A 45735-nucleotide genomic window follows, 5' to 3' on the forward strand; every position below is an offset into this window, starting at 1 on the left:
TCTCCGCTCCCGCGTCCATGGTCGCCCGCAGCGCGTGCAGGCGGTGCCGGTCGGAGAAGCTCGTCATCAGCACGCGGTGCGCGTGCGGAGCGAGCACCGCGCCGAGCGGGGTCGACGCCTCGGCGGTCTTCACGTCGATGTTGAACCTCGTGTCGGGAAAGGCGTCGAGCGCGTCCGCCACGGTGAGCAGTCCGCCGTGCCCGGCGAACATGTCCGCCAGCTCTCTCGTCCTCACCGAACGCACCGCGCGCGGGTCGCCCGCGACGCGCTGCAGTGTCTCGTCGTGGAAGAGCACGACATCACCGTCTGCCGTCACCCGACAATCCGTCTCGATGTACTCCGCACCGGCTGCGTGGGCTGCGGCGAACGCCGCCGCCGTGTTCTCCCAGACCGTGCTCCGGGTGTCGGGGAGCACCAGCCCGCGGTGAGCGAAGACCCGCGGGTGCCTGCTGCCGGCGAAGAACGGGTGCGTCACTGGGCGCGCGGCGGCTCGTCGGCCGCCTCACCGCGGGGAGTGAACGCCGACCCGATGCCCTTGAGAGCCTCGGTCAGCTCGCTGGGGATGATCCAGAGCTTGCTCGACTCGCTCTCGCTGATCTTGGGCAGCATCTGCAGGTACTGATACGCGAGCAGCTTGTCATCGGGCCGGCCCTGGTGGATCGCCCCGAACACGTTCTGGATCGCCTCCGCCTCACCCTGGGCGCGCAGCACGGCGGCCTGCTTGTCGCCCTCCGCCTTGAGGATCGCCGCCTGGCGCTGACCCTCCGCCTCCAGGATCTGGGACTGCTTCGACCCTTCCGCGGTCAGGATCGTGGCGCGACGCTCGCGCTCGGCGCGCATCTGCTTCTCCATCGAGTCCTGGATCGACACGGGCGGGTCGATGGCCTTCAGCTCGACACGGGAGACGCGGATGCCCCACTTGCCGGTCGCCTCGTCGAGCACGACGCGCAGCTGGCCGTTGATGTTGTCGCGGCTGGTGAGCGCCTCCTCGAGGTTCAGCCCACCCACGACGTTGCGCAGCGTCGTCGTGGTGAGCTGCTCGACCGCACCGAGGTAGTTCGCGATCTCGTAGGTCGCGGCACGGGCATCCGTCACCTGGAAGTACACCACCGTGTCGATCGACACCACCAGGTTGTCCTCGGTGATCACGGGCTGAGGCGGGAACGAGACGACCTGCTCGCGCATGTCGATGAGCGGACGCAGCCGGTCGATGAACGGCACGAGGAGGTTCAGCCCCGGCTGGAGCGTCTTGTGATACCGGCCGAGGCGTTCCACGACGCCGGCCGTCGCCTGCGGGATGATCCGGATCGCGCGAGCGATCGTGACCAGCACGAAGATGATGACCGCGATGGCGAGGATCCACGCGATGGCGGTCGGAACGAACGAGGAGTCGTTCATCATGCTCCTATTCGGTGACGGGTCGGACGATGGCGGTGGCTCCGCTGATGTCGACCACGGCGATGCGGGTGCCGGTGATGATGGGCGCGCCGTCGACACTGCGCGCGGTCCAGATGTCGCCGTTGCTGAGCTTGACCTGGCCGGTGATCTGGGTGATGTCGAGAAGCGCTGTGCCGCGGAGGCCCATCAGCGCATCCACGTTCGATTTCGCCGGGTCCTCGCCCCGGCGCAGGCGGTGCAGCAGCGGAGGCCGCAGGAAGAAGATGAACATCGCGGCGGCGACGGCGGCGACGATCAGCTGGGCCCACCAGGGGAGCCCGAGGAGCCCTGCCACGAGTCCGACGAGACCGCCGAACGCGAGCATGAGGAACGTGAAGTCGAGGGTGAGCATCTCGATCACCAGGAAGAGGGCGATGAGCACCAGCCACGCGATCCACGCCCACTGCCCGATGTCGGCTAAGAATGTCGCCAGACCGTCCATGCGCCCTCCTGAGCGTCAACCTACCACGGGGCTCACGACCCGGTCCGGACAGCGCACCGTTGTAGGGTGGAATGTCGCCATCCGGGCGATTTCGCGCATCCCGAGGAGCAGAGATGACCCAGGTCCTTCCCGCCGGATCCCTCGACGGCAAGGTGGCTCTGGTCACCGGATCGTCGCGAGGCATCGGCGCCGACACCGTCCGCTACTTCGCCGAGGCGGGCGCCGACGTCGTCATCAACTTCCGCAACAAGGCTCCGCGCGCCGAGAAGCTCGCGAACGAGCTGCGTGCCCTCGGCCGTCGCGCTCTGGTCGTGGGCGCCGATCTCACCGATCCTGATTCCGTGTCGGCGATGTTCGACCGCGTGCGCGAGGAGTTCGGTCGTCTGGACGTGCTCGTGCTCAACGCCTCCGGAGGCATGGAGTCGGGGATGGCCGAGGACTACGCCCTGAAACTCAACCGCGACGCGCAGGTGAACGTGCTCCAGACTGCTGAGCCGCTGCTGGGCGACGGGGCGAGGGTCGTGTTCGTGACCAGCCACCAGGCGCACTTCATCCGCACCACGCCTACCATGCCGGAGTACGAGCCCGTCGCTCGCTCGAAGCGCGCGGGCGAGGACGCTCTGCGCGAGCTGATCCCCGGTCTCGCGGAGAAGGGTGTCGGGTTCACCGTCGTCTCCGGCGACATGATCGAGGGCACCATCACGGCGACCCTGCTCGAGCGCGCGAACCCCGGGGCGATCGCCGGGCGTCGCGAATCGGCGGGAAAGCTCTACAACGTCTCGGAGTTCGCCGCCGAGGTCGCCAAGGCCGCCATCGAGCCGGTGCCCGCCGACAACACGCGCCTCGTCGGCGACACCTCGGACTTCGCCGCCGAGTGACGCTCCGGCGAAGAGGGAGGCCATCCGTCGGTGGCCTCCCTCTTCGCGTCGCGGGTTCGGCTCAGATGAGCACGTCCGGCGTCTGCACGGCCTCGGCCTGTGTGAGGGTGAATGCCCGCACCAGCTGCACGACGCCCAGCGCGACCAGGGAGACCCCGAGGATCAGCCAGAGCACCGTCGCGGCGTAGAGCGGCGAGAGCAGCACGGCGATGCCCGCGACGATGCCGAGCAGGGCGTACAGCAGCGTCCATGCCCTCGACGCATCGTGGCCCATGAGGCTCAGGGCCACGACTCCGTCGGCGATCCAGCTCACGCCGATGAAGATCGCCACGATGATCGCGAGCGTGACCGTCGCGGCGCTGAGGTTCGCGAAGGCGACGACGCCGGTGACCACGTACAGCAGACCCAGGACGACGTGCCCGGCGCGCACCCAGCCGCCCCCTCTGCCCGAGAACACGGCGAGACCGAGATATACCAGCCCGCCGATGATGAGGTAGCTCGCGAAGATGCCGGTGACGATCACCGCCGACTTCGCGGGCCAGATGAGCAGCACGATCCCGGCGATGAGCGTGATCGCACCGGCGATGGCGAGAAAGAGACGGACGGAGCGCAGGAAACCCGGCTCGGTGAAGCGGAACGTGTCCATGGTGGTCCTTTCGTACGACGGGCCCTTCGCGCACACGCTATCGGATGCCAGGATCGGGATGTGGCACACGATGTGGAGGACGAGTATCGACTCGCCGAGCTGATCAGACTGCGGCGGGTGCGCGATCGGATCGATCGCGAGTACGCTCGCCCACTGGACGTCGAGACGCTGGCACGCGGAGAGCACATGTCCGCCGGTCATCTCAGCCGGCGGTTCCGCCAGGTGTTCGGCGAATCACCGTATTCGTATCTCATGACGCGACGCATCGAGCGGGCCATGGCGCTGCTGCGCCGCGGTGACGTGAGTGTGACGGATGCCTGCTTCGCCGTCGGCTTCTCGTCGCTCGGCACGTTCAGCACCCGCTTCAGCGAACTCGTCGGCCTCTCACCGAGCGCCTACCGACGCGAGCCAGGGCTCGGCCCCGGCATCCCGTCGTGGATCGAGAAGCAGGCGACCAGACCGATCAGGAATCGAGAAGCGGCGTCGCACGGGCGTGAGTAGCGTCGAGGTCATGAACAGCATCACCATCAGTGTCAGCTTTCTCCCACACATCGATCCGGAGGCATCCCTCGCCTTCTATCGCGACGTGCTCGGTTTCGAGGTCCGCAAGGACGTGGGATACGAGGACATGCGGTGGATCACGGTAGGGCCGGCCGGTCAGCCCGACACGTCGATCGTGCTCACCCCTCCCGCGGTCGACCCGGGCATCAGCGATGACGAGCGTCGGACGATCCTCGAGCTCATGGCGAAGGGCAGCTATGCCGGCATCGTGCTCACCGCCGACGACGTCGACGCCGCCTTCGCGGAGATCGAGGCGAAGGGCGCGGACGTCGTGCAGGAGCCGATCGATCAGCCGTACGGCGTGCGCGACTGCGCGTTCCGTGATCCTGCCGGTAACTTCGTGCGTATCAACCAGGCCGTCGCCTGACGCGTGCGCCGCCCGGCATCCGATCCCATCCGACGAAGGAAGCACCGTGCCGCAGGACCACCCCGCCGACAGCCACGACGTCATCCGCGTCGAGGGCGCGCGCGAGAACAATCTCAAGGACGTCTCGGTCAGCCTGCCCAAGAGGCGCCTCACGGTGTTCACCGGCGTCTCCGGGTCGGGCAAGAGCTCGCTCGTGTTCGACACGATCGCCGCGGAGTCGCGCCGGCTGATCGACGAGACGTACAGTGCGTTCGTGCAGGGGTTCATGCCGTCCGTTCCCCGCCCCGACGTCGACGTGCTCGAAGGGCTGACCACCGCGATCATCGTCGACCAGGAGCGTCTGGGCGCCAATCCGCGCTCGACGGTGGGCACGGTCACCGACGCGAACGCGATGCTGCGCATCCTGTTCTCGAAGTTCGGCACGCCGCACATCGGTGGACCCACCGCGTTCTCGTTCAACATCCCCACCCAGAAGGCCAGCGGGGTGATGACCGGTCCGAGAGGCGAGAAGAAGATCGTCAAGGATGCCGTGTACCTCGGCGGCATGTGCCCGAGGTGCGAGGGCAGGGGAGCGGTGTCGGACATCGACCTGACCCAGGTGATCGACGAGTCGAAGTCGCTCGACGACGGCGCCATCATGGTGCCCGGGTACACGGCGGACGGATGGATGGTGAAGGGCTTCTCGCAGTCGGGTTTCTACCCCGCCGACAAGCCCATCGCGGAGTTCACCGAGAAGCAGCGGCATATGTTCCTATACGGCGAGGTCACCAAGGTGAAGATCTCGGGGATCAACATGACCTACGAGGGCCTGATCCCCAAGATCACGAAATCGATGCTCTCGAAGGACATCGACGCCCTGCAGCCGCACATCCGGGCGTTCGTGGAGCGGGTGGCGACCTTCACGACGTGCCCGGAGTGCGACGGCACCCGGCTCACCGAGGCCGCGCGATCATCGAGGATCGACGGGATCAGCATCGCCGACGCCTGTCGCATGCAGGTCACGGATCTGGCGGCGTGGGTGCGCGGCCTGTCTCTGAGCGGGGCGGGTCCGCTGCTGGGCGCGCTGCGCGCGAACCTCGATGCGTTCGTGACGCTCGGGTTGGGCTACCTGAGCCTCGAGCGTCCGTCGGGCACCCTCAGCGGGGGAGAGGCGCAGCGCATCAAGCTGCTGCGTCACCACGGCTCGTCGCTGACCGATGTGACCTACGTGTTCGATGAGCCGACGATCGGCCTGCATCCGCACGACATCCAGCGCATGAACACGCTTCTGCTGCAGCTGCGCGACAAGGGCAACACCGTGCTCGTCGTCGAGCACAAGCCCGAGACAATCGCGATCGCGGATCGCGTCGTCGACCTCGGACCGGGAGCCGGCAGCGGCGGGGGAGAGGTCTGCTTCGAGGGCACCGTCGACGAGCTGACCCGCAGCGACACGCTCACCGGTCGTCATCTGCACGACCGCACATCCCTGAAGAGTGCCGTGCGGGCGGCGACCGGCGCGATCCAGGTGCGCGGCGCCGACGCCAACAACCTGAGGGACGTCGACGTGGATGTGCCCACCGGGGTGCTGACCGTCGTGACAGGCGTGGCGGGTTCGGGCAAGAGCTCGCTGGTGCACGGTTCGATCAGCCCGATGGACGGCGTGGTCGCGATCGACCAGACGGCGATCAAGGGATCGCGCCGCAGCAATCCCGCCACCTACACGGGGATGCTGGAGCCGATCCGCAAGGCGTTCGCGAAGGCCAACGGCGTGAAACCGGCCCTGTTCAGTGCGAACAGCGAGGGCGCCTGCCCGAGCTGCAAGGGCTCGGGCGTGATCGTCACCGAGCTCGGATTCATGGACACGATCGAGACGCCGTGCGAGGACTGCGGCGGCAAGCGGTTCCAGCTGGGCGTTCTCGAGTACAAGCTGGGCGGGCTGGACATCACCGAGGTGCTGGACCTGCCGGTCGCCGAGGCGCGGGAGTTCTTCTCGGCATCCGAGACGAAGATCCCCGCCGTGGTCTCTGTGCTGTCGCGGATGACGGATGTCGGCCTCGGGTACCTGACCCTCGGTCAGCCGCTGTCGACGCTGTCCGGCGGTGAGCGACAGCGCCTGAAGCTGGCGATCCAGATGGGTGAGGCCGCCGACGTCTATGTGCTGGACGAGCCGACCACCGGCCTGCATCTCGCCGATGTCGAGAACCTGCTCGGTCTGCTCGATCGCCTCGTCGACTCGGGAAAGACGGTCATCGTCATCGAGCACCATCAGGCGGTGATGGCGCACGCCGACTGGATCATCGACATCGGACCTGGCGCCGGTCACGACGGCGGACGTGTCGTCTTCGAGGGGACGCCGGCGGCCCTTGTCGCCGATCGATCGACGCTGACCGGCGAGCATCTCGCCGAGTACGTCGCGTGAGCCCGCCGGGCCGCATCGACGCTGCTGGGGCGTTCGCACGGAATAACCGATAATGCACATTATGTCAGAACATCTGATTCGGCCGCTCTCCCGCTGTCCTAGACCCCTACGCATTCACGCTCGACGCGGGAGCGCCGTAGACGTTTAGTCCACCGGGAACGATGCGCACCGTCGCCACCGTGCTGCCCTGTTCGAGCACGGACACCTCACCGTCATGCGCCACGTTCACCGCCTCGCCGGTCGACGATCGTGCCTCGATCCGCACCTGCTCGGCGGTGAACGCCTCGATCGTCGCGAGGGCAGCACGCCCAGGCACCCGGTCGAGAAGAGCGGATGCCTTCACCCCGAACGCCAGTGCGACGAGTCCGCGCAGCCGCGGCATCCGACCCCGCGCGTGCAGCACCCGGACGTCGAGAACACCGTCGTCGAGGCGGCGACGTTGGAGCGGCACCATCGACGCCGACGAGTTCTGCCCCGCGGCCACCGCGATCGACCACACCCGCGCTGCGCGCCCGTCGACGCGCACGTGCAGCGTGTGCGCCCGTGCCAGCACCCGCACCGCGGCGATCAGCGCCGCCACGGGCTTGCCCAGCGCCCCTTCCATCTCCTCGCGCTCCGCGACGAAACCGGGATACACCCCGACCGAGGCCACGTTCATCACGGTCACCGGCGGCTCGTCGTCGATGATCAGCTCGGCGACATCGACGCGCCGCCCCGCACCGTCACGCACTGCCTGCACGGCGGCGTCGATCGTCTCCGCGCCGGCCGTGCGCGCGAAGTGGTTGAACGTCCCGCCCGGGAAGATCAGCAGCGGAAGGCCGGCACGGCGAGCCGCGTCGGCCGCGGCGGCGACCGTGCCGTCGCCACCCCAGACACCGACGACCCGGGGCGGGTTCGTCCCCGTCAGAGCATCGCGCGCGAGGTTCGAGATGCGCTCGCCCTCCTCGAGAACGTGGATGTGTGCGCGGGGAAGCTCGCGGGGGATGAAGTCACGCGGCTCCGGGCGCAGCGGATCGATGCCGGATGCGACGTTCACGAAGATCAGCGCGCCGTCGCCCTCGGGCAGTGACGGCAGGTCGATCGTCGGACCGAGATGCGCGGGTTCAGACCGAGCAGGTGCCGGCACGAGCATCCGCCCGACGACGGCGACGGCGGAGCCCAGCGCCGCTCCCCCGATCACGTCCGACAGCCAGTGCGCCCCCGTGTGCAGACGCGAGTATGCGACGGCTGCGCCGAGCGGCGCGAGCACCGCACCGGAGCGGCCCGATTCGAGGGCGACACCCGTGACGAAAGCCGCCGCCGACGATGAATGCCCCGACGGGAACGAGCCGGAAGTGGGTGTCCGCTTCAGCCGGCGAGGCACCGGCACGTCCTTGAGCAGCGGCCGGTCGCCGCCGAAGATCCGCTTGCCGACGAGGTTCGCCAGCGCACTGCCGACGATCAGCGATGCGATCCCGCGAACGGCACCTCGGCGCGGCTTGCCCCCGAGCAGGTAGAGCGCAGCCGCGATCTCGAACCAGAGGCGACTGCGATCCGCGCGATGCGACAGGCGTGCGAGCCTGCGGTCGAGTGCGGGCAGGTGGCGTTGGCGATTCACCGCATGCGCCGCCCGCGCGTCGATGTGCCGTATCCAGCGCGGCAGGATGCGCACGCGCCGCAGCGCGATGATCGGATGCGAGTGCCCCTTCATGATCTGAGAGTAGTCCCGCAGAGAGGTGCGGCGTACCGGGCTTGCGGGTCAGCGCAACGGTGCCCGCACGGGCAGCCGGTTCTGTTCGATGAGCCAGCGCACCGACTCCAGGATCGCTGCTTCCGGCTCGTAGCGCGGCTCGTAGCCGAGACGCGCCCTCGCCTTCTCGATGCTGAACACCTGACTGCGCTCCAGGTGACTGCGACTGACGTCCGCGTGCTCGGGCGTCGTCAGCTCGCGGAAGCGATCCCAGCTCACGCTGCGCAGCGCCGAGGCGTGCCCGAACCAGCCCGAGGCGATCTGGATGTATCCGCGGACGTTCAACGCGGTCGGCGCGACGATGTTGAAGTCCTCCCCCGCGGCTGCGTCCCGGTTCGCGACAGCTCGCTCGAAGGCCTGCGCGACGTCGTCGGCATGCACGTGATGCAGCGTCTCGGTGCCGCTGCCGGGCACGTCGATCGTCCGGCCCGATGACAGCGCCGTCCACAGCGTCTCGTCCACGTTGCCGACCGGGCCGATCGGATGCCAGCCGGGCCCCACGATGTGGCCAGGGTGGATCGAGGTGGTGATCAGTCCCCCGTTCCCGTTCTCCCGCTTCAGCAGATCGGCGATCCGCGCCTTGTGGATGCCGTACTCATCGTGCGGCTCATCGGTGCACGCCGAATCCTCTGTGATCGGCAGCTTGCGGCTCGCGCCGTACCTCCACACGGACCCGCAGTGCAGCAGGTGGTCGACGCCGCCCCGGAGTGCGGTGACGAGAGCTGCCGCCGATTCTTCGGTGAAGCAGATCAGATCGATGACGACGTCGGCGCGCTGGGCGAGCACCGTTCGTCCGAACGACCCGTCGGCTTCCGCCGCTCCCCTGTCGACGGCGACCGGGATCACCTCACCCCATTCCGGGCCGTCGGTGTAGGGGCCGGCCTGGCCTCTGCTCATCGACACCACCTGGTGACCGGCGCGGACGAGACGGGGAACGAGGTAGGAGCCGATGTGGCCGCTGCCTCCGATGACGACGATTCTCATGACGAGAAGCTACGCGCTTCTGCTCGTCACGCGGTAGGCGAGGGCGACGGCTGCTCCGTCGTATCCTCGACGTCTTGCGTCGTATCCTCCGCATCCTCCTTCGCCTTCTCCGCTTCCTCCTGTGCCTTCTCGGCGTCCTCCGCGGCCTTCTCGGCAGCCTTGCGCTGCTCCTCGGCCGCCTTCTCTGCGGCCTTCCGCTGCTCTTCCGCGGCCTTCTCGGCCTCCTTCGCCGCCTTCTCCTGCGCCTTGCGATCTGGATTCGCGCCCTGGTCGGGCTGCGGCTCGGCGTCCTGGTCGGGCGTGCTCGCGGGCACGGGCGGCGTCGCCGGAGCGGACGACCGGGTATCCGCCGGGTTGGTCGACGCAGGCTCGGGTACGGCGCCACCCGTCATCCACACCCCGGCGACGACGGCAGCGGCAGCCGTCACCGCGGCTGCCGCTGCGACGACGCCGAGGCGGCGGCCCCTGACACCCGGGGCGGCAGCGTCTGTCTCGCCGGACGCCGGCGGCGGCACCGGGGTGGCGGGAGGGGCCCCGGTCTCCGCCGCGAGCAGGCGGGTCGGAGCGGTCATCGCGGCTGTCTGAGCCTCGGCCGCGGCCGACGGCACAGCACCTGCCGCCAGCGCGGCCGCGGCGACGGCCGCCGGTACCGTCGGTCGCGGCGGCGAGGCGGGAGCGGCGGCCAGAGCCCATGCCGCGTCGAACACGTCCGACGCGCTCGGCCGCTCGCCCGGGTCGGTGGCGGTCATCGCGGTCAGCAGGCTCGACCACGCCGGCCCGAACTCGACCGGCACGTCCGGCGCTGACGTCAGTCTCGCCATCGCCGCGCCGATGCCCTCCGACTGGGGGAACGCGCGACGGCCGGTCAGCGCCTCGAGCATCACCAGCCCCAGCGAGTAGATGTCAGCTGCAGGCGCGGGCATCGCCCCGTGCAGCTGCTCGGGGGCGATGTAAGCCGCGGTGCCGATCACGATCCCCGGCGAGGTGAGGCGCGCCGCGTCGACCAGGGCGGCGATGCCGAAATCGGCGAGCTTCGCACCCGAGCGGCTGGCGGGGAACGCGGCGTCGGAGAGCAGCACGTTCGACGGCTTGATGTCGCGGTGCACGATACCCGCGCTGTGCACGACGTGCAGTGCCTCAGCGAGGTCGGCCGTGAGCGCGGCGACATCCGAGGGGGCGAGGGGCCCCTGGGCGATGCGGGCGGCGAGCGTCGGTCCGTCGACGAACTCCATGACCAGGTATTCCGGTCGCCCCGGCTGCAGCTGCGCGTCGTAGAGCGTGACGAGCGCGGGGTGGTTGAGCGACGCGAGCGCGGTCATCTCTCCCCGCGCACGCCCGGCCGACGCGTCGTCGCCGTCGAGCTCGCCGCGAAGCAGCTTGATCGCCACGACCCGTCCGAGAAGCGTGTCCTTTGCGCGGTACACCCGTGCCATGCCGCCCTGGCCGACGCATTCGAGGATCTCGTACCGCGCGTCGAGCATGCCCGACGTGGGCAGCGAATCATCGTTGGTCATCGAGTCCTCCCGTCGCCTGTCCGGTGTCCGGCGACGACACCACTCTAGGTCGACGGGAGCGGCGGGCTGATGGCCTTGACAGCTGCGTCGTGTCACCCGCTCGCCAGGACTAGCCTTGACGGGTGAGCCATACTCCCCTCCCCCGCGCGACTCCCGGCTGGAGAGGCTGGCTGGTGTGGGGTGTGGCCGTTGCCGCATACGTCCTGGCGATCACCAACCGCAGCTCGCTCAGCGCGGTGGGCGTCGACGCCGCCGAGCGCTTCCAGGCCGACGCGGCGACGCTCTCGCTCTTCGCGGTCGTGCAGCTCGCCGTGTACGGCGGCCTGCAGATACCCATCGGGGTGCTGCTCGATCGGTACGGGTCGCGTCCGATCATGGTGATCGGGATGCTGCTCATGGCCCTCGGGCAGTTCGTGATGGCGGTGTCCCCGAGCATCGGCATCGCTCTGATCGCGCGCGTGCTGCTGGGCGCCGGAGACGCGGCGGTGTTTCCCGCTGTGCTGCGCCTCGTCGCCACGTGGTTCCCCGCCCAGCGCGGACCCGTGATGGGACAGCTGACGGGCCTCGTCGGCCAGACCGGCCAGCTCATCGCGCTCACGCCGCTGGCCGCGCTGCTGCACTCGACGAACTGGACGATCACTTTCGGCAGCGTCGCCGGGCTCGGTCTGCTCTTCGCCATCCTCGTCTGGATGCTCGTGCGCAACCACCCACCCGAGCGCAGCGCGGACGTCACGGTCAACACCGAGACGGGCGTGGTTCAGGTGATCACCTCGGCGATCGACACCGGCGTCGGCATCCGCGCCGCCTGGGCGCATCCCGGCACCCGACTGGCGTTCTGGTCGCACTTCACCACCCCGTTCGCCAGCACCGCCTTCCTGCTGCTGTGGGGCATGCCGTTCCTCACCGCAGGGCAGGGGCTCTCCCCCGCAGGCGCCGCCGGCATCCTGTCGGTGAACGTGCTCGTCAGCATGGCCCTGAGCCCGGTGCTCGGCATGCTGTCGCGACGCATCCCGACCCGACGCTCGCTCGCCCTCGTGCTGCCGAGCATCCTCGTCCAGGTGGTCGCGTGGAGCACGGTGATCCTCTGGCAGGGACCGGCACCGATCTGGCTGCTCATCGTGCTCGTGGTGTGCCTGGCCGCCGGCGGACCGGCATCCATGATCGCGTTCGACCACGCCCGCACGCACAACCCCGCCCACCGGCTCAGCACCGCCACCGGTGTGACCAACTCCGGCGGATTCCTCGCGGCACTCATCGCGATCTTCTTCATCGGCCTCATGCTCGACCTGCAGGGCGCCGGCACGCCGGACACCTATTCGCTCGAGGCGTTCCGCTGGGCGTTCGCGACCCAGATCCCGCTCTGGCTGCTCGGGGCGTCGTTCATCATCCGCGAGCGCAAGAGCACCCGCATCCGGATGGGGCTCGACCCCGAGCGTGGAGGGCGTCGCTGACCCGGGCGTCAGCCGCGCGGGACGCCGAGACGCAGCGCCTGGAACGTCTCCAGGATCAGTTCGACGCTGAGGTGCGACGGGATGCCCTGATCACCGTCCTCGAATTCCGCCAGCTCCACGCCGAGCACCCGCGCGGGGTCGAGCGCGGCGAAGATCGCGGCGATCTGATGCGGCAGCAGTCCGGCATCCACCCGGTAGGCGGCCGGGATGTAGCCGGGCTCCAGCACGTCCCAGTCGACGTGGATCCAGACGTCCCGACCGGCCACGATCTCGGCGATCCGCTCTGGTGAGCTCTCGTCCGGTGACAGCACGGTGACTCCGTGCTGATCGAGCAGCATCCGCTCGTCGGGGTCGATGTCGCGTCCGCCGACGATCACCACCTGGGCGGGATTCAGACCGGCTCCGTGTCCGCTGTCCCAGAGGCCGCACGCCGCCGAGACGACCATTCCCCCGAGGTAGCCGGATGCCGTGGTCGCCGGCGTGTTGAAATCGCCGTGCGCGTCGATCCACAGCACGACGGCCTCGGGGAAGCGCTGCGCGACAGTCGGCAGGGTTCCGATGCTCGCCCCGCAGGTGTTCGTGGCGAGCACGGGGGTCGCATCGCGGTCAAAGGCGTCGCGGACCGCGTCGCGCAGCGCGTGCAGCGTCTCGGCTGCGGCGGGCAGGCACTCCGACCAGTCGTCCTCCTGCGCCGGGGCGGGCGTGCCGACCACTCGAGCCTCGATGTCGAGCATCCGCGACAGCGCCCGACCGGCTCTCAACGCGCCCGGAAGCGCCCCGGTCGTGCGGTCGCCGACGCGTCCCTGCGAGATGACGATCTCGATCGGCTTGGTCATGAGTTCTCCTTCTCGGATCGGTGCGTGTCGTGGGCGACGCGGGCCAGCCGCGCGGGTCAGCGACGCGGGGCCCTGCCGAACGGGCGCGATCCCCCGCGCCCGCCGCGCTCGACATCGGCGCGCGCGGACCAGCCCTGTGCGGCATCCGATCCGTCGAATCCGCCGCGCGCGAGCCGCATGCCGACGTCGTCGTGATGGGTGCGGGGAGCTCCCCCGCGGCGAACGGATGCCCGGACGCTCCACGTGTCGTCGGTGAAGCAGCCGCCGCGGAAGACACGGTGGTCGTCGTGCAGTTCGGGGTCGAGGAGGTCCCAGCACCACTCCCAGACGTTGCCGAGCGTGTCGAAGAGGCCGTTCAGGTTCGGCAGCTTCAAGCCGACATCCTGCGGCGCTCCGACCGCATCGCGTGATGACCACGCGATCTCGTCGAGCGGACCGTACTGCGGCCCGACTGATCCGGCGCGGCAGGCGTACTCCCACTCCGCCTCGGTCGGCAGGCGGTACCCGTCGCTGTCGACGTGCCAGGTGACGTCCTCACCGTCGAAGGAGTATGCCGGATCCAGGCCCTCCCACTCCGATGCGGCGTTGCAGAACCTGATGGCGCGGAACCAGCTGAGATCGCGCGCCGGGCGTCTCGGGTGCTGGGCGGCGATGCCCAGCACCTCGGCGAACTGACCCTCGGTGACGGCGAAGGCGCCGATCTCGAACGGCTCGAGCTGCACGGTCGTCTGCTCCCCGCGGCGAGCACCGTGCCGTGTCACGACTCCGCCGGGCAGCGGCCGCATCTCCCACAGATCCACGCTCAGCCCTGCACAGACACGGGGCCGGTGCTCGGCGCCGGCCGCGAGGACCGCGGCACGGCGAAGATCCGCAGGAAGAACTCGCAGAGCGGACCGACGAGCAGCGCGAACAGCAGCGTGCCGATGCCGACGGTGCCGCCCAGCGCCCATCCGACGAGCACGACCGTCACCTCGAGGCAGGTTCGCACGATCCAGATCGGGCGACGCAGTCGCACGTGCAAACCGGTCATCAGCCCGTCGCGCGGTCCGGGACCGAAGTGCGCGCCGATGTACATCCCCGTCGCGGCCGACAGCACGAGCAGACCGATCGCGAAGAGCAGGGCCTGCTGCCACACATCCCTGCCGACCGGGATGAAGAGGAACCCGACGTCGGCCGACGGGCCGACCAGGAGCGCGTTCACGACCGTGCCCGCGCCGGGCTTCTGACGGATGGGGATCCACAGCAGCAGCACGATCGCGCTGACGAGGGTCGTCACGATGCCGAAGCTCAGCGGCACGTGCCGGGTGATGCCCTGGGTCAGCACGTCCCAGGGCGCTGCGCCGAGCCCGCTGCGCACGATGAAGGCGATGCCGATGCCGTACAGGAACACGCCGATCAGCAGCTGCGCGACGCGACGCGGCAGGCGTCTGCCGGTGAGAGCGGTCACCTCGGCATCGTCTCGACCCAGGCGGGGAACTTCGCGACCCGTCCATCACCCGACGACGTGCGCGTCACCCGCCGCCGCACCCAGGGCCCGACGAACTGCCGGTAGTACGCGAGACCGACAGGACCTGCCGGGTGATCCGTGCTCGGCGTCCACCATTCCTCGGGCGGCTCCAGGCCGAGCGCGTGCAGCACACGCGCGGCGACCCGGTGGTGGCCGTTCGCGTTCATGTGCAGGCGGTCCTGCGACCAGTAGCGGGGGCGGGACAGCTCGGCATCCGGCCAGTTCAGCGCGCGGACGACATCGGGACGATTCTCGACGCGCCGCAGCACCGCGGCCGACAGCGCGTCGCCCCGGCGCTGGAAGAGCGGCCCCATGGGCAGCTGCGCGCTCGGGTTCGCGCCGGACAGCAGGATCAGAGTGACGCCCTCCTCATCGCAGCGTCGCAGCACACGGGAGAACGCATCGGCGATGTGCTCGATGTCGGCGTTGGGCCGGAGGATGTCGTTCCCGCCGCCGTTGAACGACAGGTGCGTCGGCCGAAGCGCCAGTGCGGGCTCGAGCTGCTCTTCGACGATGGGCCAGATCAGCCGCCCGCGAATGGCGAGGTTGGCGTACTGGATGGGCTCGGCGACGGCATCCGCCCACCCTTGCGCGGCCAGGTCCGCCCAGCCCCGCACCCGCCCGTCGGGCAGCTCGTCGCCCACGCCCTCGGTGAAGGAATCCCCGATCGCCACGAACCGCACAGCCGCCATGCTCTCAGCCTATTGCGGTGGGGACGCAACCCAGGTCGCGTGACGCGATCAGCGCTCGTCGAGCGCGCGGCCGCGAAGATCCGTGAGGCCCCACGCCGCGACGGTCGCCACGACGAAGAAGGCGGCGAACGTCGTGAAGGCGAGCGGCGCGCCGCCCGTGGCGAGCAGCACGGGCACCAGCAGCGGCGCGACGATCGACGCCAGACGACCCACGCCGGCCGCCCACCCCGAGCCCGTCGCACGCAGAGACGTCGGGTACAGCTCCGGAGTGACGGCGTACAGCGCTCCCCACGCGCCCAGGTTGAAGAACGACAGCGCCATCCCCGTCGCGATGATCGCGCCCTCCGTGCTCGCGGTGCCGAACAGCACCGCCGAGACCGCGGATCCGGCGAGGAACACCGACAGGGTCGCCCGGCGCCCCCAGACCTCGATCAGCCACGCCGCGACGGCGTACCCGGGCAGCTGGGCGAGGGTGATCAGCAGGGTGAACCCGAACGAGCGCACCAGGTCGTACCCGGCCTGCACGAGGATGCTGGGGATCCAGATGAACGCTCCGTAGTAGGCGAAGTTCACGCAGAACCAGACCAGCCAGATGCACAGCGTGCGCGTGCGGAACTCGGCAGACCACAGCGCCCCCACCCGCTGTGCGGCGCTCACCGCGACCGGTCGCACCGCGGCATCCGCCCGCGGTGCCCGAGTGCGTCGCAGGTCGGCTGCCGTCTCGAACGTCGACACGATCCGCTCGGCTTCGGCCAGGCGTCCTCGAGAGGCCAGCCAGCGTGGCGACTCGGGCAGTCCCCACCGCACCACGAGCGCGTACGCCGCGGGGATCGCCCCGAGGGCGAACGCCCATCGCCAGCCGTCGGCGGACGCCGGGATGACGAAGTAGCCGATGAGGGCGGATGCCGTCCATCCGACGGCCCAGAACGCCTCCAGGACCACGATCACGCGGCCTCGGATCGCCGCGGGGGCGAATTCGCTGACGTAGGTGGATGCGACCGGAAGCTCCGCCCCCAGACCGAGTCCCACGAAGAAGCGCAGCACCAGCAGCATCGCGATTCCGCCGACCAGGGCGCTGGCGCCGGTGGCGAGGCCGTAGATGAGGAGGGTGATCGCGAACACCTGCCGTCGGCCGAGGCGATCCGCGAGCAGGCCTCCGACGCTCGCGCCGATCGCCATCCCGACGAACCCGATGGACGCGATCCATCCGGTCTCCCCCGGCGTCAGCTGCCACTGCTGGGCGAGCACCGCGATGATGAACGAGATGAGACCCACGTCCATCGCATCCAGCGCCCATCCGAGGCCCGACCCGGTGAGCACACGCAGGTGGGGCCGGGCGAAGGGCAGCGCGTCGAGTCGGGACGCGATGGATGCACGGCTCGGGAGCTCGGTGTGCGGCATCCTCTCATCGTAGGGGCGCCGCACCGCCGCGCTCAGCCGGTGACGGCGGCGCGGAGGGTGTCGAGCCCGACCCCGCCGATGTCGAGGGCGCGCTTGTGGAAGTCCTTGAACGAGAAGGCGTCGCCCTGCTTCTGCTGGACGGTGTCGCGCACCTGCTCCCAGATCCGCTGACCGACCTTGTACGACGGCGCCTGTCCCGGCCACCCGAGGTACCGGTTGACCTCGAACCGACGGAACTCGTCGGGCATGTTCACGTTGCGCCGCATCTGCTCCAGCGCGTAGTCGTGATCCCAGATCCCGTCGCCGTCCAGCCGCGGCTTGCGCAGGTGCACGCCGATGTCGAGCACGACGCGCAGGGCGCGCATGCGCTGGCCGTCGAGCATGCCCAGACGATCGGCCGGGTCGTCGAGGTATCCGAGCTGCTCCATGAGTCGCTCGGCGTACAGCGCCCACCCCTCCGCGTGGCCCGAGGTGCCGGCGAGCACTCGCCGCCAGGTGTTCAGCTCGGCGCGGTTGTACGTCGCCTGCGCGATCTGCAGGTGATGACCGGGGACGCCCTCGTGGTAGACGGTGGTCAGCTCGCGCCAGGTGTCGAACTCGGTGACGCCCTCCGGAACCGACCACCACATCCGACCGGGGCGGGAGAAGTCGTCGGTGGGGCCGGTGTAGTAGATCCCGCCCTCCTGGGTGGGGGCGATCATGCACTCGAGCTCGCGGATCTGCTCGGGGATGTCGAAGTGGCTGGCACCGAGATCGGCGATGGCCCGGTCGCTGGTCTCCTGCATCCACCTCTGCAGCGCGTCGGTGCCGTGCAGCTTGCGGCTGGCGTCGGCCTCGAGGTGGGCGACAGCCTCTTCGACGCTCGCGCCGGGCAGGATCTCGTTCGCGATCGCCTCCTGCTCGGTGATCATCCGCTGCAGCTCCTCGCGGCCCCACTCGTAGGTCTCGTCGAGGTCGATGCTCGCGCCGAGGAAGCGACGGGAGTTGAGTGCGTAGAGGTCGCGCCCGACGGCGTCCTCGGAACCGGCGACCGGCGCCAGCTCGCTGATCAGGAAGTGGCGGAGATCGTCGTAGGCGACCCGTGCGGCGCCGGCGTGATCGGCGATGTCGCGGGCGAGGGAGGCTGGCAGCTGGCCGTCACGCGGCCCGGCGGTGGCGGCGAACGAGGCGAAGAAGCCGCGATCGGCGCTGTACCGGGCGATCTGCGTGGCGACCTCCGTGACCTGGCGGCGCGCGGGCACGACGCCGTGCCGGATGCCCTGGCGCAGCGTCTCGACGTACCCCTTCAGCGCAGTCGGCACCGCGGCCAGCCGCTCGCAGACGACCGCCCAGTCATCGATCGTGTCGGTGGGCATGAGGTCGAACGCCTGACGGAAGTCCTGCGGCGCCGAGGCGATGACGTTCAGGTCGCGCAGATGCCACTGCGCATCGTGCAGCTCGAGCTGCAGTCGCAGCTCTGCCGAGAGGTCGGTCCTGGTGACCTCGTCGATGCTGTCGACGGGGGTCGCGGCATCCAGAGCGGCGAGCGTCTCACGCGCTGCGGCGATGCTGCGCTCGTGCCCTTCCGGGCTCACGTCGTCGAGGCGGGCGCCTGCCTCGTTGCGTCCGATGTAGGTCGCGAGGATGGGCGACAGGTCTACCAGGGTGTCGACCCAGTCCTCGGCGATCTGATCGATGGCAGAGGGGGTGCGAGGCTCGGAACTCATGATCTCGAGCCTAGCCTCGCGCCCCTCCGCGCCGGGGATCAGTGCGCGGCTTCGTTCCAGTCGCGCCCGCGGCCCACCTGCACGTCCAGCGGCACGGTGAGCTCGGCAGCACCGGCCATGCGATCGCGGACGATGCCCTCGACCTCGTCCCACTCCCCCGCGGAGACCTCGACGACGAGCTCGTCGTGGATCTGCAGCAGGGCGCGCGAGGTGAGCCCCCGCTCGCGCAGGTCTGCGTGGATGCGGTTCAACGCGATCTTCATGATGTCGGCGGCGCTGCCCTGGATGGGCGCGTTCAGCGCCGCCCGCTCCGCGTTCTCACGCAGCACACGATTGGGGCTCGCGAGGTCGGGGAACGGACGCCGTCTACCGAAGATCGTCTCGGTGTAGCCGTCTTCCTTCGCCTGCATCACGGACGCCCGCAGGTAATCGCGCACGGCTCCGAAGCGGGCGAAGTACTCCAGCATCAGCTGCTTCGCCTCCGACTGCTCGATGCGCAGCTGCTTCGACAGGCCGAACGCGCTGAGCCCGTAGACGAGACCGTACGACATGGCCTTGACCTTCGTGCGCATGGCCGAGGTCACCTCCTCGGGCTCGACCCCGAACACCCGCGCCCCCACGAAACGGTGCAGATCCTCACCCGAGTTGAACGCCTCGATGAGACCAGGGTCGCCCGACAGGTGCGCCATGATGCGCATCTCGATCTGGGAGTAGTCGGCGGTCAGCAGCGCCTCGTACCCCTCGCCGACCTGGAATGCGCTGCGGATGCGGCGCGACTCCTCGGTGCGGACGGGGATGTTCTGCAGGTTCGGGTCGGTGCTCGACAGGCGGCCGGTCTGGCTTCCGGTCTGCACATAGGTGGTGTGGATGCGGTGATCGTCGCCGATCGCCGCATCGAGCGACTCGATGATCTGGCGCAGCTTGGTCGCCTCCCGATGCTGCAGCAGCAGCGCGAGGAAGGGATGCGGGTGGGTGTCCTGCAGGTCGGCCAGCACCGCGGCATCCGTCGAGTACCCCGTCTTGGTCTTCCGGGTCTTCGGCAGCTGCAGGTCTTCGAACAGCACCTCCTGGAGCTGCTTGGGCGAGCCGAGGTTGAACTCCCGCCCGACGAGAGCGAACGCCTCGGCGGCGAGCACGTCGGTGCGCGCGAGCAGCTCGCCCGAGAAGGTGGAGAGGACGTCGTGCGATACCGCCACCCCCGCCGATTCCATGTCGGCCAGGGCGATGACCGCGGGCAGCTCGATGTCGCCGAGCACGGCTGCGACCGACGCGGGCATCGCCTCACGGATGGCGGCGGCGGTGCGCAGCGTGAACCACGCCTCCTGTGAGGGAGTCGCACCGTCGGTCTCCGGGACCAGCTGTGTGGGGTCGGCTTCGGGGAGCTTCTCGTCGAGGTACCGGCCGACGAGGTGCGCGAGCGTCTTGTCGGGGAAGCTCGGCCGCATCAGCCAGCCGGCCAGCAGGGTGTCGTGAGCGAGTCCGCCCAGCCGGATGCCGTCGCGCAGCAGCGCCTTGACCTGCGGTTTGGCGTCGTTGAGCACCTTGGGCGCATCGGACTCGAGCCACGCGGTGAGCGCGTGCGCCGTCTCCGGGCCCCAGCTGCACTCGCGCAGCTCGGTCTCGGTCGCCGCGCCGACTCGCGTGATGGCTCCGCCGACGAGAGTGAGCAGCAGACCGACCTCGCCCTGCTGCTCCCCCAGCCATGCGGCGAGTTCGGCCGCGGACGATTCGACGGGCTCCGGCACCGCGACGGCCGGCTCGTCGTGTGCCGGCTCGTCGGGCGCGCCCACCGCTTCGAAGACGCGGGGCAGGAGTGTGCGGAACTCGAGGCGGGCGAAGATGTCGCGTACCCCCTGCGCGTCGATGGGCCTGACGATCAGCTCAGCCGGGGTGACGGGCAGCTCGACATCGTTCAGCAGGCGGTTGAGCCTGCGGTTGCGGCGCACATCCTCGATGTGCTCGCGCAGGTTGCCGCCGACGACGCCCTTGATCTCGCCGGCGCGCGCGAGCAGCTCGTCGAGGCTGCCGAACTGGGTGAGCCACTTCACCGCGGTCTTCTCGCCGACCTTCGGAACGCCGGGCAGGTTGTCGCTCGTCTCGCCGACGAGGGCGGCGATGTCGGGATACTGCTCCGGTCGCACCCCGTAGCGCTCCTGCACGGTGACCGGGTCGTAGCGCTTGAGCTGCGACACCCCCTGCACCGAGGGGTACAGCAGCGTGACGTCGTCGTTCACGAGCTGGATGGTGTCGCGGTCGCCCGAGACCACCAGCACGTCGTACCCCTGCTCCGACCCCTGCTTCGCGAGAGTGGCGAGGATGTCGTCGGCCTCGATCCCCTCCTGCGTCAGCACCGGGATGGACATCGCCGCCAGGCAGTCCTGCAGCAGCGGGATCTGGCCCTTGAACTCCCCCGGGGTCTCGGACCGGGTCGCCTTGTACTCGGGGTACTCCTCGGTGCGGAACGAGTGACGTGACGTGTCGAACGCGATCGCCATGTGCGTCGGCTTCTCCGCCTTGATCAGGTTCACGAGCATCGACAGGAAGCCGTAGATGGCGTTCGTGTGCTGGTTGTCCCTGGTGGTGAAGTTCTCGACCGGGAGGGCGAAGAAGGCCCGGTAGGCGAGCGAGTGGCCGTCGACGACCATGAGGGTAGGCTTTGCGGAGTCCGTCACCCTGCAAGCCTAACGAGGGCGACGGACACGTGCTGAGGAGGAGCATTGAGCGAGCAGACCGAGATGACCGGGCTGGAGTGGGCCACGCACCGCGGCATGGGCGCGCTGGCCGAGAAGATGGGCATCGAGTTCACCGAGTTCACCGTCGAGCGCGCGGTCGCGACGATGCCGGTCGAGGGCAACACGCAGCCGGTCGGCCTGCTGCACGGCGGCGCCTATGTCGTGCTGGGCGAGTCGCTCGGGTCGATGGCGGCGAACCTGCACGCCGGACCCGGCCGTCTCGCGGTCGGCATCGACATCAACGCGACCCACACGCGCTCGGCGACCTCGGGCTTCGTGACGGGCGTCTGCACACCCGTGCACCTCGGGCGCACCATGACCGTGCACGACATCGCCGTCTCCGACGAGCAGGGTCGGCGCTGCTCCACCATCCGCATCACGAACCTGATCAAGACCGTCGACGCCTGACGGAGAACGCGAAACGGCCCCCGGCGTGACGTCGGGGGCCGTCTCACTGTCCGAGTCGATGCGACTCGGACCGAAGTCATTTCTTGGGAGCGAGCTGCTCGATGATCGCCTTCGCGACGTCCTGCATCGTGAGGCGACGGTCCATCGACGCCTTCTGGATCCAGCGGAACGCCTCAGGCTCGCTCAGGCCCATCTTCTCGTTCAGCAGACCCTTGGCGCGGTCCACGAGCTTGCGGGTCTCGAAGCGCTCGACCATGTCGGCGACCTCGGCCTCGAGCGTGATGATCTGCTCGTGGCGGGCCAGAGCGATCTCGATCGCGGGCAGCAGGTCGTTCGGGGTGAAGGGCTTGACGACGTAGGCCAGGGCCCCGGCCTCGCTGGCGCGCTCGACGAGCTCCTTCTGGCTGAACGCCGTGAGCAGCACGACGGGGGCGATGTTCGCCTTGTGCAGCTTCTCGGCGGCGCTGATGCCGTCGAGCTGGGGCATCTTGACGTCCATGACCACGAGGTCGGGTCGAAGCTCGGTGGCCAGCTGCACGGCGGTCTCGCCGTCGCCGGCTTCGCCGACGACATCAAATCCGTTGTCGCGCAGGATCTCGACGATGTCGAGGCGGATCAGCGACTCATCCTCAGCGACGACGACGCGACGCGGGGCGGATGCCGTGGGCTGCTCGGGCTGCTCTTGCTCAGTCACCCGTCCATCCTAGTCGAAGCCCGCCCGCGTCGGCGGAAACCGCGTACGGACGACCTGTGCGGCTGCGCTACAGTCGAATGCGCGGTGTGCCGGCCGGCGTGGCGGAATGGCAGACGCGGAGCACTCAAAATGCTCTGTCCGAGAGGGCGTGTGGGTTCGAGTCCCACCGCCGGCACATGCGCAGAGGGCCGTCCCGGAGGGACGGCCCTCTGCGCATCACGAAGACAGGGCCGCGAGCTCGGCCATCACCCGAGGATGGGCGAGCACGCGGAAGTGGCCTCCCGTGTCGAGGGGAACGTTCTTCGCGCCGGGCAGCTCGCTGCCCTCGGGGATGTGCGGATCGAACCGCGAGTAGATCGACACGATCCGCGCGTCCGCGTCGCGCTGGGCGGCGAGGGCGGCGATCGACGGATGCCGCGGCGACAGCGCGCGCAGACTGCGGGTCAGCATCATCCTGGCGTAGCGAGATCCGCCGAACGGGGTCGCGACGGCGAGCATGCCGCGCACCCTCGACGCCTCGCGGCCCAGCATCACCAGCTTGCCCGCGAGACCGCCCTTGCTGTGCGCCAGCAGCACCACGTCGTGCAGGTCGTGCTCGGCGAGATAGGTGCTCACCCGGTCGGCCATCTCGGCTATCGGGCTCAGGTTGCGCTCGAGCGGTTCGATGACGTGCACCGGATGCCCGTCACGGTGCGCCCGCTCGATCAGCGGCCGCATGAAACGCCAGCTCTCGTAGATGCCGGGAAGCACGACGATCGGCACTCCGGTGCCCCGGGAGTACGCCTCGGCCCTGTCCCGGTCGCCGAAGGCGCGAATCTGCCATGCCGCCGCGTAGGCGTAGTCCTGCGCCCACCAGATGGCTCTGCGCAGCAGGCCGCTCACCCGGCGTCGCCGTCCCGCACCCCGGCCGCGAGGTGCGCGGAGCAGAAGTGCTCGATGGCGGATGCCACGGCGCCGGGAGCGGTGTGCTGCGCATTGTGGGCGTGGTCGGGGATCTCCACCAGTTCCGCGGTCCGCGCCGCCGCGCGCAGATGCCGGCACCAGCTCAGCGAGGCGATCGGGTCGCGGGAGCCGCGCATGATGAGCACGGGCACGTTCAGCTGCCCGATCCGATCCTCGATGCGGTAGTCCAGCAGGTGCCTCAGCTGCGCCAGATACCAGAACGGACCGCACCGCAGGTAGTCGCCGAACACCAGGGCGTTCGCGCCCGGTGGCTCCCGCACCGTGTCCAGCGCCAGCAGCCGGGCCTGCTGCAGAACGGTGCGGCGACGCTCGTCCGCCACGGGGCCGATCAGCATCACCGCCAGGAGGAGATCAGGACGACGAGCGGCGAGCTCGACGACCCACTGCGTCCCCATCGATTGGCCGACGAGCACGACGGGCCCGGGCGCGATCTCGTCGAGCACGGCGCCGAGGGCATCCGCCATCTCCCCGACATCGACGTCGTGTCCTGGCTTCGGCAGACCGCCGAAACCGGGCAGGTCGACGGAGATCACCCTCCCGTGCGCCGTCAGGGCACGGTGCAGCCGCTCGAGGTAGCGGTGCGACATGCCGATCCCGTGCACCAGCACGAACGTCGTCGCCGCGGTGCCCCCAGACGCGACCGTGCGCACGCGCAGCGACCCGATGCGATGCGTCTGCTGCGTCTCCGGCGTCATCCCAGCACCGTATCGCGTCTCACGCGCACAAGCGCCGAGGGGCGGACCCGTCGGGCCCGCCCCTCGGCGCTGGAATGCTGCTCAGACTCCGGTCTTGTAGACGGGAGCCGCACCGCCCACGGCATCCCCGACCTTGTGGACGCGGATGTCGTTGGTCGAGCCGATGATCCCGGGAGGCGATCCGGAGATCACGACGATCTGATCGCCCTCCTTCGCCAGGCCGCTGCCGAGCAGGTACTCGTCCGCCTGGCGGTACATCGAGTCGGTGTGCTGCACCATCTCCACCAGCGTCGACTGGATGCCCCAGGTCATGGCCATGCGGCGGCGGATGCCCGGCTCCGGAGTGAACGCCATCATGGGGATGCGGGGCCGCAGACGCGACAGACGGCGGGCCGAGTCACCCGACTGGGTGAAGACGCACAGGTACTTCGCGCCGACGAACTCGGCCACCTCGAGCGCGGCGAGCGTGATCGCGCCGCCCTGGGTGCGGGGCTTCGTGTTCAGCGGCGAGATGCGCTCGAGCCCGTGCTCCTCGGTCGACTCGATGATCCGCGCCATGGTCTCGACCACGACGATCGGGTAATCGCCCACGCTCGTCTCGCCCGAGAGCATGACGGCGTCGGCCCCGTCGAGGACGGCGTTCGCGACGTCGGAGGTCTCGGCGCGGGTCGGCACAGGGCTCGAGATCATCGACTCGAGCATCTGCGTCGCGACGATGACCGGCTTCGCGTTGCGGCGGGCGAGCTCGACAGCGCGCTTCTGCACGATCGGAACAGCCTCGAGGGGCAGTTCGACGCCGAGGTCGCCACGAGCGACCATGATCCCGTCGAACGCGTCGACGATCTCCTCGAGGGCGTCGACCGCCTGCGGCTTCTCGATCTTCGCGATGACCGGGATGCGGACACCCTCTTCGGCCATGATCTCGTGCACGCGCTCGACGTCCGTGGCGTTGCGCACGAACGACAGGGCGATGACGTCGGCGCCGATGCGCAGGCCCCACCGCAGGTCGTCCTCGTCCTTCTCGCTCAGGGCGGGGACGTTGACCGCGACACCGGGCAGGTTGATGCCCTTGTTGTTCGAGACGGCGCCGGCGACGATGACCTTCGTGGTGACGACGGTGCCGTCGGTCTCGACGACCTCCACGCGCACCTTGCCGTCGTCGATCAGCAGGAAGTCGCCCGGCTTGACGTCGTTGGGCAGTCCCTTGAACGTCGTACCGCAGATCTCGCGGTTGCCGATGATGTCCTCGGTGGTGATCTTGAAGATGTCACCGACCTCGAGCTCGTACGGACCGTCCTCGAAGCGGCCGAGCCGGATCTTCGGCCCCTGGAGGTCGACGAGGATGGCGACGGCACGACCCGAGTCCTCGGCCGCCCGACGGACGTTCGAGTAGTTCGCCTCGTGCACCGAGTAGTCCCCGTGGCTGAGGTTCAGGCGGGCGACGTCCACACCGGCGTCGATAAGGGCACGGACCTTCTCATAGGTCGAGGTTGCAGGGCCGAGTGTGGCGACGATCTTCGCGCGTCTCAACATCATCTCCAGGGTAAGAGGACAGAAATCAACATGGCGACGTTGCCGCGCTCAGCCTACGCGGGCTGAACGCTGAACGCGACATCTGTGACCGCGACCGGGGCGGGCAGCACCGTGGCACCCATCAGGTGCCTGTCGATCGCCGCGGCCGCCGAGCGGCCTTCGGCGATCGCCCACACGATGAGGGACTGCCCGCGTCCAGCGTCGCCGGCCACGAACACGCCGGGCACGGCGGTGGCGTACTCGCCGTCGCGCTGCAGGTTGCCGCGGTCGGTCACCACCGGCACGGTGTCTCCGCCGTACGACGCCGTCTCGGGGCCGGTGAACCCCATGGCGATGAGCACGAGCTCGGCCGGGATCTCCCGCTCGGTGCCGCCGCGCGGCACGCGCCGGCCGTCCACGTACTCGGTCTCCGCGACGCGCACGGCACGCACGCGCCCCTCCGAGTCGCCCAGGAACTCCACGGTGGAGGCCAGGTACGTGCGCTCACCGCCCTCCTCGTGCGCGGACTGCACCTCGAACAGTGTGGGCATGGTCGGCCACGGCTGGTCTTCGGATCGCACCGTTGCGGGCTGCTTTCCGATCGCGAGGTTGGTCACGCTGCGCGCGCCGTGACGGTGCGCGGTTCCGATGCAGTCGGCGCCGGTGTCACCGCCGCCGATCACGACGACATGCTTGCCGGCCGCGGTGATCTGACCGGCGACCTCGTCACCCGCACCGACGCGGTTCGACGGCACGAGATAGTCCATCGCGAAGTGCACGCCGTCGAGGTCGCGACCGGGGATGGGCAGGTCGCGCGGCACCGTGGCCCCCGTGGCGATCAGCACCGCGTCGTAGCGGCCGCGCAGCTCGTCCCACGACAGATCCCGCCCGATCTCCACGCCGGGGCGGAAGCGGGTGCCCTCCTCCTGCATCTGCTGCAGGCGCGCGTCGAGGTGGCGCTTCTCCATCTTGAAGTCCGGGATGCCGTAGCGCAGCAGCCCGCCGATCCGGTCATCCCGCTCGAACACGACCACCGTGTGCCCGGCGCGGGTGAGCTGCTGGGCCGCGGCGAGACCGGCGGGTCCCGACCCGACCACCGCGACCGTGCGGCCGGTGAGACGCTGCGGCGGCTGCGGCTCGACCCACCCGTTCTCGAACGCCTCGTCGATGATCGAGACCTCGATCTGCTTGATCGTGACCGCCGGCTGGTTGATGCCGAGCACGCACGCGCTCTCGCACGGCGCCGGGCACAGCCTGCCGGTGAACTCGGGGAAGTTGTTCGTCGCGTGCAGCCGCTCGATCGCCGCGCGGTCGGCGCCGCGCCAGGTCAGGTCGTTCCACTCCGGGATGAGGTTGCCCAGCGGGCATCCGGAGTGGCAGAACGGCACACCGCAGTCCATGCACCTGCTCGCCTGACGCTTCAGAACGGCCCGGTCGCCCGGCTCGTAGACCTCTTTCCAGTCCATGATCCGCACCGGCACCGGCCGCCGGGGCGGCAGCTCGCGTTCGGTCGTCTTCAGAAAGCCCTTGGGGTCAGCCACCGGTCACCTCCAGGATCCGGTCCCAGACGACATCGCCGTCGGGGTCGATCCCCGCGGCCTCCGCCTCCTGGCGCATGGTGCGCACAGCCGCGTAATCCCGCGGCAGCACCTTCGTGAATTCGTTGATGACGCTCTCGAAGTCGTCCAGGAGAGCGGATGCCAGCGGTGAGGCCGTCCGCTCGACGTGCTCGACGAGCAGCTCGCGCAGCACCTCCGCATCGTCGCGCTCGAGCGCCGTGAGCAGCAGCTCGCCGCTCTGCAGCGCCTGGCTGTTCACCCGCGCCTCGCTGAGCCCGCGCACATACGCGACCCCGCCGGACATCCCGGCGCCGAGGTTGCGGCCGGTGTCGCCGAGGATGACCGCGACGCCGCCCGTCATGTACTCCAGAGCGTGATCCCCGACGCCTTCGACGACCGCGGTCGCCCCGGAGTTGCGGACCAGGAACCGCTCCCCCACCACCCCGGAGATGTACATGCTGCCGCTGGTCGCCCCGTAGCCGATCACGTTGCCCGCGATCACGTTGCGATGCGGCTCGAACCGGGCATCCCGGGCCGGACGGATGGTGACGTCTCCGCCCGAGAGGCCCTTGCCGACGTAGTCGTTCGCGTCGCCCTCGAGTCGCAGCACGATGCCCGGCGGCAGGAACGCGCCGAGGGATTGTCCCGCGGTGCCGTGCAGGGTGATGTCGATCGTTCCGCGCGGAAGCCCCGCCGCCCCGTGCCGGGCCGTCACGTGATGGCCGAGCATCGTGCCGACGGCGCGCTCGGTGTTGCGGATCGGCAGCTCGATGACGACCGGCAGCGCGCTGTCGATGGCTTCGGTCGCATGCGCCAGCAGCGCCGCGTCGAAGTGCTTCTCGAGCTCGTGATCCTGCGCCCGAGCGCTGCGCCTGGGCTCCCCGGCGGGGAACGCCGGACCCTCGAGGATCGGCGCGAGATCGAGGCCCTCCGTCTTCCAGTGCCGCACCGCGGGATCGGTGCGCAGCAGGTCGTGCCGGCCGATGATCTCGTCGATCGAGCGGAATCCGAGCGCGGCGAGCAGCTCGCGCACCTCCTCGGCGATGAACTCCATGAAGTTGATCACGAACTCCGGCTTGCCGGTGAAGCGCTGCCGCAGCACCGGGTTCTGCGTCGCCACGCCCACCGGGCAGGTGTCGAGGTGGCACACCCGCATCAGGATGCAGCCGCTGACGACCAGCGGCGCGGTGGCGAAGCCGAACTCCTCCGCGCCCAGCAGCGCGCCGATGATCACGTCGCGTCCGGTCTTCAGCTGCCCGTCGACCTGCACCACCACGCGGTCGCGCATGCCGTTGAGCATGAGAGTCTGCTGCACCTCGGCGAGGCCCAGCTCCCACGGCGTGCCGGCATGCTTCAGCGAGTTCAGCGGGCTCGCACCCGTGCCGCCGTCGTGTCCCGAGACGAGCACGACGTCGCTGAGCGCCTTCGCGACGCCGGCCGCGACCGCGCCGATGCCCGACTGGCTCACCAGCTTGGTGTGGATCCGCGCCGTCGGGTTGGCGCGCTTCAGGTCGAAGATCAGCTGCTTGAGGTCTTCGATCGAGTAGATGTCGTGGTGCGGCGGCGGGGAGATCAGCCCGACACCCGGGGTGGCGTGCCGTGTGCGAGCCACCCACGGGTAGACCTTCTGCGGCGGCAGCTGCCCGCCCTCTCCGGGCTTGGCGCCCTGGGCGAGCTTGATCTGCAGGTCGTCGGCCTCGGTGAGGTACTGACTCGTCACGCCGAATCGGCCGGATGCGACCTGCTTGATCGCGCTGCGGCGCTCGGGGTCGGTGAGACGCTCCGGGTCCTCACCGCCCTCGCCCGTGTTCGACTTCGCGCCGAGGCGGTTCATCGCGATCGCGAGGGTCTCGTGCGCCTCCTGCGAGATCGACCCGTAGCTCATTGCTCCGGTCGAGAACCGCTTCACGATCGCGCTCACCGGCTCGACCTCGTCGAGGGGCACCGGCGGCCGCTCGCCGGTGCGCAGCTCGAACAGTCCGCGCAGCGTCTTCAGCTCGCGAGCCTGGTCGTCGACCAGACGGGTGTACTCGCGGAAGATGTCGTAGCGGCGGGTGCGGGTGGCGTGCTGCAGCCGGAACACCGTCTCGGGGTTGAACAGGTGCGGCGAGCCGTCTCGCCGCCACTGGTACTCGCCGCCCGTCCAGAGACGCTCGTGCGCCCGCGGTGCGGCGTCCTGCGGGTAGGCGTAGTCGTGCCGCCTCTGGTTCTCGGCGAAGACGTCGGCGATGCCGATGCCGCCGAGCTTCGTCTCGGTGCCCGTGAAGTAGCGGTCGACGAACTCCTGGCTGAGGCCGATCGCCTCGAACACCTGCGCTCCCGCGTAGGACGAGACGGTGGAGATACCCATCTTCGACATGATCTTCAGCACGCCCTTGCCCAGCGCGTGGATGAGGTTGTGCACGGCCTCGTCGGGTGTGATCCCCGTGATGAACCCGGTGCGCACGAGATGCTCCACCGTCTCCATGGCGAGATAGGGGTTCACCGCCGCGGCGCCGTAGCCGATCAGCGCGGCGACGTGGTGCACCTCGCGCACATCCCCGGCCTCCACGATCAGGCCGACGCGCATGCGCGTCTCACGGCGGATCAGGTGGTGGTGCACGGCCGAGACCATCAGCAGCGACGGGATCGGCACGCGGTCCTTGTCGGAGTCCCGGTCGGAGAGGATCAGGAACTCCGCGCCGCGCTCGATCGCCGCGTCGGCTTCGGCGCACATGGCCTCGAGCCGCTCGGGCAGCGACTGCGGGCCCGCATCGAAGTGGTAGAGGCCGGAGATGGTCGCGCTGCGCCGGCCGGGCAGCGCGCGGTCGACGTGCTTGATCTTCGCGAGCTCGTCGTTGTCGATGACCGGGAAGTCGAGGCTCACCGTGCGCGCGTGCTCCGGACCCCACTCCAGGAGGTTGAGCTGCGGTCCGAGGCCGAGCCGCAGACTGGTCACGACCTCTTCGCGGATCGCATCGAGCGGCGGGTTGGTCACCTGCGCGAACTGCTGCACGAAGTAGTCGAACAGCAGGCGCGGCCGGTCGCTGAGCACCGCGATCGGCGTGTCGCTGCCCATCGCGCCGAGCGGCTCGGCGCCGGTCTGCCCCATCGGGGTGAGCAGCACCCGCACCTCCTCCTCGGTATAGCCGAAGGTGCGCTGGCGGCGGGTGATGGATGCGGCGGGATGCACGATGTGCTCGCGCTCCGGGAGGTCCGCGAGTCGCACAGCACCGGCATCCAGCCAGTCCTGCCACGGATGCAGTGCCGCGAGCTCGCTCTTGACCTCCGCGTCCTCGATGATGCGGCGCTGCGCGGTGTCGACGAGGAACAGGTGACCGGGACGCAGCCGTCCGCGCCGCTTGATCCGCTCGGGCTCGAACTCGAGCACCCCGGTCTCGCTGCCGATGACGACCAGTCCGTCGACCGTCTCCGTCCACCGTCCGGGGCGCAGACCGTTGCGGTCGAGGGTCGCTCCCACCTGGCTGCCGTCGGTGAAGATGAGGGCGGCCGGACCGTCCCAGGGCTCCATCTGGATGTCGTGGAACTCGTAGAAGGCGCGCAGATCCGGCGCGATGTCGGACTGCTTCTCCCACGCCTCCGGCACCATCATCATGATCGCGTGCGGCAGGCTGCGCCCGGTGAGGGTCAGCAGCTCGAGCACCTCGTCGAAGGACGCGGAGTCGCTCGCGCTGTCGCTGCAGATCGGCAGGAGCGGACGGATGTCGCCCAGCAGATCGGAGTGCAGCTGCGACTGTCGCGCGCGCATCCAGTTGCGGTTGCCGCCGACCGTGTTGATCTCGCCGTTGTGCGCCAGCATGCGCAGCGGCTGCGCGAGCGGCCACGACGGGAACGTGTTCGTCGAATAGCGGGAGTGCACGACCGCGAGCTCGGAGGCGAAGCGCTCATCCTGCAGATCGGGGTAGAACGGCTCCAGCTGCAGGGTGGTCAGCATGCCCTTGTAGCCGAGCGTGCGGCACGACAGCGAGACGAAGTAGGCGCCGAGCTCGTGCTCGGCGCGCTTGCGCAGCCGGTAGGCGAACCGGTCGAGGGTCAGCGGCGAGCCGCCGCGGGCGCCGGGAATGCTGATGAAGAGCTGCTCGAAGGCCGGGCGGGCTTCGTCGGCGAGCTGGCCGAGGTGCTCATTCGCGGTGGGAACGACTCGCCACCCGAGCACGTCCAGCCCCTCGGCGGCGGCGATGCGCTCGATGCCGGCCTTCTGCTCACGGCGGGCGCTCGACTCCCGGGGGAGGAACGCGAGGCCTGCGGCGTACTCGCCTGCAGGGGGGAGATCGAAGGAGACGACCTCTCGGAGGAACGCATCCGGCATCTGGGTGAGGATGCCGGCGCCATCGCCGGTGCCGGCATCGGAGCCGATCGCACCGCGGTGTTCCAGGTTGCGCAGCGCCTCGAGCGCCAGCGCGATGATGTCATGGCCGGGTTCCCCGCGGAGCGTCGCGACCATGGCCAGGCCGCAGGCATCCTTCTCGTGGGCGGGGTTGTACAGACCCTGCTTCGGGGGGTAGGCGCCGGAGGCGCCGTAGGGAGGCTGGAAGTACACCAGTCACCGTCCTCAGATTTCAGGTGAACCCGGGGACATCATCGGCCCGTGCGTTCAGTGCGATCTCTCGCGCGGAAGGAGAGCCCGAGCGGACCCTCACGTGACGGGAGCAGTGCTTGTGGCGATGGCTCCTAGTTGGCTTCGGCCGGGACGGGAGGCTCGCTCACGTCGACGAAGTCGGAGGAATTGTCCTGTGAGTCTACATCGGCGATCTCGGGTTCCCGACCGCGCACGTAGGGCGACGGCTCGACACCCGGGTGGCGACGGGTCTGCACGATGAGGATGACGATGCCGACGAGCACGCCGAGGATCGCAGCCCAGACGTTGCTGCGAAGACCGAACAGCACCTCGCTCGGATCGATGCGGATCGACTCCCACACGATGCGCCCGGCGCTGTACCAGATGAGGTAGACCGCGAACAGGCGGCCCCACTGGAAGAACACCGTGCGACCGAGCCACAGCAGCACCAGCACGCCCAGACCGTTCCAGAGCACCTCGTAGAGGAAGGTGGGGTGGAACAGCGTGCCCTCGGCGAGTCCCGCGGGGAACGCCGAGTTGGTCGACTCGATCTCGAGCCCCCAGGGGACGTCGGTCGGCAGACCGAAGAGCTCGTGGTTGAACCAGTTGCCGAAACGGCCCATCGCCTGCGCGAGCAGGATGCCGGGCGCCAGAGCGTCGGCGAACGTCCAGAACCGGATGCCGGTCCAGCGGCATCCGATCCACGCGCCGACGGCGCCGCCCAGAAGCGCGCCGAAGATCGCGATGCCGCCCTCCCAGATCGCCCACACCGAGCCGTACTCGAACGGGTTCCACGGGTTCCTGCCGGGACCGAAGTAGAAGTTCGGGTGGGTGAGCACGTGGAAGATCCGCGCACCGATGATGCCGAGGGGAACGGCGACGATCGCGATGTCGATCACGACCCACTTCTCGGCGCCCCGCTTCGTGAGGCGGTGGTTGGTCAGCAGCACCGCGGCGATGATGCCCGCGATGATGCACAGCGCGTAGTAGTGGATCGTCAGCGGGCCGATCTGGAAGCTGCTCTCCGGTGGGCTCGGGATGCTCGCGGGCACGACGGAGAAGCTGCTGAAAGGCGCGAGGGGCATGAGAGAGATCCTAGTATCGCGTCGTCGGCGTACCGCCGGCGAGGGTTCTGGTGGTTTTGGCGAGGGCGTCGAGTCCGCCGTCGCGGAGCGCCTTGACGAGGGCCGTGCCGACGATGGCGCCGTCGGCGTATTCGACGACGCCGGCGATCTGATCGGCGTTCGAGATGCCGATGCCCACGCACGCGTGCACGTCACCGCGGGCCCGCATGCGCTCGACGAGAGTACGCGCCGCGCGGTCGAGCTCGGTACGCTCGCCCGTGATCCCCATGGTCGACACCGTGTACACGAAGCCGGTGGACGAGGAGAGCACCAGGTCGAGTCGCTCGTCGCTCGAGGTCGGTGCCGCGAGGAAGATCCGGTCGAGGCCGGTGCGCACGCTGGCGTCGATCCACTCCCCTGCCGACTCCGGGGTGATGTCGGGCGTGATCAGGCCCGCCCCACCCGCGGCGAGCAGGTCGTCGGCGTAGCGGTCGACGCCGTACTGCATCACGGGATTCCAGTAGGTCATCACGACCACGGGAACGTCGGTCTGGTCGGTGATCGCCTTGACCGCGGTGAAGAGATCGCGCATCCGGAACCCGTTGGCGAGCGCGTGCTGCGTCGCCTCCTGGATCACCGCGCCGTCCATCACCGGGTCGGAGTAGGGCGGGCCGAGCTCGATGATGTCCACGCCGTTGCGTGCGAGGGTGAGGGCGGCCTGGATGCTCGTGTCCAGATCCGGGTAGCCCACCGGCAGGTAGCCGATGAACGCGCCTCGTCCGGCCTCGTGCGCCTTGCGGATGGCATCCTCGACGCGACTCACTCTGCGTTCTCCTCAACGTCGCGCGCCGAGGCGTCGTACAGCTCGAAGTACCGCGCAGCCGTGTCCATGTCCTTGTCGCCACGGCCCGACAGGCAGATTGCGATGAGTCCGTCGGAGCCGAGCTCGCGGCCGATGCGCAGGGCGCCCGCCAGCGCGTGGGCGGACTCGATCGCGGGGATGATGCCCTCCGTCCTGCTGAGCAGACGCAGAGCCTGCATGGCCTCGTCGTCGGTCGCGGGGATGTACTCGGCGCGACCGATCGCGCTGAGCCACGAGTGCTCGGGACCGACCCCCGGGTAGTCCAGACCTGCGGAGATCGAGTGCGATTCCACGGTCTGGCCGTCTTCGTCCTGGAGCACGAAGGTCTTCGCGCCGTGCAGTACGCCGGGCCGCCCGCGACCGATCGATGCCGCGTGGCGGGGCGTGTCGACACCGTCGCCGGCCGCCTCGACGCCGTACAGCTTCACGTCCTGATCGTCGAGGAAGGCGTCGAACATGCCGATGGCGTTCGAGCCGCCGCCCACGCAGGCGACGACGGCGTCGGGGAGTCGACCGGCCTCGGCGAGCAGCTGCTCACGAGCCTCTTCGCCGATGATCTTCTGGAAGTCGCGCACCATGGCGGGGAACGGGTGTGGTCCCGCCGCCGTGCCGAAGATGTAGTTGGTCGTCTCCACGCTCGCCACCCAGTCGCGGTAGGCGTCGTTGATGGCATCCTTCAGCGTTCGCGAGCCCGTGGTCACAGCCACCACCTCGGCGCCGAGCAGGCGCATGCGCGCGACGTTGAGCGCCTGACGCTCGGTGTCGACCTCGCCCATGTAGATCGTGCAGTCGAGGCCGAACAGCGCGGCCGCCGTCGCGGTCGCCACGCCATGCTGACCCGCGCCCGTCTCGGCGATCACCCGGGTCTTGCCGAGCCGCCTGGTCAGCAGCGCCTGTCCGAGCACGTTGTTGATCTTGTGCGAGCCGGTGTGGTTGAGGTCCTCCCGCTTGAGGAACACGCGCGCTCCGCCGGCGTGCTCGGCGAATCGCGGCACCTCCGTGATGGGCGACGGACGTCCCGCGTAGGAGTGCAGCAGCGTCGCGAGCTCGGCGCGGAAGGCCGGGTCGGCTATCGCGTCCTCGTAGGCGGCGGCGAGCTCGTCGATCGCGGCGACGAGCGATTCGGGCATGTACCGCCCGCCGAACTCGCCGAAGAACGGCCCGTGCTGATCGCGCAGACTCACTTCGTCTCGCTCCGCTCGCTCAGTGCACCGCACTTGGTCTCCGTTCTGCCGCGCACCGGTGTGTCTCCGGCGGCGAGGAATGCGTTGAGGGTGGCGACCGGGTCGCCGGTGACCAGCGCCTCGCCGATGAGCACCACGTCGGCGCCGGCATCCCGGTACCGCGTGACGTCGGCGGGCTGCAGGACGGCGGACTCGGCGATCCGGATCGCAGAGTCGGGGATACGGTCGGAGAGCCGGGCGAACAGGTCGCGGTCCAGCTCGAGGGTGTGCAGGTTGCGGGCGTTGACTCCGATGAGGTGTGCGCCCAGATCGATCGCGACCTCGAGCTCCTCGGCGGAGTGCGTCTCGACGAGGGGCGTCATGCCGAGATCGGTGATGAGACCGTGCAGCTCGGTGAGCACGGTGCGTGACAGCCCGGCGACGATGAGCAGCACGAGATCCGCGCCCGCGGCGCGCGCCTCGAAGACCTGGTAGGGCGTGGCGACGAAGTCCTTGCGCAGAACCGGCACGGATACGCGCGCGGTGACCGCCTCGAGATCAGCGAGGCTGCCGCCGAAGCGACGCTCCTCGGTCAGCACGCTGATCGCCGACGCGCCACCCTGCTCGTAGAGCGAGGCCTGCAGCGCGGGGTCGGGGATCTCGGCGAGGGCCCCGCGAGACGGGCTGGCGCGCTTGACCTCGGCGATGATCTTCACCCGGTCCGCCGGGGCGAGCGCGTCGAGCACATCGCGGGCCGGGGTTCGCGCTGCGGCCGCACGCTCGACATCGGCGAGCGGGCGGGAGACTGCGCGACGCTCGGCATCCTCCACGGCGCCGGCCGTCAGGTCGGCGAGGACCATCAGTGCGCCTTCGGTGCGTACTTCGGGCCCTTCACACCCCAGCCGGCCTTCGCCATCGCCCAGCCGACGATCGCGCCGATCACGATGACGGCGGCGCAGACCCACACCGCGATGGGCTGGTTCAGGCAGAAGAAGACCGTACCGGCGGTGAAGCCGACGAGCATGATCACGACGGCGGTCCAGGCAGCAGGCGAGTGTCCGTGGCCGGGGTCGGCGATCGGGTTGGTCATGTTCTCCTCCGGGTGGCTAGGCGATGCTGACAGTCTACCGGGCGGAGTCCGTCGGGTCGGTGCCGTGCGACAGCTCGTCCCACGAATCGACGGCGTCCTGCGGTCCTGTTTCGCGGTGTTCGGCTTCGGACGCCGACCGGTAGCGGCGCCCACCCGACTTCCAGCCGGGCGCGGTGGCGCACACGAAGGCGGATGCCAGCAGCAGGAGCACCCAAGCCGCCAGGGCGATCGCAGGCCAGCCTGTCGGCAGGATCGCGTCGACGATGTCGTAGAGAGCGGCGTCGCCGCTGAGTCCGGTCGCCTCCGCCACCGCCTTGGCAGCCACACTGCGGGGCGGGCCGAACAGCAGCGTCGTCGTGCCCATGACCAGGATGATCGCCGCGCCCGCCGCGAGCACCGCGAAGACGTATCGCAGCGCGATGCCGGCGATGGAGAGGGCCGCCCCGAGCGCCAGCACAGCGAGCGACAGCGGTGCGAGGAGGGTGAGCGCATCGGCTCCGACGATGAGCAGCGGCTCCGCAGCATCCGATCTCTCGACGACGAGCCAGGTCTGGGTGGACGAGATGATGCCGATCGCTCCCGCGAGCAGGAACGACAGCACCGCCAGCATGCGCGCACGACGCACCATCAGACCTCCTCCTGCACCGGGGCGAAACCGAGTTCGCGCCCGTCGAAGCAGGTGCTCGTGCCCGTGTGGCAGGCGGGGCCCTGCTGATCGACCTGCAACAGGATGGTGTCCGCATCGCAGTCGAGCGCGACGCTCACCACCCGCTGGGTGTTGCCCGAGGTGTCGCCTTTGCGCCAGTACTCCTGACGCGATCGCGACCAGTACACAGCGCGGCCGCCGGTCAGCGTGCGCTGCAGCGCCTCGGCGTCCATCCACGCCAGCATGAGGACGTCCCTGGTGTCGTGCTGCTGCACGATCACCGGGGCGAGCCCGGCATCGTTCCAGGCGATCCGTGTGAGATCGGGCGACGTCATCGCACCACCACCCCGGCCTCCCGCAGCGCGTCCTTGACCTCGCCGATCGTGAGCTGCCCGCTGTGGAACACGCTCGCGGCGAGCACGGCATCCGCCCCTGCGGCGATCGCGGGGGCGAAGTCGCCCACATCTCCCGCTCCCCCGGACGCGATCACGGGAACGGCCGACACCTCGCGCATCAGGCGCACCAGCTCGAGGTCGAAGCCGTCCTTCGTGCCGTCGGCGTCGATCGAGTTGACCAGCAGCTCGCCCGCTCCGCGCTCGATCGCCTCCCGGGCCCAGTCGAGGGCGTCGAGGGTCGTCTCGGTGCGTCCGCCGTGCGTGGTGACGACGAAGCCGGAGGGCGTCGTCGCGGCGCGCTTCACGTCGAGTGAGAGCACGAGCACCTGTGCGCCGAAGCGGTCGGCGATCTCGTCGATCAGCGCCGGGCGGGCGATCGCGGCGGAGTTGACCCCGACCTTGTCCGCTCCGACGGAAAGCAGACGAGCGACATCGTCGACGCTGCGCACGCCGCCGCCGACGGTCAGCGGCACGAACACGTTCTCGGCCGTGCGCTGCACGACGTCGTACGTCGTCGCTCTGGCATCGACCGTGGCGGTGACGTCGAGGAAGGTGATCTCATCCGCGCCCTGCGCCGCGTAGTGGGCGGCGAGCTCCACCGGGTCGCCCATGTCGCGCAGGTTCTGGAAGTTCACGCCCTTCACCACGCGCCCCGCCGCGACGTCGAGGCAGGGGATGACCCGGGCCGCGAGCGTCATCAGAGCCTCGCCGCGTCGATCGCGGTGACGAGGATCGCCCGCGCGCCCAGCGCGTACAGGTCGTCCATCACCTGGTTCACGCCCTTGCGGGGCACCATCACCCGCACGGCCACCCACGCGGGGTCGCGCAGCGGCGAGATGGTCGGCGACTCGCGGCCCCCCGCGATCTCGACGGCCTGATCGACGAGGTGGGCGGGCAGGTCGTAGTCGAGCAGCACGTACTGCCGGGCGACCATCACCCCACGCAGGCGGCGCAGCAGTCGGTCGGTTCCCGGAGCGTCGCCCGGGCGGCTGATCAGCACCGCCTCGGACTGGATGATGATCGGCCCGAAGATCTCGAGGCCGGCCTGACGCAGCGTCGTGCCGGTCTCGACGACGTCCGCGATCACGTCGGCCACGCCCAGCTGCACGGCGGATTCGACCGCGCCGTCGAGAGGGACGAGCTGCGCCGTCACGCCGTTCTCGCGCAGGAAGTCGTCGACCAGGCCGGGGTAGGCGGAGGCGACGCGGACGCCCTCGAGGTCCTCGATGGTCGCGTATCTGCCGGGAGGGGCGGCGAACCGGAAGGTCGAGCGGGCGAAGCCCAGCTGCTCGATCTCCCTCGCGTCGTCCTGCCGGACGTCGCGCAGCAGATCGCGACCGGTGATGCCGACGTCGAGCGCGCCGGATGCCACGTAGGTCGCGATGTCGCGCGGGCGGAGGTAGAAGAACTCGACGCCGCTGTCGGCGTCGATGACGTGCAGGGTCTTGGGGTCACGGCGACCGGTGTATCCGGCCTCCGCCAGCATCTCGGCGGCTGTCTCGGAGAGCGAGCCCTTGTTCGGAACGGCGATGCGCAGCATGGATGTCTTTCGTCTCTGGTGAACGGTGGTCTGAGCCTCGCTCACAGATGTCGGTAGACGTCCTCCAGGCTCAGGCCCTTGGCCAGCATCATCACCTGCAGGTGGTACAGCAGCTGGGAGATCTCCTCGGCGGCCTCGTCGTTCGACTCGTACTCGGCGGCCATCCAGACCTCGGCCGCCTCCTCGACGATCTTCTTGCCGATCGCATGCACTCCGCGATCCAGCTGTGCGACGGTACCCGATCCCTCGGGTCGCTCGAGCGCGGTGGCGCTGAGCTCGGCGAACAGTTCGTCGAATGTCTTCACGATTCCAGGCTAGCCGCTCGCGCGCGCTCGCGAAGACCGATGACCGCGGCCTCGATGTCGCGGGCGCCGTAGACCGCCGATCCCGCGACGAACGTGTCAGCGCCCGCGGCCGCGGCCTGGGCGATCGTGTCGTCCGAGATGCCGCCGTCGACCTGCAGCCAGACGTCGGATCCGCGCCTGCGCGCCTCGTCGTGCAGAGCGCGCAGCTTCGGCATCGTCTCGGGCATGAAGCCCTGGCCGCCGAACCCGGGCTCGACCGTCATCACGAGGATCTGGTCGAACTCGTCGAGGATGTCGTACAGCGACTCCCCCGCCGTTCCCGGCTTGATCGCGATGCCCGCACGTGACCCGATCGCACGCAGGCGCCGCGCGAGGGCCACCGGGTCGGCGGCGGCCTCGAGGTGGAAGGTCACGCTCGCGGCTCCCAGGTCGGCATAGCCCGGTGCCCACCGGTCGGGGTCGTCGATCATCAGGTGCACGTCGAGCGGGATGGGGCTGGTCGCCTGGATCCGCTCCACCATCTGCGGGCCGAAGGTGAGGTTGGGGACGAAATGGTTGTCCATCACGTCCACATGCGCGAAGTCGGCGGTCGCGATGCGGGCGAGCTCGGTCTGCATGTTCGCGAAATCCGCGGCGAGGATGCTCGGATTGATGCGCGGTGCGGCGGGGAGGGTCACGAGGTGGTCCTTTCCGGATCGGTGCGCTGCAGCAGCGCGAGGAACATGGCGTCGGTGCCGTGCCGGTGCGGCCACAGCTGCGCGCTGCCGGCGCCGGGGCCGTCGCCGCGCGGGGCCAGATCGATGGGCGTCCGGGAGATGCCGGTCATCACCTCACGCGCGTCGAGCTCGACGATGTCGTCGCGACGGCGCAGGATCTCGGCGACGATGCCCGTCGTCTCCGCCAGATGCGGCGAGCAGGTCGCGTAGCCGACGATCCCGCCGGGCTTCACCGCGTCGACGGCGGCGTCGAGCAGCTGCATCTGCAGCTCCACGAGCTCGGCGACGTCCTCCGGCGACTTGCGCCAGCGGGCCTCCGGGCGCCGGCGCAGCGCACCGAGACCGGTGCAGGGCGCATCGACGAGGATCCGGTCGAAGGACGCCGGATGCTGTGCCGCGAACACGCGGCCGTCCTGCTCGTGCACGGGCACGTCGATCGGCAGGGGACGCACGGCATGCCGCACGAGCCCGGCGCGAGCGGGAACGACCTCGTTCGCCTCGAGCTCAGCTCCCGATTCGAGCGCGAGCGCGGCCAGCATGGCCGTCTTCCCGCCCGGCCCCGCACACAGATCCAGCCACCGCTCCCCCGCGCGCACCGGCGCCGCTGCGGCCAACGCCAGCGCGACGAGCTGCGAGCCCTCGTCCTGCACGCGGACGGTGCCGCCGGAGTCGGAGATCACCCGGCGCGGGTCGCCGNNCGGCGACCCGAACGCGGTGGACGCGTACGGGCGCCGTGGGGTGCCCGCCTCGGCGAGACCGGGGAGCGCGGCGAGGGTGACCTCGGGCGCATCGTTGTCGGACGCCAGCAGAGCGTCCAGCTCGTCCGCTCGGCCCTCGGCGGCGAGGGCGCGGCGGAGGGCGCGGATCACCCACACGGGATGTGCGGTGCGCAGCGCGAGACGCTCGTCGTCCGAGCGTGCGCCGGCTTCGATCCGCTGCTGCCAGGTCTCGGCGTCGTCCCGCCCGATCCGGCGCAGCACGGCGTTCGCGAACCCGGACGCCCCTCGCCCGGCCTCGGCGGCGACCAGCGACACGGATTCGTTCACCGCCGCGTGGGCGGCGACGCGCGTGGAGAGCAGCTGGTGGGTGCCGAGGCGCAGGGCGTCGAGCACCGCGGGGTCGATCTGCTCGACGGGCCGGCCGGCCGCCTCCGCGATGATCGCGTCGTAGGTGCCGCGGCGACGCAGGGTGCCGTATGCGAGCTCGGTGGCGAGCCCGGCATCCTGCGGATTCAGGTTCGCTTCGACGATCAGCTTCGGCAGCAGCAGGTTGGCATACGCGTCGTCGTCCGATACGGCGCGGAGCACGTCGTAGGCGACCCAGCGGGCGGCCTGGATCTTCGGCGCGGTCACGATCCGAGCCTCACTGTTCCGGCATCGCGCATCCCGCGCCACCAGTCCGCGGCATCCATCGCTCCCTTGCCCGCCGGCTGCACGCGGGTGACCGCGAGCGGGGTCGTGCCCGTGCCGATGAACACGGCGGTCTTGGTGCCGTGCAGCAGGCCGGGGTCGAGGTGCGGTGCGTCGATCGGCGCCGGCGCCGCACCGAGGATCTTCAGCCTGGCCCCGGCGAGTGTCGTGTGCGCGCCGGGTTCGGGGGTGACGCCCCGGTAGCGCGCGTACACCTCGTCGAGTGGTGCGCTCCAGTCGATCGCGCCGTCGTCGAGGGTGAGCTTCGGGGCGAGGGTCGGCTCTCCCTCCTGCGGGTGCGCCTGGGCCGTCCCGGCGGCGATCCCGGCGACGACGTCGGCGGTGAGCGAGGCCCCGTCCTCCGCGAGCAGGTCGAGAGCGACGTCAGCCGTGGCGTCGTCCGGCACGGCGACGGAGCGCATGGCGAAGACGTCCCCGGCGTCGAGTGCGGGCACGAGCTGGAACACGGCGACGCCCAGTTCGGCGTCGCCCCCGATCAGCGCCCGCTGCACCGGTGCGGCGCCGCGCCAGCGCGGCAGCAGCGAGAAGTGCAGGTTGATCCAGCCCTTCTCCGGCGTCGACAGCAGCGGTTCGCGCACGATGCCGCCGTAGGCGACGATCACGCCGAGCTCGGCGTCGAGAGCGGCGATCTGGGCGGTCGCCTCATCGTCGAGTCGCGCGGTCTTGATGACGCGCAGTCCGAGCTGCTCGGCGGCCGCGGCGACCGGCGACGGGGTCAGCACGCGCCTGCGCCCCAGCGGGGCGTCGGGGCGAGTGACGACGGCCGCGATCTCGTGCTGTGCGGCGAGGGCGCGCAGGGTCGGTACGGCGACGGCGGGGGTGCCTGCGAACACGAGGCGCATGGAAGGTTCTCCGGTCGGTCGAGCTGGTTCGGGTGATCAGATGTCGGGTTCGAGGATATCGAGATGCACCGAGAGGGGGATCCGCTGGCGCCCACGGCCGCGCCGGCTCTGCGCGGCATCGGCGACGACGCTGGCGCGCAGCGTGTCGGCTACCTCCTGGCCGGCGGCGTACGGGAAGCGCACGAGTGCGCGCACGCGACCCTCCTCGTCGATCGGCACGGGTCCGAGCACGGCGTCCGCCGGGATGCCGATGCCGCCGAGCGCATCGAGCGCCCCGCGCACCGAGGCCGGGATCCCCTCGAGCTGCGCGAACCGGGCCGTCGGGGGCATGTGCAGCGGCATCCGCGCCTCCAGCTCGGAACGGGCGTACGCGGCGGCCGACCAGGTGGCGAGAGCGCGGGCCACGGGACCGTCTACGCCGACGAGGTGCACGGGTGCTCCGGGGGCGGCGAGGGCGGCGGCGTTCGCCCACCAGCGCAGGCACGACTCGCCGATCCGCAGCTCGGGTGCCTGCAGCATGCGTGCGCCGTCGAGCAGGATGACTGCCCGGTAGCCTCCGTCGGCGACCGGCTCGGCACCGCGGGTGGCGACGACCAGCGCCGGACGACCGTCGACGTGCTGCACCGCGTGCGCACCGTCGGAGACGATCACCCGCACGCCGGGGAACGCGCGGCCCAGCTCGTCGGCGGTGCGCTCCGTGCCCGATGATGCCAGCTGCACCTGGTCGGACGAGCACTCAACGCAGCGCCAGGAGTGCGCGGAGCGCCCGCACCACCCGCACACCGGAACGGCGCCCCGGCGTCGGGCGCCGAGCGGCCCGCCGCACTCCCGGCACCGGGCGGGATGCCGGCAGGAGGCGCAGACGAGGGTCGGGGCGAACCCGGGGCGGGCGACCTGCACCAGCACGGGGCCGTCTGCGGCTGCGGCGCGTGCGGTGGCGAAGGCGCTCGAGGGCACCCGCTGGCTGATCGTGCGCTCGAGCTCCTGCGGGGTGCTCAGCCGCACGTTCGGGATCACGCGGCGCGACGCGGTGATCTCGCGCAGCCAGGAGTGCTGCACGAGACGCTCCACGTCGGTCGAGCGGGTGTGCGCGACGAGCAGCAGCGCGCTGCCCTCCTGCTCCTGCCGGAGCAGGGCCGCGTCGCGGGCATGCACGTACGGCGCGAGCGGTTCGGCGAGCAGCGGGTCGGAGTCGTCCCAGATCGCGACGAGCGCGGCGCGAGCCGGTGAGTAGACCGCCGAGCGGTTGCCGACCACGACGCAGGGCGCCTCGTCGAGCGTCCGCAGGAATGCGCGGTAGCGGTCGGGGTTCGTCTGCCTCGCGTCATGGCGTGCGATCGCCGCTGCGGGCACGAGCTTCTCGAGCGCCGCGAGCAGCAGCTCCTGGTCGCGGTAGTCGGGCACCACCAGGATGCTCGATCTGCCGTCCGCGAGTTCCCGGGCGGCGGCGGAGGCCAGCAGCGTCGCCCATCCCGGCTCCGAGCCGCTCTGCACCGGGATCGCCTCGACGGCCGCCCGGCCCGACTGCGCGAGCACCTCCGCCAGGCCCTCGTAGCGCGTGATGACCTCGTGCGCGCGGGTCACGGCATCCGGATCGACCTCGATCGTCTCCTCGACCGGCGTCCACGCCTTCTCGACCCGCACCTGCCGTTTCGGGATGGCGAGTCGCAGGACGTCGGATGCCGAGCCCGCGGCGCGATCCGCCGCGCGTCGCGCGAGACGGTACAGGCGGTCGGGCATGACCACCGTCGGCGAGACGACGCTCTCGATCTCGGAGAGCGTGCGGGTGGCATCGGGCTCGACGTCGATCTCGACGATGAACCCGTCGACGACGCGACCCGCGGTGCGCAGCGGTGCCTTGATGCGCACGCCCGGCAGGACCTCGCCGAGCGTCTCCGGCAGCGCGTAGTCGAACAGCCGGTCCAGCTGCGGCAGCGGCGAGTCGATCAGCACCCGCGCGATGCGCCGCCCCTCCCCCGCGCTGGGCGCCGCCCGCGTGGGACGAGCCTCTGACACGACGGCCTCAGAGGCCGGCGGCGCGACGCAGGTCGTCGGCGCGGTCCGTGCGCTCCCAGGTGAAGTCGGGCAGCTCGCGTCCGAAGTGCCCGTAGGCGGCGGTCTGCGCGTAGATCGGGCGCAGCAGGTCGAGCTCCTCGATGATGGCCTGCGGGCGCAGGTCGAACACCTGCGAGATCGCCTCGGTGATGGTCTCGTCCGAGACACGACCGGTGCCGAAGGTCTCGACGTAGAGCCCGACGGGACGAGCGACCCCGATGGCGTACGCGACCTGCACCTCGGCGCGGTCGGCGAGACCCGCTGCGACGACGTTCTTGGCGACCCAGCGCATCGCGTAGGCGCCGGAGCGGTCGACCTTCGACGGGTCCTTGCCGCTGAACGCGCCCCCGCCGTGCCGGGCAGCGCCGCCGTACGTGTCGATGATGATCTTGCGGCCGGTGAGACCGGCGTCGCCCTTCGGGCCGCCGGTGACGAAGGGACCGGCGGGGTTGATGTAGTACTTCAGGTCGTCGGCGAGGTCGAGGCCGGTCTGCTCGAGGACCGGGTCGATGACGACGGCGCGCACGAGCTGCTTCAGCTCGTCCTGGGAGATGTCGGGGTGGTGTTGCGTCGACAGCACGACGGCGTCGACGGTCTTCGGGGTGAAGCCGTCGTAGCCGAGCGTGACCTGCGTCTTCCCGTCCGGACGCAGGAAGTCGAGCTCGCCGGAGCGGCGGACCTCGGTGAGGCGCTCGGCGATGCGGTGCGCGGTCCACGCGGCCATCGGCATGAGCTGCGGGGTCTCGTTGGTCGCGAAGCCGAACATGATGCCCTGGTCGCCCGCGCCGAGCAGATCGCGAGGATCGGTCGATCCCCCGTCGCGCTGCTCCTGAGCCTGGTCGACGCCGTTCGCGATGTCGGTCGACTGCTCGCCCACCGAGATGCTGACACCGCACGACGAGCCGTCGAAACCGGTGTCGCTCGAGGTGTAGCCGATGCCGTTCACGACGTCGCGCACGATCGTCGGGATGTCGACGTAGCCCTCGGTGCGAATCTCACCGGCGACGTGCACCAGGCCGGTCGTGACGAGCGTCTCGACCGCCACGCGCGAGTCGCGGTCGACCGTGAGGAGTCCGTCGAGGATGCTGTCGGAGATCTGGTCGCAGATCTTGTCGGGGTGTCCTTCGGTGACGGACTCGGACGTGAACAGGCGCAGCGCGCTCATCGGGGCTCCAAAGCGGGGTCGTGGGGCGGAGCCGGTGACGGCTCGACGCCAGTGTGCATGAAGCCGCCGACATCCTGAGGAGGACGTCGGCGGCTCACAGTGCGAAGGCGATCACTCAGCGTGACGGATGCGCAGCTTGTCCTCGTTGATCTCGTGCAGGGCGATCGTGAGGGGCTTGTCCTCGACCGACGAGTCGACGAGCGGGCCGACGTTGTCGAAGAGGTTCCCCTCGTGCAGGTCGGAGTAGTAGTCGTTGATCTGACGCGCGCGCTTCGACGCGTAGATCACGAGCTCGTACTTCGACGAGACGCGCTCGAGAAGGTTGTCGATGGGCGGGTCGATGATGCCGTTGTTGTGTCCGGCCATGGTGGACCTCCTGGTCAGGCGACGGTGGCGTCGGGGGTGACGAGCTGTCGCGAAATCGATGCGGCGCGCAACCTGAGGGCTCAGGGAGCCGAGCGACGCGCAGAGTCTGTGGCCAATTCTACGACCTCTTCGGCCGCCGTGGCGACGTCGGCGTTCACGACGAGGTAATCGAACTCGTTCTGCGCGGCCAATTCCACCCGCGCGGTGCGCAGCCGACGGGTGCGTTCCTCGGCATCCTCGGTGCCTCGGCCGACGAGACGCTGCACGAGCTCGTCCCAGCTCGGGGGCAGCAGGAAGACGAGGGATGCCGACGGCTCGGCCGCCCGCACCTGCCTGGCGCCCTGCAGGTCGATCTCGAGCAGCACGGTTCTGCCTTCGGCCAGCGCCGCGTCCACGGGCCCGCGCGGCGTGCCGTAGCGGTGCTTG

General features: G+C 70.0%; 42 protein-coding genes, 1 tRNA gene and 2 pseudogenes. 7 read left to right on the forward strand and 38 right to left on the reverse strand.

The window, feature by feature from the left end:
- The 3 genes and pseudogenes from BFN01_RS15885 to BFN01_RS11285 all read right to left on the reverse strand — a co-directional run.
- Nucleotides 1–475 (reverse strand): annotated as a pseudogene (locus tag BFN01_RS15885) (glycerophosphodiester phosphodiesterase family protein); the annotation flags it as partial.
- Nucleotides 472–1398 carry an SPFH domain-containing protein gene (locus BFN01_RS11280; protein ID WP_083428789.1) on the reverse strand — a complete coding sequence of 309 codons (927 nt, stop codon included), beginning with the start codon at nt 1396–1398 and terminating at the stop codon, nt 472–474. The pseudogene BFN01_RS15885 and the gene BFN01_RS11280, both read right to left, overlap by 4 nt.
- A 7-nt stretch (nt 1399–1405) precedes the next feature.
- Complete coding sequence (locus BFN01_RS11285) at nt 1406–1879, reverse strand: NfeD family protein (protein WP_071644451.1); 474 nt, start codon at nt 1877–1879, stop codon at nt 1406–1408.
- A gap of 113 nt (nt 1880–1992) precedes the next feature.
- Between BFN01_RS11285 and BFN01_RS11290 the strand changes: the two genes are divergently transcribed.
- A complete protein-coding gene (locus BFN01_RS11290; RefSeq protein WP_071644452.1) occupies nt 1993–2757 on the forward strand; it encodes an SDR family oxidoreductase in 765 nt (254 codons plus the stop codon).
- A 61-nt stretch (nt 2758–2818) separates the two neighbouring features.
- On the opposite strand, the gene BFN01_RS11295 is transcribed toward BFN01_RS11290, so the two are convergent.
- Nucleotides 2819–3403 (reverse strand): HdeD family acid-resistance protein, encoded by a 585-nt coding sequence (locus BFN01_RS11295; protein WP_071644453.1) that lies wholly within the window; start codon nt 3401–3403, stop codon nt 2819–2821.
- A 60-nt stretch (nt 3404–3463) separates the two neighbouring features.
- On the opposite strand from BFN01_RS11295, the gene BFN01_RS11300 reads away from it, so the two are divergent.
- From BFN01_RS11300 to BFN01_RS11310, 3 genes are read left to right on the forward strand one after another with little or no spacing between them, the layout of a single operon-like run.
- Complete coding sequence (locus BFN01_RS11300; protein WP_071644454.1) at nt 3464–3904, forward strand: helix-turn-helix transcriptional regulator; 441 nt, start codon at nt 3464–3466, stop codon at nt 3902–3904.
- Nucleotides 3905–3914: 10 nt separating this feature from the next.
- Entirely contained in the window at nt 3915–4331 is a 417-nt protein-coding gene (locus BFN01_RS11305) for a VOC family protein (RefSeq protein ID WP_071644455.1), read from the forward strand.
- Nucleotides 4332–4377: 46 nt separating this feature from the next.
- Complete coding sequence (locus BFN01_RS11310; protein WP_071644456.1) at nt 4378–6729, forward strand: excinuclease ABC subunit UvrA; 2352 nt, start codon at nt 4378–4380, stop codon at nt 6727–6729.
- Between the two features lie 106 nt (nt 6730–6835).
- On the opposite strand, the gene BFN01_RS11315 is transcribed toward BFN01_RS11310, so the two are convergent.
- From BFN01_RS11315 to BFN01_RS11325, 3 genes are read right to left on the reverse strand one after another with little or no spacing between them, the layout of a single operon-like run.
- Nucleotides 6836–8419 carry a bifunctional phosphatase PAP2/diacylglycerol kinase family protein gene (locus BFN01_RS11315; protein ID WP_083428783.1) on the reverse strand — a complete coding sequence of 528 codons (1584 nt, stop codon included), beginning with the start codon at nt 8417–8419 and terminating at the stop codon, nt 6836–6838.
- Nucleotides 8420–8467: 48 nt separating this feature from the next.
- Complete coding sequence (locus BFN01_RS11320) at nt 8468–9442, reverse strand: NAD(P)-dependent oxidoreductase (protein ID WP_071644457.1); 975 nt, start codon at nt 9440–9442, stop codon at nt 8468–8470.
- Nucleotides 9443–9468: 26 nt separating this feature from the next.
- Nucleotides 9469–10956 (reverse strand): serine/threonine-protein kinase, encoded by a 1488-nt coding sequence (locus BFN01_RS11325; RefSeq protein WP_071644458.1) that lies wholly within the window; start codon nt 10954–10956, stop codon nt 9469–9471.
- Nucleotides 10957–11078: 122 nt separating this feature from the next.
- On the opposite strand from BFN01_RS11325, the gene BFN01_RS11330 reads away from it, so the two are divergent.
- Complete coding sequence (locus tag BFN01_RS11330; protein ID WP_071644459.1) at nt 11079–12407, forward strand: nitrate/nitrite transporter; 1329 nt, start codon at nt 11079–11081, stop codon at nt 12405–12407.
- Nucleotides 12408–12415: 8 nt separating this feature from the next.
- Here the strand turns inward: BFN01_RS11330 and BFN01_RS11335 are convergent, their stop codons facing one another.
- Genes BFN01_RS11335 through polA form a run of 7 tightly spaced genes read right to left on the reverse strand, consistent with a single transcriptional unit; the run spans nt 12416 to nt 21221 of the window.
- Nucleotides 12416–13243 carry an arginase family protein gene (locus BFN01_RS11335; RefSeq protein ID WP_071644460.1) on the reverse strand — a complete coding sequence of 276 codons (828 nt, stop codon included), beginning with the start codon at nt 13241–13243 and terminating at the stop codon, nt 12416–12418.
- Nucleotides 13244–13299: 56 nt separating this feature from the next.
- Nucleotides 13300–14028, reverse strand: a complete 729-nt coding sequence (locus BFN01_RS11340) for an SUMF1/EgtB/PvdO family nonheme iron enzyme (RefSeq protein ID WP_083428791.1) — start codon at nt 14026–14028, stop codon at nt 13300–13302.
- Nucleotides 14029–14045: 17 nt separating this feature from the next.
- Nucleotides 14046–14690 (reverse strand): YitT family protein, encoded by a 645-nt coding sequence (locus BFN01_RS11345; RefSeq protein WP_083428784.1) that lies wholly within the window; start codon nt 14688–14690, stop codon nt 14046–14048.
- Nucleotides 14687–15442, reverse strand: coding sequence for an SGNH/GDSL hydrolase family protein (locus tag BFN01_RS11350; protein WP_177243857.1), 756 nt, complete (start codon nt 15440–15442; stop codon nt 14687–14689). Before BFN01_RS11350 ends, BFN01_RS11345 begins: the two co-directional genes overlap by 4 nt.
- Before the next feature lie 48 nt (nt 15443–15490).
- Nucleotides 15491–16843, reverse strand: coding sequence for an MFS transporter (locus tag BFN01_RS11355; protein WP_071644462.1), 1353 nt, complete (start codon nt 16841–16843; stop codon nt 15491–15493).
- A 32-nt stretch (nt 16844–16875) separates the two neighbouring features.
- Nucleotides 16876–18549: a DUF885 domain-containing protein gene (locus BFN01_RS11360; RefSeq protein WP_071644463.1), complete on the reverse strand. Its 1674-nt coding sequence runs from the start codon at nt 18547–18549 to the stop codon at nt 16876–16878.
- A gap of 38 nt (nt 18550–18587) precedes the next feature.
- Nucleotides 18588–21221 carry a DNA polymerase I gene (gene polA / locus BFN01_RS11365; protein WP_071644464.1) on the reverse strand — a complete coding sequence of 878 codons (2634 nt, stop codon included), beginning with the start codon at nt 21219–21221 and terminating at the stop codon, nt 18588–18590.
- A 63-nt stretch (nt 21222–21284) separates the two neighbouring features.
- Between polA and BFN01_RS11370 the strand changes: the two genes are divergently transcribed.
- Nucleotides 21285–21689 carry a hotdog fold thioesterase gene (locus BFN01_RS11370; protein ID WP_071644489.1) on the forward strand — a complete coding sequence of 135 codons (405 nt, stop codon included), beginning with the start codon at nt 21285–21287 and terminating at the stop codon, nt 21687–21689.
- Between the two features lie 76 nt (nt 21690–21765).
- Here BFN01_RS11370 and BFN01_RS11375 read toward each other — a convergent pair whose 3' ends face one another.
- Complete coding sequence (locus tag BFN01_RS11375) at nt 21766–22383, reverse strand: ANTAR domain-containing response regulator (RefSeq protein WP_071644465.1); 618 nt, start codon at nt 22381–22383, stop codon at nt 21766–21768.
- A 92-nt stretch (nt 22384–22475) separates the two neighbouring features.
- On the opposite strand from BFN01_RS11375, the gene BFN01_RS11380 reads away from it, so the two are divergent.
- A tRNA-Leu gene (locus BFN01_RS11380) sits at nt 22476–22558 on the forward strand.
- Between the two features lie 41 nt (nt 22559–22599).
- Here the strand turns inward: BFN01_RS11380 and BFN01_RS11385 are convergent.
- The 23 genes and pseudogenes from BFN01_RS11385 to BFN01_RS11490 form a co-directional block, all read right to left on the reverse strand.
- A complete protein-coding gene (locus BFN01_RS11385; RefSeq protein ID WP_071644466.1) occupies nt 22600–23265 on the reverse strand; it encodes a triacylglycerol lipase in 666 nt (221 codons plus the stop codon).
- Entirely contained in the window at nt 23262–24041 is a 780-nt protein-coding gene (locus BFN01_RS11390; protein ID WP_083428786.1) for an alpha/beta fold hydrolase, read from the reverse strand. Before BFN01_RS11390 ends, BFN01_RS11385 begins: the two co-directional genes overlap by 4 nt.
- Nucleotides 24042–24122: 81 nt before the next feature.
- Complete coding sequence (pyk, locus tag BFN01_RS11395) at nt 24123–25571, reverse strand: pyruvate kinase (RefSeq protein ID WP_071644491.1); 1449 nt, start codon at nt 25569–25571, stop codon at nt 24123–24125.
- 56 nt (nt 25572–25627) lie between these two features.
- Nucleotides 25628–27094 carry a glutamate synthase subunit beta gene (locus BFN01_RS11400; protein ID WP_071644467.1) on the reverse strand — a complete coding sequence of 489 codons (1467 nt, stop codon included), beginning with the start codon at nt 27092–27094 and terminating at the stop codon, nt 25628–25630.
- Nucleotides 27087–31652, reverse strand: coding sequence for a glutamate synthase large subunit (gltB, locus tag BFN01_RS11405; RefSeq protein ID WP_071644468.1), 4566 nt, complete (start codon nt 31650–31652; stop codon nt 27087–27089). The genes BFN01_RS11400 and gltB overlap by 8 nt, the downstream gene beginning before the upstream one ends.
- Before the next feature lie 131 nt (nt 31653–31783).
- The gene (gene lgt / locus BFN01_RS11410) at nt 31784–32755 is read right to left on the reverse strand and encodes a prolipoprotein diacylglyceryl transferase (protein WP_071644469.1); all 972 of its coding nucleotides are present in this window, start codon (nt 32753–32755) and stop codon (nt 31784–31786) included.
- A gap of 10 nt (nt 32756–32765) precedes the next feature.
- Nucleotides 32766–33557, reverse strand: a complete 792-nt coding sequence (trpA, locus tag BFN01_RS11415) for a tryptophan synthase subunit alpha (RefSeq protein WP_071644470.1) — start codon at nt 33555–33557, stop codon at nt 32766–32768.
- Nucleotides 33554–34780 carry a tryptophan synthase subunit beta gene (gene trpB, locus BFN01_RS11420; RefSeq protein ID WP_071644471.1) on the reverse strand — a complete coding sequence of 409 codons (1227 nt, stop codon included), beginning with the start codon at nt 34778–34780 and terminating at the stop codon, nt 33554–33556. The genes trpA and trpB overlap by 4 nt, the downstream gene beginning before the upstream one ends.
- Entirely contained in the window at nt 34777–35619 is an 843-nt protein-coding gene (gene trpC / locus BFN01_RS11425) for an indole-3-glycerol phosphate synthase TrpC (RefSeq protein WP_083428787.1), read from the reverse strand. Before trpC ends, trpB begins: the two co-directional genes overlap by 4 nt.
- On the reverse strand, nt 35619–35849 hold the full coding sequence (locus BFN01_RS11430; RefSeq protein ID WP_071644472.1) for an HGxxPAAW family protein: 231 nt from the start codon (nt 35847–35849) through the stop codon (nt 35619–35621). Before BFN01_RS11430 ends, trpC begins: the two co-directional genes overlap by 1 nt.
- Before the next feature lie 34 nt (nt 35850–35883).
- Nucleotides 35884–36477: a Trp biosynthesis-associated membrane protein gene (locus BFN01_RS11435; RefSeq protein WP_071644473.1), complete on the reverse strand. Its 594-nt coding sequence runs from the start codon at nt 36475–36477 to the stop codon at nt 35884–35886.
- Nucleotides 36477–36830 carry a phosphoribosyl-AMP cyclohydrolase gene (gene hisI / locus BFN01_RS11440; protein ID WP_071644474.1) on the reverse strand — a complete coding sequence of 118 codons (354 nt, stop codon included), beginning with the start codon at nt 36828–36830 and terminating at the stop codon, nt 36477–36479. The genes BFN01_RS11435 and hisI overlap by 1 nt, the downstream gene beginning before the upstream one ends.
- On the reverse strand, nt 36827–37588 hold the full coding sequence (gene hisF, locus BFN01_RS11445) for an imidazole glycerol phosphate synthase subunit HisF (protein ID WP_071644475.1): 762 nt from the start codon (nt 37586–37588) through the stop codon (nt 36827–36829). The genes hisI and hisF overlap by 4 nt, the downstream gene beginning before the upstream one ends.
- On the reverse strand, nt 37588–38430 hold the full coding sequence (hisG, locus tag BFN01_RS11450) for an ATP phosphoribosyltransferase (RefSeq protein WP_071644476.1): 843 nt from the start codon (nt 38428–38430) through the stop codon (nt 37588–37590). Before hisG ends, hisF begins: the two co-directional genes overlap by 1 nt.
- 41 nt (nt 38431–38471) lie before the next feature.
- Nucleotides 38472–38735 (reverse strand): phosphoribosyl-ATP diphosphatase, encoded by a 264-nt coding sequence (locus BFN01_RS11455; RefSeq protein WP_071644477.1) that lies wholly within the window; start codon nt 38733–38735, stop codon nt 38472–38474.
- Entirely contained in the window at nt 38732–39412 is a 681-nt protein-coding gene (rpe, locus tag BFN01_RS11460; protein WP_071644478.1) for a ribulose-phosphate 3-epimerase, read from the reverse strand. Before rpe ends, BFN01_RS11455 begins: the two co-directional genes overlap by 4 nt.
- The coding region (locus tag BFN01_RS15890; protein ID WP_256221129.1) for an RsmB/NOP family class I SAM-dependent RNA methyltransferase at nt 39409–40147 on the reverse strand (739 nt) is incomplete at its 5' end. The genes BFN01_RS15890 and rpe, both read right to left, overlap by 4 nt.
- Before the next feature lie 2 nt (nt 40148–40149).
- Nucleotides 40150–40788 (reverse strand): annotated as a pseudogene (locus BFN01_RS15895) (transcription antitermination factor NusB); the annotation flags it as partial.
- Between the two features lie 11 nt (nt 40789–40799).
- Nucleotides 40800–41723 carry a methionyl-tRNA formyltransferase gene (fmt, locus tag BFN01_RS11470; RefSeq protein WP_071644479.1) on the reverse strand — a complete coding sequence of 308 codons (924 nt, stop codon included), beginning with the start codon at nt 41721–41723 and terminating at the stop codon, nt 40800–40802.
- A 36-nt stretch (nt 41724–41759) separates the two neighbouring features.
- Complete coding sequence (locus BFN01_RS11475) at nt 41760–43739, reverse strand: primosomal protein N' (protein WP_177243858.1); 1980 nt, start codon at nt 43737–43739, stop codon at nt 41760–41762.
- A 7-nt stretch (nt 43740–43746) separates the two neighbouring features.
- Nucleotides 43747–44943: a methionine adenosyltransferase gene (metK, locus tag BFN01_RS11480; protein ID WP_071644480.1), complete on the reverse strand. Its 1197-nt coding sequence runs from the start codon at nt 44941–44943 to the stop codon at nt 43747–43749.
- 111 nt (nt 44944–45054) lie between these two features.
- Nucleotides 45055–45309 carry a DNA-directed RNA polymerase subunit omega gene (rpoZ, locus tag BFN01_RS11485; protein WP_071644481.1) on the reverse strand — a complete coding sequence of 85 codons (255 nt, stop codon included), beginning with the start codon at nt 45307–45309 and terminating at the stop codon, nt 45055–45057.
- 80 nt (nt 45310–45389) lie between these two features.
- The coding region (locus BFN01_RS11490; RefSeq protein WP_371261032.1) for a guanylate kinase at nt 45390–45735 on the reverse strand (346 nt) is incomplete at its 5' end.

The organism is Microbacterium sp. AR7-10 (assembly GCF_001878835.1).
GTDB classification, from domain to species: domain Bacteria; phylum Actinomycetota; class Actinomycetes; order Actinomycetales; family Microbacteriaceae; genus Microbacterium; species Microbacterium commune.

Bases quoted from the DNA above. Each gene is read 5' to 3' on its own strand.
- BFN01_RS11335 (WP_071644460.1), bottom strand. From the start codon at position 13,243: ATGACCAAGCCGATCGAGATCGTCATCTCGCAGGGACGCGTCGGCGAC.
- BFN01_RS11430 (WP_071644472.1), bottom strand. From the start codon at position 35,849: ATGACCAACCCGATCGCCGACCCCGGCCACGGACACTCGCCTGCTGCC.
- BFN01_RS11325 (WP_071644458.1), bottom strand. From the start codon at position 10,956: ATGACCAACGATGATTCGCTGCCCACGTCGGGCATGCTCGACGCGCGG.
- BFN01_RS11370 (WP_071644489.1), top strand. From the start codon at position 21,285: ATGACCGGGCTGGAGTGGGCCACGCACCGCGGCATGGGCGCGCTGGCC.
- BFN01_RS11295 (WP_071644453.1), bottom strand. From the start codon at position 3,403: ATGGACACGTTCCGCTTCACCGAGCCGGGTTTCCTGCGCTCCGTCCGT.
- BFN01_RS11360 (WP_071644463.1), bottom strand. From the start codon at position 18,549: ATGAGTTCCGAGCCTCGCACCCCCTCTGCCATCGATCAGATCGCCGAG.
- hisG (WP_071644476.1), bottom strand. From the start codon at position 38,430: ATGCTGCGCATCGCCGTTCCGAACAAGGGCTCGCTCTCCGAGACAGCC.
- BFN01_RS11320 (WP_071644457.1), bottom strand. From the start codon at position 9,442: ATGAGAATCGTCGTCATCGGAGGCAGCGGCCACATCGGCTCCTACCTC.
- BFN01_RS11355 (WP_071644462.1), bottom strand. From the start codon at position 16,843: ATGCCGCACACCGAGCTCCCGAGCCGTGCATCCATCGCGTCCCGACTC.
- BFN01_RS11280 (WP_083428789.1), bottom strand. From the start codon at position 1,398: ATGAACGACTCCTCGTTCGTTCCGACCGCCATCGCGTGGATCCTCGCC.
- BFN01_RS11290 (WP_071644452.1), top strand. From the start codon at position 1,993: ATGACCCAGGTCCTTCCCGCCGGATCCCTCGACGGCAAGGTGGCTCTG.
- BFN01_RS11340 (WP_083428791.1), bottom strand. From the start codon at position 14,028: ATGCGGCCGCTGCCCGGCGGAGTCGTGACACGGCACGGTGCTCGCCGC.
- hisF (WP_071644475.1), bottom strand. From the start codon at position 37,588: ATGACGCTCGCGGCCCGGGTCATCCCCTGCCTCGACGTCGCGGCGGGG.
- hisI (WP_071644474.1), bottom strand. From the start codon at position 36,830: ATGACGTCGCCCGATCTCACACGGATCGCCTGGAACGATGCCGGGCTC.
- fmt (WP_071644479.1), bottom strand. From the start codon at position 41,723: ATGCGCCTCGTGTTCGCAGGCACCCCCGCCGTCGCCGTACCGACCCTG.
- BFN01_RS11435 (WP_071644473.1), bottom strand. From the start codon at position 36,477: ATGGTGCGTCGTGCGCGCATGCTGGCGGTGCTGTCGTTCCTGCTCGCG.
- metK (WP_071644480.1), bottom strand. From the start codon at position 44,943: ATGAGCGCGCTGCGCCTGTTCACGTCCGAGTCCGTCACCGAAGGACAC.
- BFN01_RS11285 (WP_071644451.1), bottom strand. From the start codon at position 1,879: ATGGACGGTCTGGCGACATTCTTAGCCGACATCGGGCAGTGGGCGTGG.
- rpoZ (WP_071644481.1), bottom strand. From the start codon at position 45,309: ATGGCCGGACACAACAACGGCATCATCGACCCGCCCATCGACAACCTT.
- BFN01_RS11305 (WP_071644455.1), top strand. From the start codon at position 3,915: ATGAACAGCATCACCATCAGTGTCAGCTTTCTCCCACACATCGATCCG.
- lgt (WP_071644469.1), bottom strand. From the start codon at position 32,755: ATGCCCCTCGCGCCTTTCAGCAGCTTCTCCGTCGTGCCCGCGAGCATC.
- BFN01_RS11390 (WP_083428786.1), bottom strand. From the start codon at position 24,041: ATGACGCCGGAGACGCAGCAGACGCATCGCATCGGGTCGCTGCGCGTG.
- trpC (WP_083428787.1), bottom strand. From the start codon at position 35,619: ATGGTCCTCGCCGACCTGACGGCCGGCGCCGTGGAGGATGCCGAGCGT.
- BFN01_RS11350 (WP_177243857.1), bottom strand. From the start codon at position 15,442: ATGGCGGCTGTGCGGTTCGTGGCGATCGGGGATTCCTTCACCGAGGGC.
- BFN01_RS11315 (WP_083428783.1), bottom strand. From the start codon at position 8,419: ATGAAGGGGCACTCGCATCCGATCATCGCGCTGCGGCGCGTGCGCATC.